This window comes from Nitrospira sp., assembly GCA_005116745.1.
Taxonomy (GTDB): Bacteria; Nitrospirota; Nitrospiria; order Nitrospirales; family Nitrospiraceae; genus Nitrospira_D.
On sequence record SWDS01000001.1, the window covers coordinates 1 to 56,584 of the forward strand.

Here is a 56,584-nt window from a genome sequence, read left to right on the forward strand (position 1 = left end):
AACGTGAGGGCGCGGCCGCCGGGCTCGATGATCTGCTGAATCTGCGCGCCGTTCCGAACGACCGTCACGGTATTACCGGTGCTGTCGGTGATCGCCGTGAGAAGGCCCTGGCTGTTGAAGGTCCGGACCGTCCCCTGTTTGTCCCGGAGCGTCCCGGTCCCGTCTTGGTTTCGCTGGCCGACCCAGCCGGCCAAGAGCGGCGTGCGCTCGCTGCGATAGGTGCCATCCGTCTGCAACGAGAAGCGTTCTCGGCTGAACCCGCTGATATAGGAAAACGCTTGCGCGCTGGCAGGCTCCACACGATCGTCATAATCGAGCAAGGCGGTGTTGAAGCCGATCTCGAAAATCGAACCCGATAGCGTGCGCACATTTTGCCGATGTTCGACAAGGGCTGAGTGGCTCATTGTCCGGATTCTACAACGTCCTGTGATAGAGGCAAGGGGAACGCTGTATTGCCGTTTGCAGTTCCCCGAACAACCAGCCCACGGAGTTAGCTTCACTCATGAGTTCTCGCTGGACGAATCCTGCGTGTGAAACCCTGATCTTTTCTTCATTGGAACATCTCTGATAGAATGCCCATCAAGACGATGACATCTTACAATTCAGCCTTTGAATAGTTAACCTGACGTGACATCAGAAAAAAGGAGCACTCGGATATGGCAGAGGTTTCTTGCGTGACATGCGGTCTGACCGGTGAGGCCATCACGACCCCCTTGTTTCTCGGCAAGCTTGAAGCAGAAATAAAAGCCAAGGTCTGCACAGGCTGCTGGAAGAAGTGGGAGGGCATGCGGGTGATGGTCATCAATGAATATCAAGTCAATCTCGGCGATGAGAGTGGCCGCGAACTGGTTCGCAAACAGATGAAAGCCTTCTTGAAGCTAGGAGAACAGGTCGATTCGTCAAAGGTTGCCGAGAACTTTCGCCCGCCGTCCAGCTGATCAGCAGTTCTTACGGAAGCGTTGTCGCGAGTCCGCATTTTCCCTGCATTGTCGCTGGGTTCGTTGACATTGAGAATTCGAAAATGCTAGGGTGTTATGTTTTTCTATTCATGCATAAATAATGCAAGCGAGAGGATATCGGTTCGTCGATGATCACGCAGATGCAGGTCAAGGGGCTCATGTTTGACCCCTACAACAATGCGTATATCGTCATCCTCCGAGACGAGGATCAATCGGAAATGCTCCCGATCTGGGTCGGAAAATCGGAAGCCAGTTCGATCAGTCTGGCAATTGAGAATGTCGCCCCTCCCCGTCCTATGACTCACGACTTGATGAAGACCTACTTGGATGCGTTCAACGCCAAGGTCATTAGTGTGGTGATTACCGATCTCACAGAACATACGTATTTTGCCAAGATCCATTTGACCTACGCAGACTCAGAGTATACCGTCGATTCGCGTCCTAGCGACGCCATCGCCCTCGCGCTCCGGACCCAAGCTCCAATTTTTGCGAGTGAGTCCGTGATTCGAAAGCAGAGTTCGGAAGAACTCGGTCAGTGGCTGGAGAATTTAAAGCCAGAGGACTTCGGAAAATTAGACTCCTGACACGTTCTCGTGATTATTGTATGGAAGAGCACGCGCCTCACACGACCGAAGCCTTGATACAGCTTGAGGTCAATCGAGTGGTCGAAGACTCGACGACGGACACCAGAATCGTCGTGCTGACCCGAGCCGATGGCACGTCAGACCTGTTCATGGTATGGGTAGGTGCATCAGAGGGTGAATCGATTCGACGTGCCCTGGATACATCGACGACACCACGACCGATGAGCCACGATCTGATCAAGAGTTTCGGGGAGCACCTCGGCGTGAGGATGGAACGAGCCGTCCTCACGGACGTCAAGAGCAGTACCTATTATGCGACCGTCTTCCTCGAACATAAGGGAGTCGTACGCACCATCGACTCCAGGCCGAGCGACGCATTTGCATTGGCGCTCCGCTGCCAGGCGCCCATTTATGTGACGCAGGACGTGTGGAAACGACGCACCGGTCAGAATCTTGATGCGTGGCTGTCCAAGCTAGAAACAAAGAATATCGGAGCCCAAGAAGTCTAACACCTCTCAAAGGACTGGCAAAATTGCAACGGTGGAGAACAACATCATGATGACGTATTTCGAAAATCCAATTCAAGTGAAAGAAACCTGGCATCTGGTCAACGCCGAGGGGAAAACCCTGGGCCGGTTGGCGGCGCGAGTCGCAAGCATCTTACGGGGGAAACATCGCCCGACATTCACGCCGAATGTCGATATGGGTGATCATGTGGTCATCGTGAATGCGGAAAAGATTCATTTGACCGGTGACAAGATGGACACCAAACTCTACCGGCGCCATTCGGGGTATCCGGGAGGGTTGAAAACCGCTTCAGCCGCGCACCTATTCCGGAAGGACCCGACGCAGCTCCTGACCAAAGCGATCAAGGGCATGCTTCCCAAGAACCCGCTTGGCAATGGCATGGCGCGGAAGCTCCGTGTCTATGTCGGGTCTGATCATCCACATCAGGCTCAATGTCCTGAACCTATTTCTCTCTAGAGACATGTGCTCAAACAGAAGGAGACGAGTCGTATGGCAGTGGTGACACAATACGCAACGGGGCGGAGAAAATGCGCAGTGGCCCGAGCCTGGGTCACTGGCACCGCAGGCGATATTACCGTGAACGAGAAACCATTGGAGAAGGCGTTTCCTCGTCTCACCCTCCGCCAAATTATCCAACTCCCGCTTGAAATGGCTGGCCTGATGGGCAAGTACTCCATCAGCGCGACCGTCTATGGCGGTGGACCAACCGGGCAAGCTGGCGCCCTCCGTCATGCCATCGCGCGAGCGCTCGTGGCGATGACTCCCGCAACTCGCAGCCCCCTGAAGAAGGAAGGGTTGCTCACGCGTGATTCACGCGTGAAGGAACGAAAGAAGTACGGACAGAAGGGCGCGCGCAAACGGTTCCAGTACTCCAAGCGCTAGACGCAGGAGCCGACGATTCGATAGTAAGGGGAAGGCTCTACGCCTTCCCCTTTTTTCTATCTTCCGTGTGGAAGGGAGCGTTGGTCCAGGACCGTGCAGGATAATCGATCGTGACCCATGAATAAAAAATTTCGAATCGCCATCGCAGGAGCCAGCGGATACGCCGGTGCGGAACTTGTTCGGCTTGCGGCAGCCCATCCCTATTTTACCATCGCCGCCGTGACATCTGAAAAGTCTGCGGGCCAGTTGGTTTCATCCGTGTTTCCAAGCTTCAAGGGAATCCTCGACCATCAATTTGAAGCCTTGGCACCGGAAGCCCTGACGGAGCGGGCGGATGCCATTTTTCTCGCCCTGCCGCATACAAAATCGCTGGACCCCGTTGCGGCCTGTATCAAGGCAGGCAAACCTGTCGTTGACCTCAGTGCCGATTATCGGCTGAAGGACGCCGGCACCTACGAGAAGTGGTATCACACGCCGCATAGCCATCCACATTTGCTCCAAGACGCCGTGTATGGGTTACCCGAACTCCATCGATCCGCGATTGCTCAGTCGAGACTGGTGGCTTCGCCTGGATGTTATCCTACTGCCGCAGTCCTCCAGTTGGCACCTCTCTTCGCAAACAAACTTGTGCAACCAGAGACGATTGTGATCGACGCAAAGTCTGGTGTTTCAGGAGCAGGACGGAGTCCGGCCCTGCCCTACCATTTTCCAGAAGCGCATGAATCCTTAGAGCCCTACAAAATCGGTCAACATCGCCATATTCCTGAAATCGAACAGGAACTGTCTGGACTCATGAAGGCAATCGGCTCCGTGACCGTAGCATTTACCCCGCATCTGGTCCCGATGAATCGAGGCATCCTAAGTACGGCCTACTGCAAACTGACGAAGAGCCTGAAACTGTCTGACCTTCAGGCCTTGTATCGAGAGCAGTACAAGGGAGAGCGGTTCATCCGACTCTTCGAAGACGTGACCCCTAATCCGCGTTACATTAAGGGCACAAACTATTGCGACATCGGCGTGTATGTGGATTCTCGGGCCGGATGGGTTGTCACCGTGGCAGCAGTGGACAATCTCGTCAAAGGGGCTGCCGGTCAGGCAATTCAAGCCATGAATCTCATGCTCGGTATTCCTGAGGAAACAGGGCTAACAGCTCCGGGCAGTTATCCATAATTGCAACCATTCGACCACTGACACAAGCCGGCATCCCACACCCCACACACCATACTTATGAAATCAAAGAATCTGGGTATCACGGCACCGCAGGGGTTTCAAGCTGCGGGAATCCATTGTGGGATCAAAAAGCCAGGCCTGCTCGATTTGGCTCTCTGCGTATCCGACGTCAGCGGGCCGATCGCCGGAGTATTCACAAAGAATCGCGTAGCGGCTGCACCAGTACTCCTGGATCGGCGCCATCTACGGTCTCATTGTGGGCGGGCGATCATCGTCAACAGCGGAAATGCCAATGCCTGCACGGGTGAACAAGGGCTCGTGGCGGCGAAGACGATGGCGACCGCCGTGGCCCAGCAGCTCTCCATTCCCGTGCATCAGGTATTCGTCGGTTCGACCGGTGTGATTGGTCGCGTGCTACCGATTGATCGCATCACCACATCCGTCCCAACCTTGATCGCACGTCTGAGTATTGCAGGAGGCGCTCAAGCCGCCCAGGCGATTTTAACCACGGACTTGAAGCCAAAAACCGTCACGGTAGAAGGGAGAATCGGCGGGCGCGTTGTCACCATCGGGGGCATGGCCAAAGGTTCGGGCATGATCCATCCTAATATGGCCACCATGCTGGCCTACTTAACAACCGATGCCGCGATTACTCCAGCTGCTCTCCAACAGGCGTTGAAATCGGCAACGAATCAATCCTTTAACTGCATTACGGTGGATGGTGATACCAGCACGAACGACACCGTTCTCTGTCTGGCAAATGGCCTGGCCAAAAACCGACTGATTGAACGAGATGCCAAGTCCCATCGTGACTTCGAGCGACTGCTCACTGATGCTGCACAGGAATTGGCTCTGATGATCTGTCGAGACGGCGAAGGGGTCACCAAGGTCGTCACGATTCGAGTACAGGAAGCCAGCACGACAGCAGCAGCAAAACGAGTTGCAGACACCATTGCGACATCAAATCTGGTCAAGACTGCGTTGTTTGGGGAGGATGCCAATTGGGGTAGGATCATCGCTGCGATCGGGCGATCGGGCGTTGCCATCGACCCACACAAAGTATCGGTTCGATTCAACGACATTGTCATGGTGCAACGCGGGGTAGGAACGGGGCTGGAGGCGGAGCACAAGATCGCACACGTCTTCAAACGGAAGGAGTTTACGATCACCGTCCAGCTTGGGCAGGGACAAGCTCATGCCCATATGTGGACAACAGACCTCTCGTATGACTATGTCCGGATTAACGCAAGCTATCGATCTTAGTGCACAGGTAGCTTGAAACCTCGGCAGGACTATGATAGCGTCCCCCATCTCAGTCTGACAGGGGGTTGGGACTCGGCACCAAGCGAGAACAGCCCCATTCATTCAAATAACTATCAGCGTCGATACGCTGCGCGGCTTGAGATTAAGGGAAGCGATTCCCTCGCCCCATCGGTGGGCGCTCTGCAAGCGTGAAAGGAGGTGAAGGCATGGGAGTAGTAGCGATCAAGGAATTGTTAGAAGCCGGCGTTCATTTCGGGCACCAGACTAACCGCTGGAATCCCAAGATGAAGAGGTTTTTATTCGGTGAACGCAGCGGCATCTATATCATCGATCTTCAACAAACCCTCGTCCGGATGGAGCAGACCTATGCCTTCGTCCGAGACCTTGTGGCAGCGGGAGAGTCCGTCTTGTTCGTGGGCACAAAGCGGCAAGCTGCGGAAATCCTCGAAGAAGAAGCCAAGCGAGCCAACATGTATTTCATTAACCAGCGTTGGCTGGGTGGGATGTTGACCAACTTCCAGACCATCAGAAAAAGCATCGATAAGATGAAGAAGATGGAGACGACGTTGCTCAACCCCAGCGAGCATGGCCTCAAAAAGAAAGAAATCCTTCTCATGCAGAAGGACATCGCAAAGCTCCAAAAATATTTGTCCGGCATTAAGAACATGCGCGGCCTTCCAGGAGCGGTCTTTATTCTGGACACGAGAATTGAGAAAATTGCCGTGCAGGAAGCCAAGCGGCTCGACATTCCGGTCATCGCTATTTTGGACAGCAACTGCGACCCAGACGACATCACGTATCCAATTCCTGGAAATGACGACGCGATTCGCTCGATCAAGCTGATTACATCAAAAATTGCTGATGCCTGTATCGAGGGTGCGCATGTGAAAGCCCAACGCGAAGAAGCAGAGTTTCAAGCCACTCCAGCCAGCGGCGACAGAAAGCCTGCCATGCGCGTTCAAAATGTTCCCGTGGCGTAACATCAACTGATTGATCCATCAACGGCTTATCCTCATCGACAGAACGAAGGAATAACGACATCATGGCAGGATCCAGTCAGCTCGTGAAAGAGCTTCGTGAGAAAACAGGCGCCGGCATTCTGGATTGTCAGAAAGCCCTCAATGAAAACGGGAATGACGTCGATAAATCCATTGACTATCTACGGCAAAAAGGACTTGCGGCGGCAGCCAAGAAAGCCGGGCGGGAAACCAACCAAGGGCTGGTTCATGCCTACATTCATATGGGTGGCAAGATCGGCGTCTTGATCGAGGTCAATTGCGAAACCGATTTCGTCGCACGGAATGAGGAATTCAAAGCATTCGTCAACGATCTTGCGCTTCAGGTGGCAGCCGGAAAGCCGTCATTCGTGAAGCGTGAAGATATTCCGGCTGATGTTGTTGAGAAAGAAAAAACGATCTACGAAGGGCAGGCCAGGGAAATGGGCAAGCCTCCCGCCGCATGGTCGAAGATCGTCGAAGGCAAACTTGAAAAGTTCTACCAGGAAAGTTGCCTCTTGGAACAATCCTTCATCAAAGACCCGGCCGTCACCATCAAGGACCTTCTCGCCCTGAAAATTTCTAAGATCGGCGAAAATATGAACGTCAGCCGGTTCACCCGTTATCAATTAGGCGAAGCATGAGCTCTGCCAAATACCAGCGTCTCCTTCTGAAAGTCAGTGGGGAGATGTTAGCTGGTGAGCAGGGTTACGGCATCCAACCGTCCATTCTGGAAAACCTTGCGGAAGAAATTGCCTCCGTTGTTGCCCTTGACATTCAGGTGGCAGTCGTCATCGGCGGAGGCAATATTTTCCGTGGCATCGCGGCAAGCGCGTCCGGTATGGAACGAGCCTCGGCCGATTACATGGGAATGTTGGCGACCGTGCTCAATGCGCTGGCGCTCCAGAATGCGCTGGAGCGGGTCGGCATCATCACCCGCGTTCAATCCGCCATCGAAATGCGCCAGCTTGCAGAGGGGTACATCCGTCGAAGGGCAATCCGCCACCTAGAAAAGAGCCGTGTGGTTATTTTTGCTGCTGGCACAGGCAATCCCTATTTTTCGACCGATACAGCCGCCGTCCTGCGTGCGATGGAGATCAGCGCACAAGTGATTATGAAGGGAACGAAAGTTGACGGCATCTATGATGCCGATCCGGTGACTACTCCGTCGGCCAAAAAGTATGAGAGGATTTCATTTCTGTCCATCCTCAATCAGAAGCTCAAGGTGATGGATTCCACGGCGATCAGCCTCTGTATGGACAATAAATTGCCTCTCATCGTATTCAACCTGAAAGTCAAAGGCAACTTTAAACGCGTGGCATTAGGCGAGCAGCTCGGAACCTTGGTTACGAGCTGCGATCACTAATCCCATCACGAGGTGTCTCCATGTCCAATGCAGCCCAAGTTCGGCAAGCATTCCTCTCACAGATGGATCAGGCTCTTGAACACTTGCGAAAAGACTTGTCCGGTCTCCGAACGGGGCGGGCTTCCGTCGCCTTGCTCGACGGCATTCGCGTTGACTACTACGGAACCATAACCCCGCTGAAACAGATCGCCAGCGTCTCGACCCCCGAAGCACGGCTCATCACCATTCAACCCTGGGAACCGAAACTGATCAAAGAGATTGAAAAATCCATATCCAATTCAGGGTTGGGTGTGACACCGTCCAACGACGGCAAGGTGATCCGAGTCCCGCTCCCTCCCCTAACGGAGGAACGCCGCAAGGATCTGACAAAGATCTGTAAAAAGCATGGTGAGGAGACGAAAGTCCAGATCAGAGGTTTTCGGCGAGATGCGAACGAAGAGCTCAAGAAACTCCAAAAAGGTGCCACACTCACCGAGGATGAACTGCGGAAGGCCGAGCAAGAAACCCAGAAACTGATTGAGCAATATGGTCAGAAAATCGATGACGTGATCAAGAAAAAGGAACAGGAAATCATGGAAGTCTGATTCTGACTTCCTAATTCTCCCTTCGTCGCGTGCGGATTACGCCACCCTTCCTCCCAACCGTCGCCACCGTCGACCTGACGGCACTCACACACAATCTCTCCCAATTTCGCCAGATTCTCTCCCCCGGATGCGACGTCATGGCAGTCGTTAAGGCCAACGCCTATGGTCATGGCGCAATCGAAACGTCACGGACATTGATACAGCATGGTGTCACCCGCCTGGCCGTCTTCTCGACGGAAGAAGGCATGGCGCTTCGGCAAGCCGGCATCACGGTGCCGATCGTTGTCTTAGGGCCGGTCTTTCAAGAACAATTCGGTGATATTTTCGCTTCCCATCTCACCCCTGTGATAAGCGATCCTTCCGTACTCATGGCACTGTCGCAGGCCGCGGCATCGCGTGAGGTTGTCTGCTCGATCCATCTCAAAATCGAGACAGGCATGGGTCGGCTGGGTCTGACGCAGGACGAGCTGGTGGCACTCATCCGCTCACACAAGTTTCCTCCCTCCCTCCACGTAGAAGGACTCATGACCCATCTGGCTGATGCTGACGGATCCACTGCTGACGCGACCGAAGAACAAATCCGTCGCTTCCAGGACGCGCTGAAAATCGTTCAGAACGGAGGGTTCCACGTTTCTCTCATTCATGTGTCCAATAGTTGTGGAGCGGTTCGTTTCCCATCGGCACACTTTTCCCTTGTACGACCCGGCATCATGTTATACGGATACCACACCCTTCCCAGCACGGTTGAGGATCCTGATCTCAGGCCAGTACTCTCACTGAAGACCCATATCGCCCAGCTCCGGACTATCCAACCAGAATCAACGGTCAGCTACAATGGGACCTTCACCGCAAGACGCCCCACACGCATTGCCGTGCTCCCGATCGGCTATGCCAATGGCTTGAGCCGACGGCTTTCAAATCGTGGCGCTGTGCTCATTCGAGGACGACGAGCCCCCATCGCGGGATTGGTCTGTATGGATATGGTGATGGTGGATGTCACTGAAATCCCTGGTACCGCCGTGGGTGATGAGACGATACTCATTGGGCGCCAGGGAAATGACGAAATTACGGCCTCCGAAATTGCCAAGTGGACGGATACGATTCCCTACGAAGTCCTGTGCGCAATCAGTCCCAAGATTCCTCGACTCTACCTCTCCTCCTGAATCCTTCCTCTGCATCTGTTCGTTATCTGAGTCAAAGACAGATAGAAGGCGAGATACAGTGCCTTTGGTTAGAAACCGATGCGGACAGAAAGCCCACCTGCGTGCGCAGTGTTTTGGTAAAACCCATTGACTCCTGCTGGAGACGGAGCATTCTCCGAAATGGTTCTTGGTTCGTAGAGCGACACCTGGTACGACAGGTCCACACCGACGACTTTTGCCTTTATCGAGCCGATTCCAAGGCTGCCGCAGGAGATCAATCCGAAAAGCGATCCATTTCCCCTACAGAGCAATCCGACGCCCGTCGAAATGATATGAAGATCGGCTGACGGGATCGCGGGATTGAACGTGGCGTCTGGGACCTGTGTTTGTAGATTCGAATAGCCGCCTCGTACGGCTACTTCCCACCCTGGCAATCGATCCATCTTTAGCCATCGATACTCAGTTCCCACTAAAATGGCATAGGTGCTTTTCCAGTTTTGAGGTTGTTCAAGAATGACCGTTCCATCACGTCGTCGAAGATCTAAGTTTCTGACCGATTTCCAGCCTATATAGTCGACATTCAGTTCAAGTTTCCACTCGTGTTCAGCATTCCGGACTGGCCACACTGCGATACCACCAGTGATGACTTGAGGCAGCACCAAGGTTGTCGTTGTGTCTTGAAACTTCACGCCGTTATTCAACCACACGCCATCCAAATGGAGCGTGGCCTGACTTCGGTAGACAACGGCAACGTTCACAATCGGTAATCCATCTGCGTTCCGCAATGCGGTATATAACGTGCCGATGTTAAAGCCAAGCGCGGTATCTTTTCCATTCACCTCAACCCTATTCCCAGGGGGGAGGATTCGTTGGAATTCGGCGTGGCCCTCTCCGAACAGACTGGAAAAGGTGTAGATGTCGATCCCTGCTCCAATCGAGAGATCCGGAAGAAGCTGATACGCGAACGTCGGCTTGATATCGAACAACGGCAATGCGCTGAATATCGTGGTGGCACTAAAAGGACTCGTACTTGGCCACCTCGTCGCTGAACCAAACGGGGTTGTGACCCCCACCCCTACCGTGAGCTTATCAAGCAGAGGGATACCAAGGCCTTGGAGATTTGCCGTCACATAGGTATGGGCGGGGGGAGGCCACGCAACGACGCCATCATGATCACCAGCCGTCGTGGTACCGTCCGGACTTCTATGGCTGAGCGGGCCACCGACAAGGAGTCCCCCTGCCATGATTTGCACACCACGGAGCTGAGTCATTCCAGCTGGGTTGTAATGCAACGCAGATGGATTGTCGGCCTGAGCCGCGAAGGCATTGCCCATCCCAGACGCAGCTGCTCCCTGTCCTTGGATGCGGGGAATCTGAGCAAACGCCGGTGAGGAGCACCAGGTGGCGCTGAAAAGAATCAGCAGCAGGGAGAATCCGCTTATGATGAACTGTCTCAATGGGAACAGACGTCGAGTCTTCTGGACGAGCCCACAGTGGCACTGACCTAGCATACCGCGAAGGTCATGCACGTCGGAACCACCGATCCATGGTTTGTTGAAGTTGGCCTGCGTCGAACGGTTTAAGCAGGTAGGCTTGAGCGCCCAACCCGATAGCCCGCACGGCAAGTTCCTGAGATCCCGACGCCGTAATCATGATAATCGGAAGGTGTTGATTCGTCAGACGCACCCGTCGTAGCACTTCCAGGCCGTCGATCTGACCGATTCCAATGTCGAGAATCATCCCATCGAACTCTCGTGACTCAAGCAGTGTCAGCGCGTGACAGCCATCGAATGCCGAAAACGTCTGATACCCTTCTGCTATGAGTCGGTCATGAAGCAGTTGCTGAATGTCGGTATCATCATCCACCACTAAGATGTGTTGGCTCAGGAGATGGGATTCAAGTAAAAGTGGGACCTTCACGGCATGGATCGGAATCGTGAAGGACAGTTCTGCGCCACCCTCGGGACGATTACGAGCTGCCACCTCCCCTCCTTGCAGCTCCACTAGTGTTTTCACGATGGACAGCCCAAGTCCCAACCCTTTGGGGGCAGTACGTTGGCCTTGCTGGATACGGAAGAAAGGGTCAAAAATCTTGTCCAGGTATTCCGGAGCAATACCGGGGCCCGTGTCCCGAATCAGAACCATTGCCGTGCGGTGAGTCGGCAACTCGCAGGCAACCGACACGGCTCCGCCCGGTGGGGTGAACTTGATGGCATTTTGCACCAGATTGACGACCGTCTGGATTAACCGATCACGATCTGCCCACACGACGACATCCGTGCCGGCACAATGAAATTCCAGTGACTGCTGCTTGGCCTGAGCCAACGGTTTTAGTTGCTCAATCACGTCGGCGAGACAGGGTTCGATTTCGACATCGGCCGCATGCACCTCTAAGCGCCCTGTCTCGATACGGGTGCGATCGAGGAGATCCTCGATCATCCGAACCAGCCGATCTGAATTGTCCGACATGCGCACGAGATAGCGCTGCTGCTTCTCATTCAGCGGTCCGGTCAGTCCGTCCAGCAGATTTTGGATGAATCCCTTGATGGACGTGAGCGGTGTTCTCAGTTCATGAGACACATGGGAGAGGAATTGCGCACGCAAGCGGTCGGCTCGCTCAAGAGCTTCAGTGCGCTCTTTGACTTTGACCTCCAACCCCTGATTCCACTCTTCGATCTGCTGGTAGGCCGAGGCGTTATCCAGCGCGATGGAGACTTGACTCGCGACCGTCATCATCAGTTCCAAATCGTCTTCCGTCACGCTTTGATTGTGTGAGCGATCAACCGTCAACATGCCCCAGATACGGTCTTGGGTCTTGATGGGAACCACAATCAGGGCTTTGGTCCCGCTCAATTCGGCTAACCGTTGATTGAGGGGATGGAGGCTGTGCCGTATCGACTCGATATCCTTGATCAACAGTGGGCGTCCTTGAAGAACCACCGTCCCCTCGGGACTCTCACAATCAGTAATTGGAATCCGACAGGACTGGGCGAACGTTTCAACCTCCGCAGGCGCGCCAATCAGACGGATATGTTGGACGCTCTGCTCACAAGGATCAAACATGGACACCATGGCACTGTTGTAGTTGAGCTCGTGCGTCAGGGCTTCCAACACCTGGTGCAAGAGCGCATCTCGTTCGAAGGTCGAGCCAAATGAGAGCCCCGCTCGGTGAAGCGCCGTGAGTTGTGCCACTTTCCGACGCAACTCCACCCGCATTTGCTCTTGTTCCAAATAGGCTTCGCGCAATTCTTCATGACGGGATTCGACGAATGTAATCTGTTCTTGGATCAAGGCCTCGCGTCGTTCGCTCTCACGAAGCAGCCGTCGATTGACCATGATGCCGACGGCGAGGATCGGGCACAGTCCGACTAACAACACCTCGCCGAGACTCACCGTCGGATTCAGAACACCGACTCCCGCCATGAGAGCAAGCCCCACCACCCCTCCCCCTACAAACCATGCAAAACTCTGTTGGGCCTGAGGCAAGGACTCAACGCGGGTCGCTACCGAAGCGTGTGCAGCCTGGGCATTCTCGACGCCGACGACAGACTCACTGCTCAGTCGAGTCGGACGTGTCTGTTCAAGAGGTGAGGTTGCTCGCCAGAATCGCTTCCGATACCGGCTCTTCTCCTGCCATCGAATTGTCCACTGACACCATTCATCATCATTGCCGATACAGGACGTCTCGATCGCTTCTGCCTGAGAGAGGCCGTGGATGCGATGGGCCATGGCGACCATGATGCCTTGTGCAGATTGACACACCAGGCAGGCACACCGCCTGCGGTACGATCCAAACTGCCGAAGCGTTCGGTCGGTAAACCGCATCCCCACCGCAGCCGTGCTGCTCGTGACTTCCACCACACGGAACTCCACGGACCCAGACGTAAACTTATTCCCAAAGTAGGGAAACATCGTGTAGATCTGTGACAGCGAAAATGGGCGAGTCAGGGCCAGCATGATGGGCGAGACTTTTTCCGCCCCTGCTTTAAACGCAAAGCGGGGATCGCCCGAGATCCGTTCACAAAACTCATAGAGATACGACGTAAATTCGTACGAGTAGCTGTTCCACGGATTCTTCAACAGCTCCGGAGTCACATGATAGATGGGATCCTTGATGCGATCATTTAAAAGGCCGCACAACTCCTCGACCGCTTCTTTTCCTGCCGACGCTCCTCCCGCAGACGTCACTAACTTCTCTAAAAAGACCGTCACCGCCCTGATGCTGACGCCGCCAAGATCTCGGATCGTCTGACCCTGTTCATCCAACCCGAACGGGCGAAACACCATGGCGCCCTGCTCAAGAATGGTTCGATCTTTTGGTAAGAGTTCGATGTTCGCGAAAGACTTGGCCTCGACAATGTCGAGCGTGCTGCTTGTCATGGCGTCATCCCCTCAGACAACAGGTCCATGGGACGGAACTGGGCGCGGTGTTGAGCGCTGTCAGCCGGTACGGCAGCCGATGGATTGCACAGAGCAGAGATGTTGATCTACCTGCTCAGTTCACCTACGGGAATAGCACGTATGGCTCGCGGAGTATATCGACGACCGCGTGAGCTTTGCAATACGAAGGTTGAGCCCCTTCCATCTGTGGGGAGAAGCCGGTCAAAAGGTGGGACTGGCTGCGAGGGAACTACCTGAGGGGCTGATCCTCTCGGTTCGCGGGACACGGGTATCGGCAGAGTGCCGAAGGATGCACGCTGCTAGTGTCTCACTGACCGCTTGAGCTTTTTTTCAACGCTGGCCACCTTGCTCTGGAGACGTCCGGCATGGCCCTTTCGGTAATCAACTTTGATTGTGCAGGAAATGCGGTTGCAGTCCTTTTTCATCCGCTCATAGCATCGCTGCACCACCGAAAAGACCTCCTCCCATTCGCCTTCTAAAACCGTGCCCATCGGATTTAATCGATACGCGACCCCACTCTTATCAATAATATCGAGAGAACGGGCCACATATTTCCCGACACTCTCGCCCTTTCCCAACGGCGACATGCTGAACTCCAGTAGGACCATTGTGTCTCCTATTGCTGTGTGGCATCAGGTTGTGCGTTTGCCACCGCCTGAGCCCGCCTTTCCAACCAGACGTTGGGGTATCGGACCTTGCCGAGGAAACGAAAACCGTCTAACGCCTCGCGCAGGAGTGCCCGCCGCGTCTCGAAATCCGGCTCACTTGCCTTGGCCTGTTCACGTAGTTGCCCAAGCCACTCGACGAAATCAATGAATTCTGCATCGAGGATCTGTTCCAAATCCTCTTTCATAAATCCGGAAAGAGCCGGTGCCACTCCGCTTGTACTAATCGCGACTCGCACATGACCCACTGCCACAACAGCGGGCATCGTGACGCTGCTTGCCTCTGGGTAATCTACTGACCAAAGCAGCACACGCTTTTCTCTGGCTTGAGCCACCAACATTTGAGCAAAGTCACGATCGCCCCGAAGGGTATTGAGAATGAGAATGACGTGTTCGAGATCCGTGTCGCGAAAATGTCGCCCACGATGGATAATCTTACCCGAAGCCGCCAGAAAGCGTAACGGTTCATTCAGCGTGGGACTGATCACCGTGACTCGCGCACCGGACTCGAGCAGGCGCTGAGATTTTTCCGATGCCTCCTCATCGCCACCGATCACCAGGACCGGCCAGCCTCTTACATCCAAGACCAAGGGAAAACCAGGATTGGCAACCATGACGTGACTCCCAATTTGACTGAATGGCTCAGTATCTGAGAATGAACCTCCATCATGCAAGTGGGATTTCGAAAATCCACAGCTCATTTCCCATTTTGGTCAGTCCGTCGCTATAATGCAGCACACTCGAATGAGTGGAATGATTTCGTGCGCAATATTGGAAGACTGTCCGGAGGGGGGCGGTTACGGACCGATTGGCTTCTGACGATGACGTCAACCCTGCGCGCTAGGTGTCAGCTGGATCTGCATCCAGCTCCATATTCCAATAGAGATAATCACGCCAGCTTTCCGGTGTGTTGCGAATGCCGATGGTAATGGTAATGACGGGGCTCCACCGAGGTTTCACCGGCCGCTTTTTCAACTTCATGCTGGCTTCTTCCGGCGTCCGCCCGCTCTTCCGATTGTTACAGCGCCAGCAGGCAGTAACGATGTTTTCCCACGTCTTTTTCCCACCTTTGGCGATGGGCACGACATGATCAAATGTCAGTTCTTCAGTCCGAAATTTGTGATTACAGTATTGGCAACAGTACCCATCTCGCGTAAAAATGTTGATACGGGAAAACTTGACGGCGCGGTGACTGTCCTTCAACTTCACCAGTCTCAACAGGCGCATCACCGAGGGAAGCTTGATCGACAGAGAAATCCCGTGGATTTCCCTATCGTAGACCTCCAAGACTTCGACTTTTCCTTGCCAGAGGAGCGCGATCGCTTTTTGCCAATGCACAACCCGGAGGGGTTCATAGGTCGCGTTGAGCAGGAGAGTCATTTCCATAGAGGAACCTCATCCCCAATCGGACCTCCAGGCCAGTCACGGAGTGTATCCGATGGGCATAGCTACCCGCTGCTATTTCTATGCCATATGGTGGCGTTGAAATCAAGCAAGCGCCCTTCTGATGCCACATACGGCAGGCCAAGCGAGAGATGACGATCATGAACGATTTCGTGAGAGTGGCCTTTACGCACGAGATTCCACCCGGCACAGGGCGAACAGTTGAAGTCGATGGGATCTGGATTGCGGTCTTCAACGTGGACGGAACTTTTCACGCGATCGATAATTCCTGCCCCCACGCGGGCGGCCCGCTCGGAGAAGGGAAACTGTGCGACGCGGTTGTCGAATGTCCCTGGCATGGCTGGAAATTCAGCGTGATCTCAGGAGAACGCGTCGGCAATCCGAATTTTCAGGTGGTGCGCTGCGAAGTTCGAATCCAAGAGAATGACGTTCAGATCGCCATCCCACCGACACTCAGAGAACCGGTCTAACTTTTTGACGGACCAGGCGGTGACGGTACTGTTCCGTCCTCAACATCAGGCGCTTTGGGCGTCACTCCGTCCGCCGGTAGCGAGGCCGCATTGACCTTCTTGAGTTTCAGATGGGCATGCCAAATGAATTCTCGCTCGAACCATTGGCCACGCACCCCCTGATCGCGAAGCTGTACACGGATCTCGTAGATATCTCCCTCGACATGCTTCACTCGCCATTCACCGAGTCGAACCCCTTGCCCACGATCCTTCATCATACGAACATGCTCGTTCATAGCCTGTAGGACTGTCGGGTGACCGATCGCCTGAGAGCTCTGCACCAACGCCAACGCCTCAACTTCTCGCTGGTCTCTCGACGGGGTTGTCGATGGCAGCGTAGTCCATGCATAGTAGAGTCCACCCAGCAGTAGGATTGCGACGACTGCATAGCGGATCAGCTGGGTGGCGAGCGATCGCGAAAAGATACGGCTGTTAGTCATGCAGATGTTGTCTCAAACCAACTCGTGAAACCTTGTGACCTGCACGGCATCTTAGGAAGGCCGGAACGCCATGTCAATGCAGCGTCGAGACCTGGCCGTGACGAGTGCCGCTTGTTTGGTGAAAAGCCGGTGTGTTACAAGTACGGGAAGGTTCTAAGATGGTCGGGCATAGAATGAGTACGGTGCATGAAGTTCTTTTTATACGGTGATCTCCTCAATCCTTCGCAACTCAAGCGGCGAGCCCCGGAACATAGATTTCTCTACCTCGCCACCTTGTCGGACCATACGGTGAAATTTTGCCGATGGTCGTCGCAATGGCGGTGTGGGCTTGCCAGTATCGTACCTTCACAAGGTGAAAAGACTTGGGGCGGGGTGTTTGAACTCACGGACGAAGATATACAAAGCATGGACCAGTTTGAGCAGGATGTGCCGCAGGGCACGTACCGCCACCTGCAAGTCACCATCTCGACCGATCGCGGAGAGAAGGAACTGGTCACCACCTACGCAGCGAACCCGATCGGGAAGTTTAAACCCAAAGACCACTACCTGGATTGGGTGCTGAAGGGACTCAAAGAGTGGAAGATTCCGGAGGACGTGATCCAGCAATGGGCGTCGTATAGGCCGAGGTAATGCAGGCACTCACAGCTTTCAGCTATCAACCATCAAATAGATTTTACGTTTGAGCCGACGGCTGATTGCTGACAGCTGGTAGCTCGACTTAGATTGAGGAGATTATGCCAAAACCAAAATATCATATTCTTGTCTGTACCAATTCCCGCCCTCCTGGTCACCCCAAACCATCGTGTGGGTCAGCCGGTGCGGCACAGCTGCTGATGGCGTTCAACATGGGGCTGATGCAACGTTCTGTCCCACCAGGGGAAGTGTTGGTAAGCGCGACAGGCTGCCTTGGTCCTTGCGAGCAGGGTCCGACGGTTGTCGTCTATCCCGACAATACCTGGTATTCCAAGGTCACTGAGGGGGACGTCGCCACCATCCTTGATGAACATGTCGCGAAAGGGACACCGGCTGCGAAGCTGAATCCAGACTCTGTGTGGGAATAAGCTGAGCCACTGACGGGTGGCTTCGAGCGGTCAGCTGAGACTGACGCTTGATTGCTTCAGCTGATGGCTGATAGGGTTTCCTTTGACACATGAGTACACCCACTCATCACGAACACAAAGACCATGCACCCACCTCAATCGGGTGCATGGTCATTACCTGTAGCGATACCCGCACACAAGAATCCGACACCAGTGGTCAGCTGATTCGTACGCTCCTTGAAGCGCGAGGCCATACCGTAGTCGGATATCATCTCGTGAAGGACGATCCGGCCCAGATCCAGTTGTGGATCGCGCGCGGCGTGATCAACGACGCGGTGCAGGCTATCATCATCAACGGCGGCACCGGCATTTCCAGGCGGGATTCCACGTTCGAAGCGGTAGACGAGATGTTGGAAAAACGCCTCGACGGATTCGGCGAAATCTTTCGGTTACTCACCTATCAAGACATCGGCTCACCGGCGATTATGAGCCGGGCGACTGCCGGTGTCATCAAAGGCCGTGTTCTCTTTTCTACTCCTGGCTCAGAAAACGCCGTCCGCCTCGCGATGGAAAAGCTCATTCTTCCCGAACTCGGACATCTCGTGAAAGAACTCAGCAAGTAACGGTCATGGGTACGTGGTGAGGGACGAGATGTCTCCGAAGCTTCTCGAGGTATTCCATACTTGACGTGGTACACGCGTCGTGTTCGACTTGTATTTTCCCCTATTACAGACTCCTCGTACGCCATGAAGGAATTCGCCATGCGTAAAGGTCTTCTACTGTGCTTCGTAGTCCTCGCAAGTCTTGAGACATTCTTGATTGGGCCACATTCGGTCCTGGCTGCGGAGCAATCGCCGAAGAAAGGAAACCAGCCTACGCCAGTGGCAAGGAAGACCAACCAGAAGCCATCAGCGAGCGAGGATGTACAGAAGAACGTTGAGAAAGCACAGAAGGATGAGACGGATAAGACTGATACGCCCGACAACAAACCTGAATGTGTGACAGGGATGAAGGCCCTTTCGAGACCTTTTTCGGAACCCTGCCGGGCCTACACTGAGTGAGTGCACGCGAGGTCGCTTCGACCGACGAAAAGAGGGTTCGCTTCACGAACCGCAAACACGCGTGGAAGGAGAAACAGGGCAGCTGGTTCCACCTTGACGGATAGTCTGGGGCGGTGGTCCCGCATTCCCCTTACGCCTTACCCTTTACCTCTCACCGTTCTTAGTCTTGTGTGATCTTCGGCTCGTCGTACGTCATCTCCGTCGAAATCTTCGACTGCGCATAACGCTTATAGTGTAACAGGAGGTCACGCACGGAGACGACGCCTGAAATCTCCCCGTTCTTGGTGACGCCGAGATGGCGCACGCCCAGGTCGGCCATCATATCCTGTGCATCATCGACCGACTGACTCCCCTCGATCGTACAAATCGGCGTCGTCATGATCTTCTCGACGGTCAACTTGCCCAATGGCTTTCCGCTCGCAACGGCGAGTCGAACGATGTCCGTGTCCGTCACCACCCCAACCAATCGTTTGCCCTTTTTCACAAAGAGCGATCCCACCCGCGCCGCACGCATCGCCTTGGCGGCACTGGCAATCGACATTTTTGGTCCAACGCTCTTGGGATTCTTCTTCATGATCTTCGCGACTGTGGACATGCTTCCTCCTTTACGTTCGAATGGACTGACACGAAAGAACACCGGCCACGCTCACTATTGATTGGACTCAGGGTAGCACAGAATGGCAGAGAGGCTCAAAACAGGAAACGACACAACCCAGGACTCAGCAAGTCTCTTAGAAGTTTAGCGTTCCTTCGACGACCATCACACAATGCCCACCGACCTTCACACCTTGAATCACATCGTCGTCCGATTCTACTTTGACGAGAATCCGTGAGGGCCGATCGATTTCATAGCCCTGTTCGATGAGAATGTCCGTCGTCGGTCCAACTTCAACAACACCGTTCTGAACCAGGTACGCGCCAAGTGCGCCGCCGGCGCTTCCCGTGGCAGGATCTTCCAAGATTCCAATTTTCGGAGCGAACATCCTCGCGTGAACGGACGCGAACGATTCGACCGTCACCGTCGTGAAGACCATAATCCCATTGGCCCCGAACCGTTCACAGACATTGATAATGGCCGACGCATCAGGGTTGATCGACCGGACAGCCGTCAATGTTCGCACCGGCACGATCAAGACCGGCAAGCCGGTGGACACGACTTGGAGGGGCCATTTCGTATCGGCGATCACGTGCTTCGGCAAACCGAGCGCTCCGCCGATCAGATACACATCGTCGATGGCGTCGATGGGATCAAGAAATTCAGGTTTAGGTTGAGACATCACGACCCGCACCACGCGGCTCTGTTCTGCATGCAATTCGACGGAAAACAAACCGATATTACATTCTTGCACGACCGACGTCACAGGTTCCTGAGTCGAGATCCTCCCGATCTGGGCCAATACGTAAAACGTACCCAGTACCGGATGGCCGGCAAAGGGAATTTCTTGTGTCGGGGTAAAGATCCGCAACCGGGCCACTGCGGCAGGGTCGGTTGGTGGAAAGACGAACACCGTCTCTGAGAGATTCATCTCCCGAGCGATCTGTTGCAGCTCGGCATCGGTCAGACCATCCGCGTCGGGAAACACAGCAACGGGATTGCCGCCGAACGGCTGACTGGTGAACACATCCGCCTGGTAGAATTTCAGCGATCGAGTTTCAGACATAATGATTCATTCGTGTAGTAGAAATAGTCCCGCGCGTTGAGTCGCGTATCAGACCTCGCCTGCACGCGGAAGGCCGGATCATTGGCTCAGCTACAATACTCTTTTTTTTAGAAAATGAGAACTGGCTAAGACCAGCGTTCAATGGTTGGAATAAATTGACAGACCGTGCGTGCCTTTGCGACACTCGCCTCGTGAACGATGTGAATGCACAGGACGTAGCCCACGCGCTAGAGATTTTGGAGCTGACCCTCCCGGTCACGTCCGACACCCTTGATCGCGCCAAGCGTGTGCAGTTGTACAATTGGAATCCGACACGCTACTCCAACCTGACGAATAATCCCACTCAATACATGCAGGCTTACAAGAAGGCCGAAGAAATGACCAAACTGGTCGAGGCCTCTCACGCCCTGCTCTCGGCCTTGCTCGTCCCTGACGAGACTGAACCGTAATCGTCAACCACAGAGCTCGCACCCCTCGCCAACCGTCTCTCGTCATGCCTCAATCGTGGAGAAGGATGTACCTCCGTCAGATTGACCGCTGACGGTTTTCACCTCAGCCGGCATCATGACTCGTCACACGCGACATCCCTTCATCGCCCTGCGAAAGCGCCACTGGCCACGTGATCAAACCCGATACACCCTCTGGCGATCCGACCGGCTGCGCTTGCTGCGCGTAGATTTGGGGCAACTGGTTCGTCCCGAACTTCGAGATATAGAGGAAGACATGCTCGCGCGAGTTCACGCGCACAGCCCAAGGATGGAAATCATGCTTGTAGAATTCTTCGCAGAGCTGCATCGCATCAAGACATGACAGCGTGCTGGGATCATTCAAGGTGTAGTAATAATCCAGCGGGAGATCGTACTCCTCCTGCTTATGAATCGTCATGCCAAATTGTTCCGGCTTCCGCACCATCGGCGTATGGCGATAGGCCACGAAGTAGAACAGTTCCAGCGAGTGAATCACCGGCTGGTTGTTGAGGACAAACTGGCGGGTTTCCATCGCCTCGTCGAATGTTTCGCTTGGGAACCCATAGAACGCCATCACATGGTTCCAGATTCCCGCCTTCGCTGCCATCTGGAGATTACGCTGGATCACGTCCTTCTTGGCATGTTTATCCATGAGAGTTAAGACCCGCTCGTTCGCCGATTCCATCCCATAATAGAGCGTACAACAGCCAGCCTTGGCCGCCAGATCCCAGGTGGCCTGATCTTGCAGGGTCTCCTCAAATCGAATGAGCGTCGTCCATTTAATCCCGACATCTTGATCGACCAGCAACTGTGAAACCTTCTTGAATAATGCCGGCGGATAGGACTCATCGCTGAACAAGAAGTGCCGACAGTGGTACTTGTCCCGCAGCGCCTTGATCTGATCGATCACGAATTGAGCCGGCATCCCTCGATATTGGTCGAAGTAGCCTTGACCATGGTCGCAGAAGGTACAACGTCCCCAATAACAGCCGCGCGTGGCCAGATAGGGAATAATCAGTTCCGGAACGAAGTAGCGATCCAGCGGCATCCCGTCAAAATCCGGCAAGGGCAGCGTGGTCGTCTTCTCGGTATAAACCTCCGAGTTCCGGTGAAGGCCTGACTCATCTCGGTAGATTAAGTTGGGTACAGCGGCAATCGGTCGCTGGCCATTCAGCGCTTCAATAAGCCATAGCAGAGCATGTTCACCTTCATAGAGAATGGCCGAATCGAATACCTCCGTGAAGAATCTCTCGTGATGCACGAGGTCTTCGTGCAGTCGAGTGATAACATTGCCGCCCACCACGAGATGGATCTGCGGGAACGTTTCCTTGATCATCTTGGCAAAGGTCAAGCCGGCCAGCAACTGCATCTGTGTCCCAATGGAAATGCCGACCACGTCAGGTTGTTCCTTCGCGACCTGCGGCAGAACCAACTGATTGGACAGATCTCGATAGACGTTCACCTGCTCATCCTCCAAACAGGCGAACACTTCGTTCGAGACGCCGGGGCGATAGCCGAGATTGCTTTCCATCGGATAGAAGACGAGCGAGGCAGGATAGTAGGCAGCAGAGAGATAGGCCATCGTCTCACGGAACGTGTTCAGCGCCCCTTCCAACAGCTCCGCATCGTAGAACCGCTCACCACGGACGATCCGCTTCGCATCCTCCGCTCGTTCCGCCAGATCGAACACATCACGTGCATAGGCCTGCTCGACCACCGCAAGTTGATTCACCTCTCGTTCAGTCAGTGCGTTGGCCTTCTCTTTCGCTTGCAATGACTTGAGTTGCATCCCAAGCCTAGCCTTCACCCAAATCAGAAAATCCATACTGAAAAAGTGATCCCACATCCCGATATTGATATCGCGCTGGATCACCGTATGACCCGCTTCTCGTAGGACCGCAGTCAGCGAAGGCAGGGCAAGATAAGGCGCCGTCGGTACCCACTCAGGAGGGAAGAGCAACATGACCTTGGATCTCTTCCGATCTTCCTTCTTGATCGGAACCAAACCGTCGATTTGAACAAGTCCGGTGGCACTCATAAATGTCTGCCAATCCTGCATCTCAGGATGTTCAAAAAGGTCTTCCGGCAAGACCGCAGCAAGTGAGAAGGCGAGGCGTACTCCCCACCGTACGTTGAGCCCTTGAACGATGCGAGAACGAAGCTGGAAGCCTTTTTCAACATCCTGATCACATCTTCCCAGCTAGCGTCGGTGTCACTCCGGTCGCTTTAGCCTTTTGATATTGCAGATCCTGGAGCTTTCCTAAACCAAATTTTGAAATGTAGAGAAAGATGTATTCCCGGATGTACAGGCGTAGATCCCAGCCGGGATTATGGTTTCGCTCGAACTGCTCGAATACACGCTCCGCCTCCTCAATACTCATCCCATGTTTCACCGTGTAGTAGTAATCGAGGGCCAGATCCCATTCGGGATTCTTATAGGCGGTCACCCCCCATTTCTCCGGATGCTTGGCGACCGGGTTGTGCCGACCCAGGTCAAAGGTGCCGAAGCCCAGGGAATGCACATGGTCCTTGTTTGCCTCAAGAAATTGCACCGATTGCCAGGCCTCTTCCTTCGTCTCGCCTGGAAAACCGAAGAAGCCCATACAGTGGTTCCAAATGCCCGCATCGGCCGTGAGCTGCAGATGCTTCGTCATGATCTCAGTCGTAGTCGCCTTATCCATCAGCTGCAGCACTCGCTCGACGCCAGACTCATAACCGAAGTGGAGATACTTGCACCCCGACTCCTTCGCACCCTGCCATACCGTCTGATCCAGCAAACTCTTTTCAAACCGCATGTGAGTGGTCCAGGTGATGTTCATCTGGCTCTCGATCAACCCGCGCGTGAGCTTACGAAATAACGCCGGCGGGTAAGATTCGTCGGTAAAGTGGAAGTGCTTGGTGCCATATTTATCGCGCAGAAACTGAATATCCGCGAGCGCATCCTGTATCTTCTTCGACCGGTAACCGGCCGTATAGCCCTCGCCATGGTCACAGAATTCGCACCGGCCCCAATAGCAGCCGCGCGTGGCGAGATAGGGCAGAATCCTCGTCGGCACGAAATACTTCTCCAGCGGCAAGCCATCAAAGTCCGGCGGCGGCAGCGCTGCGAGATCCTCCGCATAACTGGTCGATGACGTATGGACCCCGGTCTCGTCTTTGTAGATGGCGTTCGGCACCTCAGCCAGACTCCGCTTCGCTCCCACCGCCGAGACCAGTTGCACAAACGCCGTCTCCCCTTCATAGACCACCGCACTGTCGAAGTACTGGAACAGCGGCGACTGGGGCAACACATCTCGCAAGCGCGTCACCGTATTGCCGCCGATGGTGATGTGGATGTGGGGGAAGTGCTGCTTGATAAGGGCACAGAAAGTCATCGTCGAGAACATCTGTTGCTGCAGGACAATCGAGATACCGATGACATCTGGTTTCTCTGCCTCGATCGCCGGCTTCACCAGATGGTCGAACACATCACGGTAGATATTCACCTGTGTATCGTTCACCGCATCGATCACTTCAGAGGAGACATAGACCTTGTACGAGAGATCCGTCTCCATAGGCGGCATGCAGATTCTCGCCGGGGAATAGACCATCGAGATCACCGACATCACTTCACGAAAGACTTGAAGTGACCATTCTAACTTATCGATATCATAGAACTGTTCACTTCGTATAATCCGCTTCGCCTCTTCAGCATTCTGGATCAACTTCGCCATCCGCTGATGGGTCACGTCGCAGAGCGCCAGCTGCAGATCCATCTCGTTGACATCGAGATCCCGCTTCTTCGAGAGCTTCCGCAGCCGATCAAGTTGCTGTGGCACCCGGCGAAGAACCTTCTTCAAAAAGTCCTCGCTGAAATACCAGTCCCACATCTCACAGTTGATGTCTTTTTGAATCACCGTATGGCCGGCCTGACGGAGGACGGCAGTGAGAGAAGGAAGGCTTAGGTAGGGTTCCGAGGGAAACCAATCGGGCGGGAAGATCAGCATGACCTTCATCTTCCGGCCACTGGTGGCTTCGAACTGTTGGCGATTCAATAGGATGAGTTCTTTAGAGGCCCGCTCACCTTTAGAATACTCGATCTTCATCCCGGCCTGATCTTTCCCTCACACTGGCAAAAAGTGACTGCAAAGCCAATGGGTTAGGCTTGAAGGAAGATATTGTACGGGGGCTGAAGAAGCAGATGCAAGAGAGAGGGGGATAACGGGGCGCTCAGGTACTTTCCTGTGCTCGCTGAGTGCGTACGCAAGAATCCACTGGATTGAAAGACAATGGGCGGTGTTCCCTCAATGCGCGCAGTCTGGAAACCACCTGGCCGCCCCTATACATTGAGGGAATAGAAACGAACTCGGTCAACGCGTTTGGCTTATGGCCGCCAGAGTGAGACGGTCCGGTGAAACCGACGCTTCGGACTCACGCTCGACAGCTCGCTCATATATCTGATATATAGAACATATATATTACTTGAGAGGTCCCATATGCCTCAGGCCAATGTGCAAGTCCCTGTGTTGATGAGCCCGGCTCAGAAACGCCGCCTGGCCCGCAAGGCCAAAGCCGCGAACCTCACCATGGGGGAATTGCTTCGTCAGGGGGGAGAACGATTTTCTCCGGCAGAAGATAACGCTGCCCTGGATCAATTCGCCAAACAGGTCACGCGGGCTACTCAACGAGCCATCCAGTCGATCGATCGAACCTTGGCATTGGTTGCACAATCGGAAACTCGCATCCAAGCCCTGACGAACTCACACCGAAAGCATGGATGATGGGCCTCACTGAACGAGTCTGGGACGCATTTGCCAGAACGATTCGATTAGTCGACAAAGTCGAACAACTCACCGCCACTGTCGCCAAACAACAACACCACATCGAAGACCTGACCGGCCGTGTCATACGGCTTGAAACTGCGCTTGAGCTTGCTCTTGGAGCGAAACGTCCCAAGAAATTGTCCAGGCCATCCTCTTAGCCGGCGCGATTGATTCAGAATCGCTCGAACACCAGATTTCAGGGTGGACAGATCGGCTAGAAGAACTGACTCGTGCTTGCGAACTGCTCTGAGATGCCATGTTCAGCGGGAAGAATTATGGCAGCGATCTGGCCTCTCCCTCGACCGCTATTTTTCCACTTCGCCATGGCGGCTAGAGCCGATCGGTGAGAACAGCTGATAGGAATACAAGAAACAAGATCTGACCCCGATTCCTGCATGCCTAAGGTGCTCTTGATGTTGCGCAGATCGAGCTCGACATGCCATCGGCTTTGAAACAGAGTCTTCAAGGCAGACTTGTGCGTGGTCTTGGGGCACAGCAGCGTCGTCACCAGGATTTTGCCGCCGGTGCGCAGCTCCCGTACCATCAGCGTACTGGGTGCCTGATCATAGTCCGCTTGACACATCCAGTCCGGTTTGTGAATTGGTTTCTGGAGCACAATCAGATGATCGCGTGAGCCTAACCGCTGTCCGCACCGAAAGTCGGTCCGGCGCGCCCCGTATTGCTCAAAGACCCCATCAATGCCCAATTCACGCAAGGTGCACAGCAGAAAATACGTGGCGTAAAAGGCATCGCCCACGAGCAGATCTCCATACTCCAATGTATGGAGTATCGACCGGAGGAGGGTCTGCTCATCGCCTCCTTTCCCCTGATAGCGACCGATGGCGGCATTGAGCACTGCCCCACTCTCGAGACACACCAAGCCGACGATCCGGCACAAGGGAAACCCCAGCCCGGGCTTCTGACTCCGTGGTTGAGGATAGGCCGCCTGATTAGCTGGTGTGTCCGGCATGACCACGGTCGTGCCATCCACCAGCCGGACCGGACGCCCTCGCCACCGCCAGGGCGCCGGAGCCTGTGCCGTGAGCCGTCGCCCGGTCTGTCGCACCAGAGTGGTGAGCATCTCCGTCGGTACGCGTTGTCGTGCTCGACAATAGGCCCCCGTATGCGTACTGCACCGCGGCAGGCCTCGGGTCATGCGTTTAACGGCGGTGTCGTTGACGACGTTCTGACAGGACCGATCTGCACTGAGCGTTTGCGCAAGAAACATCGACAGGGTCTCGGTTGGGGAGAAGACCCGTTTCCGATGGGGCGGCACGAGTGACTCGACCTCACCCAACAACTCAGGGCGAGTCAACAGGGTGAAGAATGTCTCCGCATGACTGCGGTGAATACGCTGGCGAAGGCGTCGTTGTTGCTGCGCACGTGGGTGATGCTTCGGATACATTCAGACTCGCTCCTCCGGTGAAAAATCGATAGGTGTTTAGCCCCCTACCGTATCACTGGAATCGGCCTTTTGCGCGTCACCTCACCGCTGGAGCTGTTAAGTAAGTGCCATTCCACTCTGACCCCTATTGCGCACTCAGTTGCTGCGGACAGCGCTGCACGCCAACGCAGAACCGGAGCGTTCGGCACACTAGAGGAAAAGAACTATGAGCATCATTCATGTCAACCAGATAAAGAACCATGTCGTGCGCCTCTTCGACGGCAAGATTGATATGACTGACGCCGGACGGCCAGGCGCAGACTACGACAATCAGTTTTTGACGAGATCTCTTGCCGCCTATACCATTCACTACCTTTCTGGCGCAGAGCCGACTAGCTGTGCGCAGGCTATAACTGATGGCGGCGATGACAATGGGATTGATGCCATCTTCTATCACGAGCCAGAAAAGCGTCTCTATATTGTTCAGTCGAAGTGGATACACGATGGTAGCGGAGAGCCATCAAATGGGGACATGAAGAAGTTCATCGCTGGTGTTACCGATCTTTTTAATATGCGCTTTGAACGCTTCAATAAGAAGGTGAACGCGGTCAAAGCAACATTGCTTCAGGTTCTCAATGATCCGCAGTCTACCTACAGTGTTGTTGTTGCATACACCGGACTCAATACGCTTGCAGAACCCTCACGGCGCGATCTTGATGACCTCATAAAAGAGATGAACGATGCTAGTGAGATGCTAACAGTCACTACGCTCAATCAATCCGGATTGCATGCATCACTGACCGCTCGTCTTGCGGGTGAGCCAATCAACGTTGACTTCGGACTCAAGTCTTGGGGAAAGATCGATACACCGCATATCGCCTTCTACGGCCAGGTGGCTGCCTCGATTATCGCAGAGTGGTGGAGCAAATTCGGGGATCGTCTCTTTGCGCGGAATCTTCGAAGCCTTCTGGGCGACACCGACGTTAACAACGAGATGCGACAAACGCTTGAGGAGTCGCCGGAACGCTTTTGGTACTTCAATAACGGCATCACAATCATCGCAGGAAAGATCACGAAAACAATGGCTGGTGGAGGCGGGACGGACTTCGGAATGTTTCACTGTGAGGACATCAGTGTCGTCAATGGCGCCCAGACAGTCAGCACGATAGGTCGCCATGCGGTAAAAGCGTCCGAGAAGGTTGCACGCGCATTTATTCCTTTGCGGGTAATATCTCTTGAAAAAGCAAATGCCGCTCTTGGCACTGCGATCACGAAAACAAATAATAGACAAAACCGCATAGATAATCGAGATTTCGTAACGCTTGACCCAGCGCAGTCGCGTTTGCGCGCAGAGCTGGGTGTTGAGGGAATTATGTACAACGTGACTCGCTCAGATTCCGTTGTGCGAAATGACAAGTCGTGTGACCTTGTCGAAGCAACCACAGCACTAGCCTGTGCATCCGGCAAACCTGGGCTGTTTGTACAGCTGAAACGCGAAGTGGGTAAACTGTGGGAGGATATTACTCGCGCTCCGTACAAGGAGTTGTTCAATGCATCAACTAACAGTCTGTTTCTCTGGCGAGTAGTGCAGACTCAACGTTTGATTGATAGCAGCATATACAAAATGTCCACGCTCGACACTCTTGCAGGGCGAGATCTTGGATTGGCAACCCATGGCAACAGAATGATAGCCGCGATGGTATTCCGCGCGCTTCCCCTGGCACGATTTGGAGATCCTGCATTTGACCTCGCAGCCTCTATCACAGATGAGCAGTTTCTCGCATCTGTCCGCAGTGCATATGGGAAACTGAAAACCGAGCTGGACAGCAGTTACCCCAACGCAATCGTCCCGACATTGTTTAAGAACTTGACCAAGTGCAGCGATCTGTTCGCGAAAACCATAATAAGCTTGCCGACATCGTAGTTTCTGGGGATCACCTTCATGAAGTACGTGGATGAATTTCGTGATCGTGCCGTGGCAGAGGCTTTGGCGGAGAGGATCAAGAAGACGATATGCCAGCCTTGGACGATCATGGAGGTGTGCGGGGGGCAGACCCATGCGATCGTGCGGTTCGGTCTCGATAGCCTGTTGCCGAAAGATCTGACGTTGGTCCACGGACCAGGCTGTCCGGTCTGTGTGACGTCGGTGTCGTTGATCGACCAGGCGGTCTGTCTCGCATCCTTGCCTCGGGTGATCTTCTGCTCGTTCGGCGACATGTTGCGCGTTCCCGGCTCCCAGGGTGACTTGTTCGGCGTGAAGGCGGCAGGCGGGGATGTGCGGATCATCTATTCGCCGTTGGATGCGCTCGAACTGGCTCGCAAGAATCCTGATCGAGAAGTCATTTGTTTCGCGGTGGGATTTGAAACCACTGCCCCAGCCTGGGCCATGGCAGCCTCGCAGGCGAAGCAGTCAGGGGTCACCAACTTCAGCCTGCTGATCGCCCATGTGCTGGTGCCTCCGGCAATGGAAGCGATCCTGTCGTCGCCGAAAAATCGCATCCAGGGTTTTCTTGCTGCTGGCCATGTCTGTACCGTGATGGGCTATGAGGAGTACGAGGCCATTGCCCAGCGATATCGAGTACCGATCGTCGTGACCGGGTTTGAGCCGCTCGATGTGCTCGAAGGCGTGGCGATGCTGGTGAGTCAGTTAGAGGAAGGGCGAGTTGAAGTCGAAAATCAGTACGTGCGATCCGTCAGCCGGGAGGGGAACCTACCAGCGAGGACCATCGTCGACGAAGTCTTTGAACCGGTGTCGCGCTCCTGGCGTGGCATTGGCGAAATTCAAGCAAGCGGCTTGCGCCTCAAGCCGGTCTACGGTGCCTACGACGCCGAAGTAAAGTTTCAACGTGAACTGGCGCAGCTTTCAGTAGGCATTGAAGATCCGGAATGCCAGAGCGGGCTGGTTCTCCAGGGATTGCTCAAGCCGATGGACTGTCCGGCCTTCGGGGTTCGTTGCACGCCGGAACAGCCGTTAGGTGCGCCGATGGTGTCGAGTGAGGGAGCCTGTGCCGCCTATTATCGGTATCGCTCCCATGCCACTAGTAAGGTCTAGACGGAAAGAGCGAGCAAATGACTCTGCATGACAACAAACCATTTGAACCGGCTTGCCCACTGCCGATCTCGGCAAAGAACACCGTGCAGCTTGCACATGGTGGCGGCGGTCGCCTCATGCAGGAGTTGATTCAAGACGTCTTCGTGCGGGCCTTTCATAATCCTATGCTGGCGCCACTCCACGACGGCGCAACGTGGCCCGTCGAGAAAGGCACGCTTGCCTTCACCACGGATTCCTATGTGGTGCGTCCGCTGTTTTTCCCTGGGGGTGACATCGGGAGTTTGGCGGTCAATGGCACGATCAATGATCTGGCCATGTGTGGCGCCAAGCCGCTGTATCTGAGCGCGGGATTCATCCTTGAAGAGGGCCTCAGTATGGACGTGCTCCAGCGAGTCGTGAACTCCATGGCCGAGGCGGCGCGAGCGGCAGGTGTGCCGATCGTGACAGGCGACACGAAGGTGGTGGATCGCGGCAAGGGCGACGAGATCTTCATTAATACAGCGGGGGTTGGTTTTGTCCCAGCCGGCGTCCGCGTGTTGCCGACGTTGATCCAACCGGGCGATGCCATTCTCGTGAGCGGTGACCTCGGTTCTCACGGTGTGGCGGTGCTCAGTGTGCGGGAAGGACTCACGTTCGAGGGCGACATCAAAAGCGATTCAGCACCGTTGCATCACATCGTGGCGGACTTACTCGAGAGCGGCATCGATATCCATTGTCTGCGCGATCTCACTCGTGGTGGGCTGGCTAGCGTGTTGAACGAACTGGCCGTTGCAGCAAAGGTCGGGATGACGGTGGAAGAACCTGTCATTCCGGTGAGCGAACCGGTGCGTGGAGCCTGCGAGCTGTTGGGGCTCGATCCACTCTATGTGGCGAACGAGGGACGCTTCGTCGCGATCGTACCGGCTCTACAAGCCGAAGCCGCGCTCGCTGTGATGCGCCGGCACAAGGCAGCCAGCTTGGCGGCTCACATCGGGACGGTGACAGATCGCAATCCTCCGATGGTTATCTTACAGACTGTTATTGGCACGCATCGTGTTCTGGATCTATTGTCGGGCGAGCAACTGCCTCGCATCTGTTAGCACCGTCCGAAGTCTCCCACCTTCACTGAAAAGTGCTTAGCGAAATGTAGCATTCTGCGACAGTGATCGGTTGACCTTCCGCAGAGTTTTTCCCGACACTAAATGAGGGGCCGCACTGGAGACGGTGCGACGTCCTGTCCTTTCAACACCTTCAGCTTTGGCAGAGAGGGCTGTACGGTTAGCTCTGATGGCACAATGATTGCGCGGTGGGAATGTTAGAGGTGATCAGCTTGAGGTGGAGGAATATGTCACTGATATCCAGGGTGTTGTTGCTCTTGATGACTTTGTCGTGTGTGAACTCGGCCTATGCTGCTTCGGAGCAGATGAAAGGAAGTCCGCAGACGCTGCGTGAACACTACGATCTCCAAGAAGGCAAACGCCTCTACGAGCAGTATTGCCGGTTCTGCCATGGTGAACAGGGGAAAGGGAAAGCCTTTGATGTGACTCCGCCACCGGCCGATCTCACCAGTCCCGCCGTTCAGCAGAAGTCAGATTTCGAGCTCACACAGATTATTCACGGGGGTGAGCAGGGCACCGCGATGGGGGCCTGGAAATGGGCGTTGTCTGACAAAGATAAGCAGAATGTCCTGCAGTACATCCGATCGTTGGCTCGCTGATGACCAGCTGAGATGTGATTGCCATTACCCATTACAATGTGAATGTCGTCGCTCATGGGATGGAGAGGCGGGGCTGACAAGATTCGTGTTCCGACATATGAGCCTCGCATGCCCACTTGTTGAGAGGATTCCGTGTAGTACAATCATCCCAGGCCCTCAGCTCACAGTTTCAGTATGGAAACGTCTAACACTGATGATCGACACGTCCAGCCGTAGATGTGAAGTGAGAAAGAGTCATGGCAATCAGGCGATTGCTTTGAGCTGCAGAGGTCTGCTGCTGTGCTGCATCGTCGTATTGGTATGTTCCGGCTGCGCCTCACCTGTATTGATCGAGATGGATTCCTATGACCCGTCACACAATCAGATGGAGATCGCCAACTACTATCGCAATCAAGCTGTTGCGATGCGCGAGAAGGCCGACGCGCAAGCGACGGCTGCTGTACGGTATGAAGCCCTTTTTGGACCAGAGGCTGACTTAGTCTCCGGTGCCAAGTCATTGGCGCACTATTATGAGCAGACGGCACAAGAATTAGAACGAGTGGCTCAAGCCCATGAGGCTCTTGCTCGGAACAAGCAAACGCCTGCGGCTGTTCGGTAAGTGATGAGATTGGCTGAAACGTACACGATAAGAAAGAGGAGGGGGCTATGAAACAGTCTTCGATCATTCGTCTGCTTCTTGTTCTGATCCCGCTACTAATGACCCTTCAGAGTTGCAGTAGTACGGTGTATCCAGGAAGTCGCGGGCTACGGTGGTCTCCCCTTAGCAGTGGATTAGCGAAAGAACCGCTCAAGGAAGGAATCTACTGGCGGGCGCCGTGGAATGACGTTTTGGTCTACGACACGCGATGGAAAAGCTTCCGGGAAAAAGTCGATGCCTTGACTGCAGATGATCTGCCAGTCACGGTCTACGCGACCATCACGATGCGCCCAGCACCCGATGAAATCTACTTTCTGGCGCAGGAAGTCGGGCCTGAGTGGTACAAGCAACTCGTGCACCCCCAACTCTTGTCGGCTGTCCGTGGGGTCGTCGCCAACTATTCGATGGTGACACTTCCGGAGCGCAGCAGCGAAATCGGCAATAAGATCGAAGCCGTCGTCGTCGAAACACTGAAAGGTCGCCATTTGGATGTCTACAACGTGGCGCTTTCCGAAATGGAATTCTCCCAGATGGTCTTGCGGGCCATCGAACAAAAGCAGGCCAAGGAGCAGGAGAAGGAGCAGAAGGACTTCGAGGTGGTCATTGCCCAGCGCAATGCGGAGATTGCCAGGATTCAGGCCAAGGGCGAGGGTGATTCCTTGAAGATTCGGGCGGAAGGCGAATCCGACAGCATGAAGATCCGCGCCGTGGGGCAGGCGCAGGCGCAGGAAGTCATCACCAAAACGCTGACGCCGGATTATTTGAAGTTCAAGCTCTATGAAAACCCTAATTCCAAGACCATCATCGTACCCGAAAAGCTCAATGTTCCACTGATTCTGAGTCCTGGCGCCGATCACCCGCGATAGGAGTCGTCATGAGACTGGCGCAGTATTTCGAGCATGCCTATGACTCGAAAACGCTCACGGTGCGACACATCATGGAGGGGGCGGTCTGTACGGTGAGTCCTGAAACCAGGGGGATCGTGATTGCCGAGATCATGGCCGAGCGGAATTTTGGGGCGGTGCCCGTCGTGGAACGCGATTCAACCCTCGTCGGTCTGGTGTCTGAATTCGACCTGCTACGAGCCATTGACGAGGGAAAAGATCTTCGCCATATCATGGCCGAAGACATGATGACGAGACATGTCGTGACGGTGACCGAAGACATGCTGGTGCAGGATTTTATCAAGCTCCTTCAACAGCAACACCTTATCCGAACTCCGGTTGTGAAGGGGAACATGTTGGTCGGGATCGCCACGAGACGGGATGCGGTGTTCGCCTATGTGAAGGCGATGGCCCCATACTGGAGCCCGAGGAAGGGTGGAGATATGTAATGCTGAAGTGTGCTACGCACACGCTCGGCTGTGGTAGGACTCTCCGAGCGTTGTGGTACTATCGCAAACGTAAGAGAGTCGGTTAAGACGACCGCAACGCAAGGTATAGGACCCGCTCACTATCTCCGCAGCCTGTAACCCTCCCTGCCATCTTCGCCGATCGAGCACAAACGTCACGTTCAGGTTCACATAATACAAGGTGACCTTGATCTTCCCGATTGTGACATGACCCAAGCGGACTTGATGTCGTGCACCATCTTGGATGCGTTGGCTATTGTTTCCCTTCCGAGTTTGAGCCACCCGTTGTGTACGTAAAAATAACTGTGTGCCGAATTTGACCTTGCGGGGTCTCTCTAGGTGGACTAGAATCAACTTCTCTCACCATGACACCCAAAGTCGCCAAAAAAGAGCGTTGGGTGAGGGCACGACTGCTTTCACAGGCACCTCACGCCGAAGATCGGCAAGGGAAGGCGGTCGAATCGGCACAAGACAATTTCTTCGCCGAAGCCTTCCGCCTCAGCCCTCACCTGATCGGTATTACAGATCTCGAGACAGGGCTCTGTCTCGAGATCAATGACGCCTGCCTAGCCACATTCGGCTTTCGCCGGGATGAAGTTATCGGAAAGACGACATTGATTTTGGGCATTTGGCCTGATCCTCATGATCGGGCCAGGCTCATCGATCGATTGAAATCTGAAGGGTCGGTCCGAAACCTTGAAGTGTCGACGCGGATGAAAGATGGGGAGCTGCGACAATTTCTCATCTCGACGGACGTGATTACTCTCAGAGAGAAGCCCTGCCTCCTGACGATCGGCAATGACATTACCGATCGCAAGCGGGTTGAGGAGGTGCTGCGTCGGACCCATGAAGAGTTGGAACAACGCGTCCAGGAAAGAACGGTCGACCTCGAGCGAACCCATGCAGCGATGCGGGATAGTGAGGCGCGCTTCCGTTTGTTCATCGAACATGTGCCGGCTGCTATTGCGATGTTTGACCGCAACATGCGTTATTTGGTGGCCAGTCGCCGGTGGATGGAAGACTATCAGCTTGCAGGGGGGATCCTCGGCCGATCGCACTACGACGAGCTTCCAGAGATTTCATTACGATGGAAAGAGATCCATCGTCGCGGACTGGCCGGAGAAATTCTGAGCGCAGATGAAGACCAGTTCGTTCGAGATGATGGCTCGATGCAGTGGATGACGTGGGATGTTCGCCCTTGGTATAGCGGCGATGAAGTAGGCGGAATTGTGATTGCCACGGAGGATGTGACGGCTCGTGTGGAGGCACAGAACGCCTTGCATGAAAGGGAGGGACGGTCCGACCAGGTCATTCAGTTGGCCAACTTCGGAATTTTTGATCATGACCATCGCACGGGGCAAATGTACTGGTCCCCTGCGATGAGAGAAATCTACGGAGTGAGACCCGATGATCCCGCGTCTTTCGAGGGGTATGTTCAGTTACTCCATCCGGAAGACCGTGAAACAGTTGTCCTGGCTATCAAGCAGGCCCAAGATCCTGCCGGTGATGATCTCTTCTCGGTGGAACACCGTGTGTTGCACCGCGATGGGAGTGTCAGGTGGGTGAGTTTTCGATCATGGACGCTATTCGACAACGAGGGGTCTGAGCGCCGCCCTGCTCAAACCTTGGGGGCGATGATCGATATTACCAAGCGCAAACAGGCCGAGGAAGCGCTGAAAATAAGCGAGCGCCGATTCGCATCCTTTATGGATAATTTGCACGACTTTGCCTGGATCAAAGATGCTCAGGGGCGGTATCTCTACGTCAATCGACTCTTTGAAGAATCTCTCCTCAAAAGATTAGATTGGAAAGAAAAGACTGCGCGTGAGTTGTGGCCTGAGGAGATCGCCGTACAATATGAGTTGAACGATCGGAAAGTGTGGGAGACCAGGGTCCCTCTGCACACAGTCGAGCCGTTCGTTCAGGATGGGGAGTTCCGGCACGCGCTTGTGAGCAAGTTTCCCATCGTCGATCATAAAGGAGCGCCGGTGTTGCTGGGAGGTGTCGCCGTCGATATCACCGAACGCAAACAGGCGGAAGAGGCGCTTCATCGCAACCAGCTGGAATTGCATCAGCAGCAAGTGCAATTGGAAGAACTGACGTCCAAGCTGCTGGCTGCGCAGGAGCATGAGCGAAAGCGAATCGCCCGTGATCTGCATGACGATGTCAGCCAGCGATTGGCCGCCTTGGTCTTGGAAGTCGCATCCTTGGAACACCACCCGTCTACGGTACCCGGTGAACTGACTCGAGCGCTAGCTCCACTTCGTGAACAGTTGGAGCAGCTTTCTGACGATGTGCACACACTCGCGTATCGGCTTCACCCTTCGCTCCTGGAGCATGCCGGATTGCGCCCGGCGGTTGAAGAGCATGTTCATCAGGTTTCTCGGCGCACGGGCTTGCCCATTCATCTGAAGATGCTTGATGTTCCGGATGCGGTGCCGCTTGATCAGGCGACCTGTCTTTTCCGTGTTATGCAGGAAAGCGTTCAAAATGTGGTGAAACATGCGCAGGCAACGACCGTGACGGTCCAGCTCCGAGGGTCATCAAAGGGGGTCGGTCTGTCCGTCATTGATAATGGGAAGGGATTTGATTCACAGGACCTGCGTATTCATCAACAAGGGCTGGGATTGAGCAGTATGGAGGAACGGCTGCGACAACTGCACGGGTTCTTCCGACTCCAATCTCGCTCATCTCACGGCACAAAGGTCTGTGCGTGGGTACCGTGCAAGGTGGAGGTCTCATGAATCGGCCCCGCATTCTGATGGCTGATGATCACGCCATTGTCCTGGCTGGACTTCGGAAACTGGTGGAAGCCGAGGGCGAGGTGGTTGGTATGGTGGAGGACGGACGAGCCTTAGTGGAAGCGGCGCAGCAGCTTCGTCCCGACATCGTGTTGCTAGACATCTCAATGCCGTTGCTCAACGGACTCGATGCAGCGCGCCAAATAAGTAAGCTCGTGCCGGAGAGCAAGCTCATCTTCCTGACCATGCACGCCACCCCTACCTATGCGACCGAAGCCTTTAAGGCCGGAGCCTCCGGCTATCTGATAAAGCGGTCCGCCGCCGTGGAGCTCAAGCAAGCTATCCAGGCGGTGATGCGAGGACAACACTACATGACTCCGCTCATCACGAAAGATGTCTTGGCAGCGACACTCCAATCTCCGGATGGTCAGTTCAATAAGCCGTTGGTGACCTCCCTTACACAACGGCAACGGGAGGTGTTACAGCTTGTGGCCGAGGGAAAAGGTACCAAGGCCATCGCCTCGATTCTGAACATTTCCGTAAAAACCGTGGAGTTTCACAAGTTCCGCATTATGAGTGAGCTCGATCTGCACTCGACGGCCGAGCTCGTCAAATACGCAATTGCCGAAGGCCTTGTGAGTGTGGTGTCGTAGTCGCATCCACTGGGCACGCCTACTACCCGAGGTATCATCGTGTTCTACTGCTACAACATCATGAACTCATGTACTAGTGTTACCATTCAGTACTAGTAATCTCCCTGCATCTTTCTAGTGGGCTTCCTAGTTCACAAAGTCCGTCATACATCCTTACTATTAGCTAACAAAATAATTTTTCCGTTTTTGTACGTTGGTGCATGCAATACCGATTCATTTGAGCCTGTAGGATTCTTCGCTAACAGTTGAGAAGTCGTTGTAATTTTTGATCTTTGTGTAGGAAGGTGTATGCAAGTTTCAGCGATCATCGACCGTGTTTATGGTGCCCTAGAGCAGTTTGGTACTACTTGCTCAATGGAAGAGGTGGTTGGGCTTTGTCCAGACCTGACCTGGAACCAAGTGTATCTAGCCATTGACTATTTGAGCAAAACTGGAAAGGTCTCCGTGACCTTAGACCCAGACAGGACGTACACAGTCCGGGTCTATCCATCAGTCACTGAGACATCTCAATTCTCACCCAAGCAAGATCACGTCCACAGTGCTGCCTAGAACCTTGGCGTAGCGTACTCTTGCTGCTGGTCGCCCGAGCTTACCGTAATAATCTCCCGTGGAGTATGGGTTCCTGATGAGCTCTGCCTAACGTACTGCCAGCTTACAGCAGTCTAAACTTTCTAAGGGCTCCCTGCCTCATCAAGTGGATGATAGGGAGATGTCAGCTATTCTCGGATGGCCTTGGCTCGTTTTTGGAGATAGGCGTTTCGGACCGCAGCATAGAGGTCGAGCGTCGATTCTTCCACCCCCTGAAACTTTTCCAGATTCAAGGAGCGTTCGTTGACGACTTCAGTCGCGCGTGCGCCAATCGATATGGCATACGTGGCCGCCCGCTCATCGATGGAGACCACTGTCGGAATCGAATCGATGTTATGCATGGTCGGCAGGATGAGCCAGTAAATCGGATTGAGGGCGATGTCTCCGGCATAGCCGGCAAGATCTCGAACCGTATATGGTCCCAGAATCGGTATCATGAGATAGGGACCTGGTGGAACGCCATAAAATCCGAGCGTTTGTCCAGTATCTTCCTCCGGTGTCGTCAGCTTGAAGTAATGTTGGGCCACATCGAAAAATCCGCCGATCCCGACCGTCGTATTAATGAGAAATCGCCCGACTTCAATTCCAGCTCCTGTGAATTTTCCCTGAAACATATTATTCAGGAATCGTGGGGTCGCACGGCTATTGTAGAAAATATTGCTGACGCCCACCTGGACAACATTCGGCACGATGAAGTTGTACCCCTTCGCGACTGGCTTCAACACCCAGCGATCAAGCTGCCGGTTGAATTCAAATACCTTACTGTTCAGCGGTTCCCACGGATCGTACTCGTCGCCCGCCTCATCGCCTGGTTTAGAAAACGGATCGAGTGGCTCTTCAGAAGACGCGTCGTGGATCGGTGCTTCTGACGGGAGATCTTTGGGATTGGCATCAGCCAGAAGAACTGGCCGAGCGCTCTGCTCGATGGTGGAGGGGAGTAAGTTGGTCGAGCCCTTGTGTGCGGCGCAACCGGAGAGCACGATCAACAAGACGACAAGAAAAATTCCATATTCACATCGTCTGAAACAGGTCGGCCCATACGCAGCTGTTGTATTCATTCTTCAGATCACCTTCGTGAGATCAATAAGACGAGTATCGAGTATACGGTGCCGCACTCTACCAAAGAAGTTGAGTCACCCGCCAATCAATTATTTTGGAATTGCTCTGGTGAAACGAGGACTTGCGTACGGCCGTCGCTCCTCCGCCATCGTGGCAACAACGTTGCTCCCCTCGTACTCATCGAGAGGTCAACATAGCCAGATGGGCCTGTATCCACTGCGGTTCAGGATTCTGCTGAGGGTGTTTTTGAAGGGTAGCTTGCGGCATGCGGGGGGTCTGGTGAGCTCAGGCTTCGAATACGGAGGATGCCGATGAAAGCCGTCGTAGGAGTGGATGGATCGAAGTATTCAGAGTGGGTGTTGGGTTGGCTGGGTAAGATGTCGCTTCGCGTGGCACCACGAGTCACAGTAATTCATGTGATGGATCTTCAATCTGTACGAGCGTCGTTCATCGTCCAACCGTCCGTCAGCGGATATGAACCGGACGATGGGGAAGCCATTCATCTCTTGGAGTCTCGAGCCAAGTAGGTCGAAGCAGAGACGAAGCAGCGTTTTGTGAAGCTTGGGCTTAAGGGCTTGGTGTACGTCGTGCAGGACCAGATTGCACAAGCCCTCATCGAACAGGCGGGCCATAAGGGATTGATCGTGGTTGGGAGCCGTGGGTTAGATGCCATCGATCGTTTGGTGCTGAGGAGTGTCTCGATAACAGTCACGCTCCATGCGTCCCGTCCGGTCTTGATTGTGAAAGAGCCTCCCCAAACCATTCGGCGGATGCTCGTTGCGACAGACGGCTCTCCGTCATCCAAGAAAGCGCTCCAGTTCATGACCAAACAGTTCACGGCCATGCCTGATGCCAAGCCGCTCGTGATTTTGCTGGTCCATGTTATGCCGTTTCTGCGCTACACGATGGTGAAGGAGGCGGGGAGCAATTGCTCGCGCAGGAGGCAGTCAAACTTGAAAAAGTCGGGTACCGCATCAGGCAGTTTCCCTGTGTGGGGCCAGCTGCTGAGGAGATCATGAAAGTGGTGAATCGCGAACAGCCGGATCTGATCGTGACAGGGGCCAAAGGGCGAAGTGCAGTGATGCGCTTTCTCCAGGGCAGCGTCTCGATGCAACTCGCCTAACAGAGTGCCTGTTCCGTTCTCGTTGTCAGATAAGTCGCGAACCCATCAACCTACCGCACGCACAGAACCAGAACCATCGCTCGCCTCTGAGAGAGGCAAGCGATGGCATGAATAGGAAGAGGCTTGACGAAACGAAAGAGTCCTTGCCCTGAGAAATGTCTCTCTCCGCCAGACCGGATCATCTACCGCGCAAGAGTACTTCTCAACAAGATGAGGCCTTCCCCAGGAGGATGCCCAATTCTGGGCCGGTGCCCTACGCACTCTTTTTGTACACGACCCACGCACCGATGAGGAGTCCACCCATCACCAATCCGAACAGCGTCATCGTATCCATACGGCTCCTTTCAATTAAGAAGACTACAAACTCTTGTCTTTGTAAGAGAGCAACTCTTGTGCTTGGATTCATCGAAGGCGGCGGTCTCTAACCTCATGAAAAAGAAGTGTCTACAACACCTTGTATGCTAAACGTATTCAGGGAGCTGGGGAGAATGTCATCAAGGCTGTCTATTCCATTGGACAACGAAAAGTGGGGGGAAGATTCAGCGCCTCAAGTGTGGTGGCTGAAGCGGCTAAAACGAGATCAGACGGTCACGTCCATGGGGTATCGACAAGTCTTGGTCGGGGCCGATCGGGACGATACGGGTCGGGTTGATGTCGTCGTGCGTGACGTAGTAGTGGCGTTTGATGTGGTCGACATTCACGGTTTCGGCAATGCCGTCGGTTTGGTAGAGATCTTTCAGATACCCGAACAGGTTCGGGTAGTCGACGATTCGTCGGAGATTGCATTTGAAATGTCCGTGGTACACGGCGTCGAACCGAACCAATGTGACAAAAAGCCGCCAGTCGGTTTCCACAAACTCCGGTCCGAATAAGTACCGGTGAGTTGCCAGGCGCGCATCGAGTTGATCCAGCGCGGTAAATAATCGCCGTGCCGCTCGTTCATAGCCCTGTTGGGATGTGGCGAACCCTGCTCGATAGACGCCGTCGTTCACATTCTCGTAGATGAACGTGTTGAGCTCATCGATCTCTTGCCGCAGGCCATCCGGGTACAAATCAATCGGGCTTTCAGTAAATCGATTGAACTCACCGTTGAAGATTCTCATCAGATCGTCATCGGAGTTGGTGACGATCCGTTTGGTGACGGAGTCCCACAGCACGGGCACTGTGATACGTCCGATATAGTTCGAATCCGTGGCTTTATAGGCTTCTCGAAGAAACTGGAATCCATTGATGGGGTCGGGGGAATGTCCTGCGCCTTCGCGAAATGCCCATCCTCGCTCGTCACGAATAGGATCCACGACGGTCATCCCGATCACACTCTCAAGCTTCTTGAGCTTACGCACAATGATTGTGCGGTGGGCCCAGGGGCAGGCCCACGAGACGTAGAGGTGGTAGCGTCCGGCAGCGGCGGGATAGCCCGAACTACCGTCGGCGGTCACCCACCTCCGGAACACATCCGGCTGGCGCGTAAACTCACCGGCTGGCGATTGCTCATCTGGAAATTGGGCTCGAACTTCCATACGGCGGCACTCTCCCTTGAAATCAGTATCTCATATCCACAACCTCTGTTGCAGAGGAGTCTCTTTGCACGGCTGTCGCATTTCGCTACAGCATCAAGCATTCACAGTGGCAAAAGGCGTCGAATGTACGGCATTGCATGAGAAATATCACGTATTCGGGAGGCATGCCCCGTGCGAGAAGCTCACAGTCGGAGGACGAGTGAATCTGAGATCAAAGAGTGGACCAAGGGGATGGGATTTGTGGCTCATACCTGCCTGAATCAGCACACAACCGGATTGCGCGCACAGGTCATACGTGGTTTGGCAGCTTGCATAATCATGGCGCTGGGTGTTGCCTGCGAAAACAAACCGGGAGAGACCTCCGCGGTCAAACCGGACCTGCCTTCCGCGCGAACGGGCTTGTTGCGTCTGACGCCCGAAGAGTTATCCCGAACGCAGCTGGAACTTGTGCCGGTGGCGCAGGGGCAGCTTCTTTCACATCGTGAATTTTCCGCAACGGTCCAGGCCAACCAAAACGAATTGGCCGAGGTCACGACCCTAATTCGAGGCCGGGTCGTGAAGGTTCATGTCGATGTCGGGCAGGACGTGAAAAAGGGCGCTCTTTTGGCGATGCTCCATAGCGTTGACCTTGGCGTGGCGGAGGGAGACTACCTCAAGGCCGGGGCCAGGTTGCATGAAGCGGAGCTGGCACACCTTCGCGCCAAGGAACTGTACGAAAACAAAGCCATCAGTCTCGCTGAACTGCAACGACGCGAAGCTGCCATGAAGACGGCACGAGCTGAACTGCGGGAGGCCAAAAACCGTCTCGAACTGCTTGGTGTGCCACTAGAGGAAATCGGCAGGCTGGAGCGGGAATTGACGATTAAGGCCGACATGCCCCTACGCGCGCCGTTCGATGGGCGAGTGATCACACGCAATATCACACGGGGAGAAGTGGTCGAGACGGAACAAAAGCTGTTCACCGTGGCCAATCTTACGGATGTGTGGGTGATCGGCAACGTGCCGGAGAAGGACGTGCGATTCATCCGCAAGGACCAGAAAGTCACCGTGGTCGTGGCGGCCTATCCCCATGCGATCTTCAGCGGGACCATCACCTATGTCGGAGACGTGCTTGATCCCGCAACCCGAACCATGAGCCTCCGGGTCACCGTGCCGAACCCCGATCGACTGTTGAAGCCGGAAATGTTCGCCATCATCAGCGTGTTGGCAACTCCAAGTCCGGACGTGCTGAGCGTTCCGCTAGCGGCTGTCCAGGATGGGCCTGGCGGTACGATGGTATTCGTTCAACGGGAGCCAGGCGTTTTCGAGCCACGGCCAATCAAGTTGGGGAATGAAGAGGGAGACGTGATCAGGGTGCTGGAGGGGGTGAAGGCCGGCGAGCAGGTCGTGACGAAGGGCTCCTTCGCCCTTAAATCTGAAATGGAACGACACAAGATCGAGCCCACGCCATGATCGCCTCTCTGCTGGAATTTTCCTTGCGGCAACGGATTCTAGTCATCGGCCTGGCCTGTCTGCTGTCGGTTGTCGGTGTGATTGCCTTTCAGTCGATCCCGATCGATGCCTACCCCGATGTGACCAACATCCAAGTACAGATACTGACCGAGGCTGCGGGGCTCTCGCCAGTCGAAGTTGAACGGTTCATCACCTATCCGCTCGAACTTCAGATGACCGGGTTACCTGGATTAGCGGAGATCCGGTCACTTTCCAAATTTGCGCTATCCCAAATCACGGTCGTGTTCAACGACGACGTGGATATGTACTTTGCCCGCCAGTTGGTCCTCGAGCGAATCATGGCGGCGAAGGATCGGTTACCAGAGGGGCTCGAACCAGTCATGGCTCCTGTCACAACGGGGCTGGGCGAGGTCTATCACTACTATGTCGAAGGGCCCCATGCGACAGCGACCGATCCACAGGTCGTCGAGAGGGAGTTGACGGATCAGCGCACCATGCAGGAGTGGGTCCTGCGGCCCCAGCTCAAGAGTGTGCCGGGAGTGATCGATGTGAACAGTATGGGTGGGTTTGTGAAGCAGTATCAGGTCCTTGTCGATCCGGCCAAACTGCGCAAGTTCGACTTGACGCTCCAGCAGATCTACGAGGCGGTGGTGAAGAACAACGCCAATGTCGGGGGCAACGTGCTGGAGCGTCATGCCGAACGCTCGATCGTTCGAGGGCTTGGATTGATCAGGACCGTGGGTGATATCGAATCCATCATTGTGAAAGCGGTTGGTGGCACGCCGGTGTTCGTCCGGGACGTCGCTGAAGTCGGCATTGGCCATGCCGTTCGCCATGGCGCGGTGGTTCTCAATGGGGAGCGGGAAGTCGTGATCGGAACAGTGCTTATGCTTCGGGGAGGTAATGCTCGTCAGGTGGTTGAGGCGGTCAAGACGAAGCTGGAGGATCTGCAGCAGAGCAATATTCTTCCGACAAACACAACGCTGATCCCTTTCTATGATCGCATCGAACTCGTCACTGCGGCCATTCATACAGTGCGGGACGCGCTGATCGAAGGGGTCGTGCTGGTGGTCTTTGTCTTCTTTTTCTTCCTGGGCCATGTCCGCAGCGCCATCATTGTCACGGTGACGTTGATTGTCACTCCGCTCGTGACCTTTATCGTGATGGAGCGGTTCGGGCTCTCGGCCAACTTGATGACGCTTGGTGGGCTGGCGATCGCCATCGGTGAGATTGCCGATGGGTCCCTGGTCGTCGTGGAAAACGCCTATCGGCATCTCGCTCAACACAGCAGCGCGTCGCAGGAAAGCAGGCTCAGCATCATTCTCCATGCGACGAAGGAAGTCGGTCGACCGATCCTGTTCGGCATTCTGATCATCAGTGTTGTCTTCTTGCCGCTCATGACGTTGCAAGGAATGGAAGGCAAGATGTTCGCGCCGCTGGCCTACACGCTGGTGATTGCACTCTTGGCCTCAGTTGTGGTGACGCTGACCCTGTCACCAGTCCTTGTGTCGCTACTCTTGCGCAGAGACCGTCTTGAAGAGACGCGCGTGACGGTCTGGATGAAACAGGCCTATCTGCCGGTGTTGCAATGGACGATCCGGCACCGCGGCCTCATCCTGACGAGTTCAACAGCGATCGTGCTGTGCAGCCTTTCCCTCGTTCCATTCGTGGGGCGGGAATTTATTCCACTCCTTGAGGAAGGGGCCCTGACACCTCAAGTGGTGAAGTTGCCGAGCGTGTCGCTTCCTGAGTCTATCGAGCTAGAGAAGCAGACTCAGAAGGCCATGTTGGAGTTTCCCGAAGTGAAGATGGCGGTGAGCAGGATCGGCCGAGCGGAGATTCCCTACCACCCAGAAGATCTCTACGAGAGCGATCCGATTGTCTCCCTCCACGACCGAAGTACCTGGAAGACGGCGAAGACTCAATCAGAATTGACCGATGCGATCCGCCGGAAGTTAGCTGAAATTCCCGGTATCTCTATTCTCATGAGTCAGCCAATCCAAGAACGAGTGGATGAGTTGATCTCCGGCATCAGGACCGAATGCGCCATCAAGCTGTTCGGAGACGATCTCGACCTGCTCCGCGACAAAGCGCAGGAGATTGCGGCCCTGATACAACACATCAACGGCGTCAAAGATATCAAGGTCGAACAGGTCGCTGGACAGCCCTACCTCATTATCGACATTGATCGGCAAAAGATTGCCCGCTTCGGCATCAACGTGTCGGACGTTCAAGAGATCATCGCCACCGCGATCGGTGGGAAGGCGGCGACGCAGGTCTATGAAGGCGAGCGCCGGTTTCAGCTCACCCTGAGATTTCCAGAACCATACCGGAACAGCGTTGCCGCCATCGGAGAAATCCGCGTGAAGTCTTCTTCCGGAGCGCTCATTCCCATGAGTGACCTGGCCAAGATCGAAATGCGTGAAGGCCCGGCTCGTATCAGTCGAGAGCATGTGAAGCGCCGCATCTACATCGGCTTCAATGTCGTAGGCCGGGATATCGGCGGTGTGGTGGATGAAGGGCGCGCGAAGCTGGCGGCGCAACTCCACTTACCGGAAGGCTATACCGTCGTATGGGGCGGGGCGTTCGAAAATATGGAACGGGCCAACGCGCGATTGATGATTGTCGTGCCGATCACACTGGGCCTCGTGTTCTTTCTTTTGTTCTGGGCCTTCCATTCGATGCGATACGCAACCTTGATCATGATCAACCTGCCGTTCGCGTTGATCGGAGGCGTCGTGTCGCTCTGGCTGAGCGGACAGTATCTGAGCGTACCGGCCTCTATCGGTTTTATCGAGCTGTTTGGGCTGGCCGTGGGAAACGGGATCGTGCTGGTCTCCTATATCAACCAACTGCGCCACGAGGGGCAGCAGATCGATGAAGCGATTCTGGCCGGCTGCAGTCTCCGTCTTCGCCCCGTCGTGATGACCATGATGACCACGCTGCTTGGACTTCTGCCGCTGGCGCTGGCGCAAGGAATTGGGGCGGAGGTCCAGCGGCCGCTGGCAACCGTCGTGATCGGCGGACTCTTCACGTCGACGGCGCTGACGCTGGTTGTACTGCCCGCGCTCTATAGTCTGTTCGCTCGGCAGGAGGTGAGGAAAGAGGAGGCGCCGGAATGGGTGTGAAGGAGGGGTGGATGGCAGGGGGCAATCCCTGCGCTCGCTGAGGCCCCACATCGGAATGTGCTCCCTCAATGCGCGCGATGAGGGATTGCTCCCTGCCGTCCACAGTAGGATGGTTGAAGATCAGAGCTCGTTCCGTGTGCGTAGCTGAGGACCAACGAGCTGGCCTCTTGGAGGAGAAACAACGGTGCAGCCACGAGTAGGCATCAATCTTGTAAGTGTTCTCGTTAAGTTTGCCAGGTTTGTGACCTTTGTGGGCAGGCGAGGCCGAATCCACAGGGCGATCAGTCAGAATGGGGAGAGGGGGGCTTCTTATGGGATATGTGTTGGTGAGGATGACCTTGTTGTGCCTCTTCATCGCTCCTGGGGCTGTTGCGTATGCAGCCGGCGGAGAGCAGGAATTTTCCAAAGGGGAAAACCTGTTGAAGAGCAAACAGTATGCGGAAGCGAGGGCAGCGCTGGAGGCCAGCATCCTGAAGAATCCGTCCAATATCCAGGCCCATTTCAATCTGGCCGAGGCTTGCCGAGCCCTAGAATCCTGGGCCTGTGCGGAGCAACATTACGAGAGCGCATTGGATCTGGATGCCAAATCAGGGACAAAATCCTATTTGCCCAAGACTAAAGCGAAGGTGTGGCGCTTACGGGAGGAAACGACGGCATGGCGGCTTCTGAACGAGGGGAAGGGCCTGATGGCCAGTGGAAAAACGAAGCAGGCGGAGGAGGCTCTGCACAGCGCCGAGGAGCTTGGTCTCAACAATGAGCAACAGACACTCTATCAGCAACTACAGGCGAAGCTACCACGATCACGATCTGCCCCCTCGAAATATCTGGCCTCTGCCGGATCGGTAGGAGGTGCGGGGGAGACGGAGACGCTCGATACGCAGATGGTTCTAGTGCCGGCGGGGAAGTTTATGCGGGGAAGTAATCTCGGAGACGATGAGAAACCCGTTCGGCAGATCTATCTCAATGCCTTCTATATGGACAAATTTGAAGTGACGGTCGGCCAGTACGCCAGGTATCTGCAGGCGACGGAAATGGATGAACCTCCGGACTGGAGCACTATGAATCAAGCACAACATCAGAGACGCCCGGTCGTCAACGTGAGTTGGGAGGATGCGGTCAATTACTGTAAATGGGCCGGCAAGCGCCTGCCGACCGAGGCGGAGTGGGAGAAAGCGGCGCGGGGAACAGATGGACGGATCTATCCCTGGGGTAATGAAGCTCCAAGTCGGCTCCATGCCAATTACGGGAGAAAGGAGTGGGACGACCACCTCGCCTTAGCCCCGGTCGGCTCGTATGAAGCGGGGAAGAGCCCCTACGGGATCTATGATATGGCCGGGAATGCTTGGGAATGGGTGTTCGATTGGTATGAACTGGATTACTACAAGAAAAGTCCTGAAAAGAACCCCATCGGGCCGGCAAAAGGCGATGGAAAAGTGTTGCGGGGCGGATCCTGGCTGTACGTGTCTGAGTTTCTGCGGTCCGCGCACCGGTTCGATGCGCAGCCGACGAATCGGCTCTTTGGATACGGGTTCCGTTGTGCGAAGACGCCATAGCTCTTTTGCCAGCGGCACCGATTGATGAGGGGGCTTTGGGTATGTCCGGGATGTCGGAGTGCTTCCTTGGTTCAAAAGACAGGGCTCAAGGATATTTGGCGAAGCAGATCAAGTCGAGATGGTCATAATGATTGGGAAGAATCGTTTCAGCTTTGTAACCAAGGTCCATGAAGAACTGAATGTTTCTGGCTGTGCGCAGCATGGTGCAGGCATAGAACTTGTGGGCATCGGTCGTGGCTCGTTCAATTTCGTGGATGAGGGCCTTTCCTACTCCTTGACGCTGATGAGTGGGACTCACGGAAAGCAACCGGATCACGCATACGCCGGCTACTGTCCAGAAGCGCACGGAACCGGCGATCGCTCCCCCCACTTCTGCCATGAAAATATGTTTCTCTCTGGCATCCTCTTGAAGGCTCTCGAGGGTTTCTGTCGTCCAGCCGCTGATTTTGTAGAGTCCGGCATACTCACCGAACGCGGCTTGTTGCACCTGGAGGAGAGCAGGAAAATCCGCTTCGGTGGCTGGTCGAATGTGAACCATCACGCAGATCCTGGCTAGAGAAGGACGCCCGCACTTCATAGCGGAAGGAGAGAAGATTCGCAAGAGCGATTGAATTCAGGTTGGAAGAGGACAGCGAGAGGGGGCATGTCATTGCAACTCAACAATTCAAGGGAGCATTTATGCTGAAAGAAGTAACAGGAGATATCTTACGGACAAAGGCAGAAATGGTGGCACACGGTGTGGCTCCGAACGACAGCTATGCGAATGGCTTGGCACTGAGTCTTCGAGGCCAATGGCCCGCCATGTACAAAGATTTCAGACATTATTGCCAAACGTTTACGCCGAAGACCGGTGAACTATGGGCCTGGGCGGGTGCCGGGGGAGTGCGCATCGTCAGCCTGTTTACTCAAGAATCAGCTCCCAGCCATGGAGCCAAGCCTGGGAAGGCCACGATCGAGAACGTCAATCACTGTCTCAAAGCCTTTGCGAAGTTGATCGAGAGCGAGAAAATCCGGAGCGTTGCGCTTCCCCGCTTGGCAACAGGTGTCGGAGGGCTCGACTGGAAAGAGGTGAAGCCGTTGATTGAAAAACATCTCGGCCACTTGTCCATTCCGGTCTACGTGTACGCAACATATCAGCCAGGCGTTCAGGCCACGGAGGGATGATGGCTTGCCGCGCGATCAATATGCTGCTGGTTTCTCAAGGTCTATTAAGGTCACCTGTTGACGTTGTGAACAATGCCGCATCGGAGTCGGCTGGCGACGTGATGCCCGTCACGCAGCTTGGCCACCGTACCGGCGGCGCTCGGGATGTGCGGCTCTCCTCGGCTGTGACGTGACGCGCCGATTATCGCGGATCACATCGTCGACGATCATTCCGCAATTGACGCAGCGCCAACCGTGAAAATCCGCTGGCGAGCCAGTCTGCACCGCGAAGCTATCGTCACTGACGGCGAGGCCGTTGCATCGTAAGCAATTCATTGATCATCTCCCAGTAGAATGTCCTTTCCTATCCGAGGACCCTGTTGCGGAGTCTCGGTGGTGGCAGCTTGAATCATGCGCTGCATTCGTGCGGCTTGCAGCAAGGCTGTCCCATCTTGGAAGCCCAGCACGTACCGCCTGAGAATCTCGGGAGGGCACTGTCGATAGTTGTCGGTATGGTCACTATTCATCAGGGCATCCCGCAGTCCATCTGCTTCCGCGCTCCACTCGTCCACTTCCGTTTCTGTGCGAGCCTGTGCAGATTGCCGTCGACACCACTCGATACGAACAGTGATGGGGTGTGTTGCGTGTTTCATGATTTACTCATTAGATATCCAATCTCACGTCTTATTTCTCTTGGCAGCAAGTTGAATGCCACGGTAAAGAGTGGCAAAGAACCCTGTCCTGATGGTTCTGCTTACTCAGCAGTTTGGTACGTAATTATAATGAGTTACACGATGGGATGAGGTCGGCGATGACAAGGCCTATGGATACCAGAGTAGTCGAGGTCAGTGGAGGAGGTGTAGGATGGGGACTCTACTGTTTCCTAATGAGACTAGGTAAAGCTCTAGAATAAATATCTGGTGCTGAAGAGAGTAGGTTAAGCGTATGGCATCGCAACTCCTGCTTCTCCCTCGTTGAAGATTCCACGATCACTCTAGCCTTTACCTCCTTTGAACTTCAAAAGGACACAAGAATATGACAACGTGAGCTTAAGGGTGGTCTTCGCAAGCAACATTGTTGCCTGCGCTTCGCGTAACGGTTATAAACAGTCCAGAGGATCTTCTGCTCAGGCATTTTCCTAGCATGGCAAACAAACTACGGCGTTCAACTAATTTTCCCAAAGCAGCGATTGAGGCGCTGTGGCAGGGCAATGTGATCGAAGCAATCAAGGTGGTTCGCCAGGAACGGAATATCGGCCTGAAAGAGGCGAAGGAAGTGGTCGAGACCTACATCGTGTCCGAGCCGGCCCTCAAGAAAAAGATGGACCAAGTCCTTGCCACGGCGAAACAGAGATTTATCCGGTGGCTTATCGGATTTCTGGTGCTTGCCGCAGGAATTACATATTTCGTGATGGGCTGATTTGAGGCCATGAATGAGCTACTCGCTACCGGTCCTTGCAACCATTCTTCCATTCGTTCTGCCGATCCCTTGATTTCCGTCGGTTTGCCCCAGCCATGGGCAGTGTGGCGATTTTCACCTGCGGTGTAGATCTCCACGGCATCGTGACGCGTCTGGCGGCGCCAATTGTCTTGATCAAGGCATGGACGCACTCGATATATAGGCACAAGTAATGCATCATCAAGTATGTCCATTGCGCTCGCATCCTTTCAGCGGAGCTGGGCGTATGGAGCAATCGAATCGCGAAAGACGTTCGTTTATTCTGCGTAGTCGTTGACAGCTGCTCAGTCACAGGCAATGTCTTCCAGGTCGCGAGGGATAGGATGAGATAAATCCGCAGGGGGGATTGCAGTACACGTACTGACTTACAATGGCTGAGAGGGAATGGCCGTGGTATGAAGCCTGGCTTCGGTTAACATCACAAGCGGAGTACACTTCTCGCTTCCTCAGGCGAGACGGTGCTGCGTAATTGGAGGCATCTGATGAATGATCAAGACACACAACGAGCGGTCGAAATTCTCAACCGGATTATGGAGCATGAACTAGCGGGAGTCGTACGCTATACGCATTACTCACTCATGATCTACGGCTATAATCGCATTCCTATTGTGTCGTGGCTGAAGAGTAATGCTGACGAGAGCCTTGCCCATGCGCATAAAGCCGGGGAACTGGTTACCTTGCTTGGTGGTCACCCATCGCTGAAGATTGGAACGCTCTTGGAAACCGAGAAGCACGACGTGGGGGATATTCTGCGGGAGAGCTTGGAGCACGAAAGGGGTGCTATCGCAGCCTATTACGATTTGCTAAAGATCTCCGAAGGAAAGTCCGTCCTGTTGGAAGAATTTGCACGAGAAATGATCGTGGGTGAAGAACTGCACCTTGATGAGGTGAACAAGATGCTGCGTAAGTCAGGTGATGTTCAGCCATTTCGCCCCTAACCCGTCCATGCAATCGGGCACGATACTCGTGCCGAGACATGGTTTGCCTCATCATATGACGGGTGAGGCGTTGTGCTGATGGGGGTGATGATGCCGCGATATGGTAAGACGAATGTTCGGATTGGTCTTGGTCTGATGTTGAGCGTGGTGCTGGGGGCGGGGGTGGTGTCGGCCAAGGTGCAAGTCTTGCCAGAGACGGTGTTACTGGTGGGGGGAAAGAAGGTTACCGAACACAAGGGCATGCTTGACCATCCTGTCGTGAAAGGGCTGCTTGCGGCGTTCGAGCGGGCTGAAGCGGCGTTACAAAAAGAAGATATCGATGCTCTCATGCGGTTTTATGCGCCCGCCTATGACTATCATGGATTGAAAGATAACGACGTGCGACGGGTGTGGGGCGAGGTATTTGAGCATTACAAGGCCGTAGAATCACTCCATCTGTTCTCCGATATCAAAGTCCTGCGGGTGAATGACGAACTCCGTGTAGAGGTCACCTGCACGGGTGGCTTGTATGGCACTGACGAACACACAGGAAAGCGGCTCACACTCGACAGTTGGTTTCGTGAAGTCCACTATCTGGTGAAAGAGGGTGATGCCTGGCGGTTTCTTGGCAATGCCGGCGAGGTGCCAGCTGCCGCCCCTTTCTCGTCGGCCCCGCACCATCCGCTATTTTGATTATCCGTGAGACTTAGGTTTGTCGACGGCGAGCCATGATCGCCGGTCTGGCGGCAAAGAGCAGGAGAGCCGCGTAGTAGGCAGCGCCTGACACAGGATCCCGGTTCAGAAACACCTCGGCTGGCGACATTCTTCTGAGCCATATCCCCACTACCAGGTCGGCGAGCCAGACGAAACCCATGGCAATGAAGCCAACAGGCAGTGCCGAAGACTGCTGAGCATCGAGCTTGTGACGGACGACCCATCTCGCTGCGGCGACCATAACGGCGAACATCAGCGGCATCTCCAACAATTCAGCCGCTCTTTCCCCCAGCAGCGGAACGAGGAAGAGGACCCGCCCGGTTCCCAGCACGAACCCCGCGCCGAACACGAGGAGAAAATAAAGGACTGCTGCTTGCAGGATCCGCATGGACCCTTGAGGTGTTGGGGTGAACAATCATTGAGCACATCAATGTGTCACGCTACTAACTGTGTTGAGCTCGTCAACGATGAAACGGGCCATGAGAGTCCAAATTGTTTCACTTCGCTACACAGCAGACGCTCGGCGTGGGTGTCATGCCCATTTTCTTGTGTGCGCTACCAGGCGACTAGATTTTTGCCTGCACATCGAAGATAGTGGCTCTGTGTGGGTGACCAATAGCCTTGTCTGAGAAACGGCTATGTCACGATTGATCGCGGTGCTCGGCGAGTACACGCCCTCATCGGAGTGAACTCTGACGATATTACCCTCTTGAAGCAGGAGCGGCTCAGAATATCATGAACTAGCATTGAGGGACGAAACAGATGATCGATGCGGCACGGTTCTATGAAACGCATGCACTGACCTATCTTGAGGATCGAGATCGGTCCCGTGTAGGGGCTGAGGTTGTTCAGAGTTGGGTGAGATCTCTCCCGTTTGGTGCTTCCGTCGTCGAAATCGCCTGCGGCGGAGGGTATCCCATTACACAGGTTCTTGTGGACTCCGGGCTTGCAGTATGGGCGATCGATACATCTCCCACTTTGCTGAGACAATTTCGATTGCGTTTCCCCACGATTCCAACGCAATGCGCGTCGGCCCTTGACAGTGACTACTTCGGGCGGACATTCGAGGCAGTCATCTCGATCGGCCTCGTGTCTTTTCTACGCGAGGACGAGCAGCTGGCCTTTCTGCATCGGGTAGCGGAGATCCTCATACCACGAGGTCGTTTTCTCTTCACGGCGCCTGTCGAAACAGGGATCTGGCAGGATGTCACCACCGGTCTCGACTGTTGGTCGCTCGGTCGAACCGCGTACACTCGTGCTCTCGAACGCAATGGACTTCGCGTGATCCGCACGCATGTCGATGAAGGGGAAAATAATTACTACGAAGCCGAAAAGATCGGTGAAGCTGCGTGGTGGTGAGACAAGGCCCATTATGCCTGTGTGAGCCGGTTCGCCAAACAGCGGGTTGCTGCTGAACCAGAGTGTTGGCCTGTCAGGGAGGCGGTATAAATTGTGAGGATCTGTCGGACACAGACATTCTCGAGATCACAACACCGATCATAGACAATCTGATGGAGGCTTCTACCCGGATCGATTACGAGGCGCATGTCAGGGATTTCAGTGATCGGATGAAAGCAATCGTGACCAAAGAGCATCTTCAGAAGGTGTGTCAGCAATACCAGGCAGAGAAGGGATTCTTCGCTGAACGTCAGCCGGTTGCTGTGTTCAAGCGGCCTGAGTCGGCAGCCATCATCTGGAAACAGCGCTTTACCAAAGCCAAGGGCGAGTTTGTGGCGGAAATGGTTTTGGTTCATCACAATGGTCGGTATCTTTGCGATCATGCCATGGTGTTCTAAGCCATGCCGCGTGTGCCAGCGTGAGTATGTGGTTGTGGCGATGAATCCAAGCTATGATGGAGCCGCTGATTAGGTCGTTAGCCATCCACTATGCCCCTCCTCCTTCAGCCTCCTTTCGTGGCCATGCTCATTGCCATGGCAGCAGGGCTCATCCATTCCCGCCTCGGTCCTTGGCCTGAGGTTCTCTGCATGCCGCTCATCGGAGGCATACTCGTGGTAGCCGGTTTTACATTCATGATATGGGCCCGCATGCTCTTCACGTTTCGTGGGACCACTCTCTTTGTTGGTCAAGAAGCCTCTCAACTGGTGTGCGACGGCCCCTTTCGATTCTCGCGCAACCCCATGTATGTTGGAGTGCTCGTGTCGTTACTCGGCCTCGCCCTGTGGGTCGGTACAGCGTCCATGTACGTGGCCGTACCGTTCACATTCATGACCTTCAACTTCTTTCACATCCCACGCGAGGAGCAGAGATTGCGTGAATCATTTGGCGAGCGGTATCTCACCTATTCGAAGGAAGTTCGCCGGTGGCTGTGACGACCATTCTTGCGTTCCCACTGATTGCCGTAATTCTTACGCTCTCACTCTGGCATGTCTATTGGCTGTTGGGAGGCCGTATAGGATGTGAGGCTGCCATTCCGGAAGTGGATGGCAAACCGATGTTTCAGCCGTCGGCCGTCGCCACATTCATCGTGGCGGTTGCGTTGGCGCTGTGTGCCGTATTGCTCGGCGCGACCGCTGATCTCATTCACCTCCCGGTGTCACATACGTGGCTGGTATGGCTGACCCAGGCATTGGCTGCAGTGCTGCTCCTGCGTGCGATTGGAGATTTCTGACTGGTGGGATTCTTCAAACGGATCCGAGGGACTCGGTTTGCTCGTTTGGATACGGCGGTGTACTCCCCGCTCTGTCTTCTGTTAGCCATTGGTTCGTCCATCGTTGGGTTCACGTCATAATCGCACAGTCAGGGAGGTTCTGAGATGGTCGAAGCTACAAGCGAATCGGTTTGGTGTCAGACGCAGCTCACGAGCGGAGCGCACTCCTCTCTCTTGGATACCACGCGAGAGAAGGGAGGCAGCGAGTCGGGCTTTCATCCTCATGGCCTGCTTGAGGCGGTGCAGACTGGCATGACGACGAGAGTAATGCAGGACTGTAGCCGTCGAGGGGCGGTCGCCTTTGAGTACGAGGTCGAACTCCAGGGGGAGCGGTCTGAACAAAATCGAGATCGCCTGCTCGATGTGGCAGGGAAGTGTCCGGTTCGCCGCACCCTTTTCATCACACCTGACATTCCGCCTCCTCTTCGAGGCCTCATTGAGTGTGAGGTGTGTGGGATTTGGGCTGCACACACGTATTAGAGAGGAACTGGACAGGGGAGAATCTAGGCCTCGGCACCCATACGTCTCACTCAGGTCACTGCGGAAATCAGGAAGACGTGAGCCGATAGATTCTGCTAGACTCTCCCCCACGACGACGAAGGAGGAAAAAGTGGCATACGATCTTCCCCAGAAGGCATTGGAGGCGCTGTTGCAAGGCGAGCGCAATAAAGCGGTCGATCTGGTTCAGCTTGAGGGAAACATGAGTCGGGAGGACGCCAGGGAAGTAGTCGCGACCTATATCTTCGCAGACCCCTCTATACAAGCGATGATGAGAATGAAGGAAGCCACAGCGGGAACCAAATGGGGCCTCATGCGTTGGTTAATCCTGTTGCAAGCCATTGTCGTCGCGATCGGATACTTCCTCTTTTTCCACAATCAATGGTGAGCGGGCCTCAGGCAGGAAGGTGACCTGACTGTCGCTGTCCCGCTGGTTTGGCGTATCCCCCGCTTGCGGTCTGCTTTCTTTTGCTCTGGCCCCACCCGGAGACACGAGCATGTTCCTTCCGTGGCTTTTCTTCGTCGTCTCCGCCGGCGCGATTGTCTTCGCAGGGACGAAACTCTCACGCTATGGTGATCAGATTGCCGAACTGACCGGCTTGGGGCGGCTGTGGATTGGCGTCGTGTTGATGGCCGCCGCCACGTCCCTGCCGGAAGTCTTTACCACGATGAGCGCTGGCTGGATCGATGCTCCGGACCTGGCGGCCGGCAACCTCTTTGGGGCCGGGATGAGTAATATGCTGACGCTTGGGCTTATCGACCTTCTGTACCGTCAGAAGCGGGTATGGCAGCAGGCGGCCTTGGGGCATACGTTGGCGGCGACCCTTGCCATGGTGTTGACGGCCCTCGCGGCGTTTTTCGTGCTGTTACGGGTCGAGGTTGTCCATTTCGGCGTAGGCTTTGAGAGTGTGATACTCCTGATCCTCTATGTGTTAGGGATGAGGCTGGTGTTTCGGCAAGAGGACATGGCGCGCCGTCAACTCGAACACAAAGCCGTCGTGGAGGGTCTGGCTGAGGAGCCAGGCTCCGCGGGAGTCGACGTGATGCCCTCCGTTATGCCGTCAGAGGGTTCTCCATAGGCGCCCTCGTCTTGCTGGTCGCGGCGCCGGTGTTGGCCTGGTCGGCTGAGCGGATCGCAGAAGAAAGCGGCATGACCGCCACTTTTATCGGAACGTCACTGGTTGCCATCACCACTTCGTTGCCTGAGCTGGTCGTCTCGATTTCCGCCGTTCGATTGGGCGCGTTCGATCTGGCGGTCGGCAATCTGTTCGGCAGTAATGCCTTCAACATGGCGGCGTTCTTCTTTGCGGATCTCGCCTATCGCGG

The 56,584-nt window shown here is 54.7% G+C and carries 62 protein-coding genes and 2 pseudogenes (1 of these 64 cut by a window edge); 46 read left to right on the forward strand and 18 right to left on the reverse strand.

The genetic code is table 11. The features are described from left to right. The coding region (locus tag E8D52_00005) for a hypothetical protein (protein ID TKB70522.1) at positions 1-404 on the reverse strand (404 nt) is incomplete at its 3' end. Between the two features lie 252 nt (positions 405-656). On the opposite strand from E8D52_00005, the gene E8D52_00010 reads away from it, so the two are divergent. The 12 genes from E8D52_00010 (at position 657) to alr (ending at position 9,494) form a co-directional block, all read left to right on the forward strand. Further along, a complete protein-coding gene (locus E8D52_00010) occupies positions 657-938 on the forward strand; it encodes a Fe-S cluster protector protein (protein TKB70523.1) in 282 nt (93 codons plus the stop codon). 149 nt (positions 939-1,087) lie between these two features. Next, entirely contained in the window at positions 1,088-1,543 is a 456-nt protein-coding gene (locus E8D52_00015; GenBank protein ID TKB70524.1) for a bifunctional nuclease family protein, read from the forward strand. A gap of 20 nt (positions 1,544-1,563) precedes the next feature. After that, complete coding sequence (locus E8D52_00020) at positions 1,564-2,052, forward strand: bifunctional nuclease family protein (GenBank protein ID TKB70525.1); 489 nt, start codon at positions 1,564-1,566, stop codon at positions 2,050-2,052. Between the two features lie 46 nt (positions 2,053-2,098). Beyond that, positions 2,099-2,527 (forward strand): 50S ribosomal protein L13, encoded by a 429-nt coding sequence (rplM, locus tag E8D52_00025; protein ID TKB70526.1) that lies wholly within the window; start codon positions 2,099-2,101, stop codon positions 2,525-2,527. A gap of 33 nt (positions 2,528-2,560) precedes the next feature. Further along, positions 2,561-2,953, forward strand: a complete 393-nt coding sequence (rpsI, locus tag E8D52_00030) for a 30S ribosomal protein S9 (protein TKB70527.1) — start codon at positions 2,561-2,563, stop codon at positions 2,951-2,953. Between the two features lie 117 nt (positions 2,954-3,070). Next, positions 3,071-4,123 carry an N-acetyl-gamma-glutamyl-phosphate reductase gene (locus tag E8D52_00035; protein TKB70528.1) on the forward strand — a complete coding sequence of 351 codons (1,053 nt, stop codon included), beginning with the start codon at positions 3,071-3,073 and terminating at the stop codon, positions 4,121-4,123. Between the two features lie 57 nt (positions 4,124-4,180). Next, the gene (gene argJ, locus E8D52_00040; protein ID TKB70529.1) at positions 4,181-5,386 is read left to right on the forward strand and encodes a bifunctional glutamate N-acetyltransferase/amino-acid acetyltransferase ArgJ; all 1,206 of its coding nucleotides are present in this window, start codon (positions 4,181-4,183) and stop codon (positions 5,384-5,386) included. Positions 5,387-5,592: 206 nt separating this feature from the next. Next, positions 5,593-6,366, forward strand: a complete 774-nt coding sequence (rpsB, locus tag E8D52_00045) for a 30S ribosomal protein S2 (protein TKB70530.1) — start codon at positions 5,593-5,595, stop codon at positions 6,364-6,366. A 62-nt stretch (positions 6,367-6,428) separates the two neighbouring features. Then, complete coding sequence (gene tsf, locus E8D52_00050; protein ID TKB70531.1) at positions 6,429-7,025, forward strand: translation elongation factor Ts; 597 nt, start codon at positions 6,429-6,431, stop codon at positions 7,023-7,025. Beyond that, positions 7,022-7,747 carry a UMP kinase gene (locus E8D52_00055; protein ID TKB70532.1) on the forward strand — a complete coding sequence of 242 codons (726 nt, stop codon included), beginning with the start codon at positions 7,022-7,024 and terminating at the stop codon, positions 7,745-7,747. Before tsf ends, E8D52_00055 begins: the two co-directional genes overlap by 4 nt. Before the next feature lie 20 nt (positions 7,748-7,767). Further along, positions 7,768-8,331 carry a ribosome recycling factor gene (locus E8D52_00060; GenBank protein TKB70533.1) on the forward strand — a complete coding sequence of 188 codons (564 nt, stop codon included), beginning with the start codon at positions 7,768-7,770 and terminating at the stop codon, positions 8,329-8,331. A 29-nt stretch (positions 8,332-8,360) separates the two neighbouring features. Continuing rightward, positions 8,361-9,494, forward strand: a complete 1,134-nt coding sequence (alr, locus tag E8D52_00065) for an alanine racemase (GenBank protein TKB70534.1) — start codon at positions 8,361-8,363, stop codon at positions 9,492-9,494. 68 nt (positions 9,495-9,562) lie between these two features. On the opposite strand, the gene E8D52_00070 is transcribed toward alr, so the two are convergent. The 5 genes from E8D52_00070 to E8D52_00090 all read right to left on the reverse strand — a co-directional run bounded on the left by E8D52_00070 (position 9,563) and on the right by E8D52_00090 (position 15,925). Beyond that, on the reverse strand, positions 9,563-10,984 hold the full coding sequence (locus E8D52_00070) for a long-chain fatty acid transporter (protein TKB70912.1): 1,422 nt from the start codon (positions 10,982-10,984) through the stop codon (positions 9,563-9,565). A 10-nt stretch (positions 10,985-10,994) separates the two neighbouring features. Further along, on the reverse strand, positions 10,995-13,853 hold the full coding sequence (locus E8D52_00075) for a response regulator (protein TKB70535.1): 2,859 nt from the start codon (positions 13,851-13,853) through the stop codon (positions 10,995-10,997). Positions 13,854-14,173: 320 nt separating this feature from the next. After that, positions 14,174-14,482 (reverse strand): MTH1187 family thiamine-binding protein, encoded by a 309-nt coding sequence (locus E8D52_00080; GenBank protein TKB70536.1) that lies wholly within the window; start codon positions 14,480-14,482, stop codon positions 14,174-14,176. An 8-nt stretch (positions 14,483-14,490) separates the two neighbouring features. Next, positions 14,491-15,153, reverse strand: a complete 663-nt coding sequence (locus tag E8D52_00085) for a bifunctional precorrin-2 dehydrogenase/sirohydrochlorin ferrochelatase (protein ID TKB70537.1) — start codon at positions 15,151-15,153, stop codon at positions 14,491-14,493. Positions 15,154-15,379: 226 nt separating this feature from the next. Then, positions 15,380-15,925, reverse strand: a complete 546-nt coding sequence (locus tag E8D52_00090) for an HNH endonuclease (GenBank protein ID TKB70538.1) — start codon at positions 15,923-15,925, stop codon at positions 15,380-15,382. 158 nt (positions 15,926-16,083) lie between these two features. Between E8D52_00090 and E8D52_00095 the strand changes: the two genes are divergently transcribed. Beyond that, positions 16,084-16,413: a Rieske (2Fe-2S) protein gene (locus tag E8D52_00095; GenBank protein TKB70539.1), complete on the forward strand. Its 330-nt coding sequence runs from the start codon at positions 16,084-16,086 to the stop codon at positions 16,411-16,413. On the opposite strand, the gene E8D52_00100 is transcribed toward E8D52_00095, so the two are convergent. Continuing rightward, complete coding sequence (locus tag E8D52_00100) at positions 16,410-16,892, reverse strand: hypothetical protein (protein TKB70540.1); 483 nt, start codon at positions 16,890-16,892, stop codon at positions 16,410-16,412. The two genes, E8D52_00095 and E8D52_00100, sit on opposite strands and share 4 nt — an antisense overlap. A 186-nt stretch (positions 16,893-17,078) precedes the next feature. Here E8D52_00100 and E8D52_00105 point away from each other — a divergent pair, with 186 nt between their 5' ends. The 3 genes from E8D52_00105 to E8D52_00115 all read left to right on the forward strand — a co-directional run bounded on the left by E8D52_00105 (position 17,079) and on the right by E8D52_00115 (position 18,555). After that, on the forward strand, positions 17,079-17,522 hold the full coding sequence (locus tag E8D52_00105; GenBank protein TKB70541.1) for a gamma-glutamylcyclotransferase: 444 nt from the start codon (positions 17,079-17,081) through the stop codon (positions 17,520-17,522). A 104-nt stretch (positions 17,523-17,626) separates the two neighbouring features. Continuing rightward, entirely contained in the window at positions 17,627-17,953 is a 327-nt protein-coding gene (locus E8D52_00110; protein TKB70542.1) for a (2Fe-2S) ferredoxin domain-containing protein, read from the forward strand. 89 nt (positions 17,954-18,042) lie between these two features. Further along, positions 18,043-18,555, forward strand: a complete 513-nt coding sequence (locus E8D52_00115) for a MogA/MoaB family molybdenum cofactor biosynthesis protein (GenBank protein ID TKB70543.1) — start codon at positions 18,043-18,045, stop codon at positions 18,553-18,555. Positions 18,556-19,153: 598 nt separating this feature from the next. On the opposite strand, the gene E8D52_00120 is transcribed toward E8D52_00115, so the two are convergent. Further along, positions 19,154-19,588 (reverse strand): CBS domain-containing protein, encoded by a 435-nt coding sequence (locus tag E8D52_00120; protein ID TKB70544.1) that lies wholly within the window; start codon positions 19,586-19,588, stop codon positions 19,154-19,156. A 136-nt stretch (positions 19,589-19,724) separates the two neighbouring features. Beyond that, on the reverse strand, positions 19,725-20,654 hold the full coding sequence (locus E8D52_00125; protein ID TKB70545.1) for a PhzF family phenazine biosynthesis protein: 930 nt from the start codon (positions 20,652-20,654) through the stop codon (positions 19,725-19,727). A gap of 200 nt (positions 20,655-20,854) precedes the next feature. On the opposite strand from E8D52_00125, the gene E8D52_00130 reads away from it, so the two are divergent. After that, on the forward strand, positions 20,855-21,103 hold the full coding sequence (locus E8D52_00130) for a hypothetical protein (GenBank protein ID TKB70913.1): 249 nt from the start codon (positions 20,855-20,857) through the stop codon (positions 21,101-21,103). A 103-nt stretch (positions 21,104-21,206) separates the two neighbouring features. Here E8D52_00130 and E8D52_00135 read toward each other — a convergent pair whose 3' ends face one another. After that, positions 21,207-23,159 carry a radical SAM protein gene (locus E8D52_00135; GenBank protein TKB70546.1) on the reverse strand — a complete coding sequence of 651 codons (1,953 nt, stop codon included), beginning with the start codon at positions 23,157-23,159 and terminating at the stop codon, positions 21,207-21,209. Between the two features lie 148 nt (positions 23,160-23,307). Continuing rightward, positions 23,308-25,206, reverse strand: a complete 1,899-nt coding sequence (locus tag E8D52_00140; protein TKB70547.1) for a radical SAM protein — start codon at positions 25,204-25,206, stop codon at positions 23,308-23,310. A gap of 390 nt (positions 25,207-25,596) precedes the next feature. Here E8D52_00140 and E8D52_00145 point away from each other — a divergent pair, with 390 nt between their 5' ends. Further along, positions 25,597-25,881 (forward strand): hypothetical protein, encoded by a 285-nt coding sequence (locus E8D52_00145; GenBank protein ID TKB70548.1) that lies wholly within the window; start codon positions 25,597-25,599, stop codon positions 25,879-25,881. Beyond that, positions 25,881-26,081 carry a hypothetical protein gene (locus tag E8D52_00150; protein ID TKB70914.1) on the forward strand — a complete coding sequence of 67 codons (201 nt, stop codon included), beginning with the start codon at positions 25,881-25,883 and terminating at the stop codon, positions 26,079-26,081. Before E8D52_00145 ends, E8D52_00150 begins: the two co-directional genes overlap by 1 nt. A 239-nt stretch (positions 26,082-26,320) precedes the next feature. Here the strand turns inward: E8D52_00150 and E8D52_00155 are convergent. Then, positions 26,321-27,250: pseudogene (locus tag E8D52_00155) on the reverse strand (IS4 family transposase). A gap of 283 nt (positions 27,251-27,533) precedes the next feature. Between E8D52_00155 and E8D52_00160 the strand changes: the two are divergent. The 9 genes from E8D52_00160 to E8D52_00200 all read left to right on the forward strand — a co-directional run bounded on the left by E8D52_00160 (position 27,534) and on the right by E8D52_00200 (position 37,437). Further along, positions 27,534-29,231: a hypothetical protein gene (locus E8D52_00160; protein TKB70549.1), complete on the forward strand. Its 1,698-nt coding sequence runs from the start codon at positions 27,534-27,536 to the stop codon at positions 29,229-29,231. Positions 29,232-29,249: 18 nt separating this feature from the next. Beyond that, positions 29,250-30,359, forward strand: a complete 1,110-nt coding sequence (gene hypD / locus E8D52_00165) for a hydrogenase formation protein HypD (protein ID TKB70550.1) — start codon at positions 29,250-29,252, stop codon at positions 30,357-30,359. Between the two features lie 17 nt (positions 30,360-30,376). Continuing rightward, positions 30,377-31,438, forward strand: a complete 1,062-nt coding sequence (gene hypE, locus E8D52_00170; protein ID TKB70551.1) for a hydrogenase expression/formation protein HypE — start codon at positions 30,377-30,379, stop codon at positions 31,436-31,438. Positions 31,439-31,644: 206 nt separating this feature from the next. Continuing rightward, the gene (locus E8D52_00175) at positions 31,645-32,055 is read left to right on the forward strand and encodes a cytochrome c (protein ID TKB70552.1); all 411 of its coding nucleotides are present in this window, start codon (positions 31,645-31,647) and stop codon (positions 32,053-32,055) included. Between the two features lie 334 nt (positions 32,056-32,389). Then, on the forward strand, positions 32,390-32,653 hold the full coding sequence (locus E8D52_00180) for a hypothetical protein (GenBank protein TKB70553.1): 264 nt from the start codon (positions 32,390-32,392) through the stop codon (positions 32,651-32,653). Between the two features lie 47 nt (positions 32,654-32,700). Further along, the gene (locus E8D52_00185; protein ID TKB70554.1) at positions 32,701-33,558 is read left to right on the forward strand and encodes a prohibitin family protein; all 858 of its coding nucleotides are present in this window, start codon (positions 32,701-32,703) and stop codon (positions 33,556-33,558) included. An 8-nt stretch (positions 33,559-33,566) separates the two neighbouring features. Then, complete coding sequence (locus E8D52_00190) at positions 33,567-34,025, forward strand: CBS domain-containing protein (protein ID TKB70555.1); 459 nt, start codon at positions 33,567-33,569, stop codon at positions 34,023-34,025. A 383-nt stretch (positions 34,026-34,408) separates the two neighbouring features. Beyond that, positions 34,409-36,787: a PAS domain S-box protein gene (locus E8D52_00195; protein ID TKB70556.1), complete on the forward strand. Its 2,379-nt coding sequence runs from the start codon at positions 34,409-34,411 to the stop codon at positions 36,785-36,787. Continuing rightward, a complete protein-coding gene (locus E8D52_00200) occupies positions 36,784-37,437 on the forward strand; it encodes a response regulator transcription factor (GenBank protein ID TKB70557.1) in 654 nt (217 codons plus the stop codon). The genes E8D52_00195 and E8D52_00200 overlap by 4 nt, the downstream gene beginning before the upstream one ends. Positions 37,438-38,153: 716 nt before the next feature. On the opposite strand, the gene E8D52_00205 is transcribed toward E8D52_00200, so the two are convergent. After that, positions 38,154-39,083: a VacJ family lipoprotein gene (locus E8D52_00205; GenBank protein TKB70558.1), complete on the reverse strand. Its 930-nt coding sequence runs from the start codon at positions 39,081-39,083 to the stop codon at positions 38,154-38,156. Between the two features lie 312 nt (positions 39,084-39,395). Between E8D52_00205 and E8D52_00210 the strand changes: the two genes are divergently transcribed. The 3 genes from E8D52_00210 to E8D52_00220 are packed head-to-tail and all read left to right on the forward strand — an operon-like array spanning position 39,396 to position 40,207. Further along, on the forward strand, positions 39,396-39,611 hold the full coding sequence (locus E8D52_00210) for a hypothetical protein (protein ID TKB70559.1): 216 nt from the start codon (positions 39,396-39,398) through the stop codon (positions 39,609-39,611). 27 nt (positions 39,612-39,638) lie between these two features. Then, positions 39,639-40,103: a hypothetical protein gene (locus E8D52_00215; protein TKB70560.1), complete on the forward strand. Its 465-nt coding sequence runs from the start codon at positions 39,639-39,641 to the stop codon at positions 40,101-40,103. Then, a complete protein-coding gene (locus tag E8D52_00220) occupies positions 40,013-40,207 on the forward strand; it encodes a universal stress protein (GenBank protein TKB70561.1) in 195 nt (64 codons plus the stop codon). Before E8D52_00215 ends, E8D52_00220 begins: the two co-directional genes overlap by 91 nt. 569 nt (positions 40,208-40,776) lie before the next feature. Here E8D52_00220 and E8D52_00225 read toward each other — a convergent pair. Continuing rightward, a complete protein-coding gene (locus E8D52_00225) occupies positions 40,777-41,727 on the reverse strand; it encodes a glutathione S-transferase family protein (protein TKB70562.1) in 951 nt (316 codons plus the stop codon). Positions 41,728-41,898: 171 nt separating this feature from the next. On the opposite strand from E8D52_00225, the gene E8D52_00230 reads away from it, so the two are divergent. From E8D52_00230 to E8D52_00240, 3 genes are all read left to right on the forward strand, one after another. Continuing rightward, entirely contained in the window at positions 41,899-43,179 is a 1,281-nt protein-coding gene (locus tag E8D52_00230; protein TKB70563.1) for an efflux RND transporter periplasmic adaptor subunit, read from the forward strand. Continuing rightward, positions 43,176-46,307, forward strand: a complete 3,132-nt coding sequence (locus E8D52_00235) for an efflux RND transporter permease subunit (GenBank protein ID TKB70564.1) — start codon at positions 43,176-43,178, stop codon at positions 46,305-46,307. Before E8D52_00230 ends, E8D52_00235 begins: the two co-directional genes overlap by 4 nt. 290 nt (positions 46,308-46,597) lie before the next feature. Continuing rightward, positions 46,598-47,860 (forward strand): tetratricopeptide repeat protein, encoded by a 1,263-nt coding sequence (locus E8D52_00240; protein TKB70565.1) that lies wholly within the window; start codon positions 46,598-46,600, stop codon positions 47,858-47,860. An 85-nt stretch (positions 47,861-47,945) separates the two neighbouring features. Here E8D52_00240 and E8D52_00245 read toward each other — a convergent pair whose 3' ends face one another. Further along, positions 47,946-48,437 (reverse strand): GNAT family N-acetyltransferase, encoded by a 492-nt coding sequence (locus E8D52_00245; GenBank protein TKB70566.1) that lies wholly within the window; start codon positions 48,435-48,437, stop codon positions 47,946-47,948. Positions 48,438-48,538: 101 nt separating this feature from the next. Between E8D52_00245 and E8D52_00250 the strand changes: the two genes are divergently transcribed. Then, complete coding sequence (locus E8D52_00250) at positions 48,539-49,024, forward strand: Appr-1-p processing protein (GenBank protein TKB70567.1); 486 nt, start codon at positions 48,539-48,541, stop codon at positions 49,022-49,024. 108 nt (positions 49,025-49,132) lie between these two features. Here the strand turns inward: E8D52_00250 and E8D52_00255 are convergent, their stop codons facing one another. Then, complete coding sequence (locus E8D52_00255) at positions 49,133-49,339, reverse strand: hypothetical protein (protein ID TKB70568.1); 207 nt, start codon at positions 49,337-49,339, stop codon at positions 49,133-49,135. Beyond that, a complete protein-coding gene (locus E8D52_00260; GenBank protein TKB70569.1) occupies positions 49,336-49,656 on the reverse strand; it encodes a hypothetical protein in 321 nt (106 codons plus the stop codon). Before E8D52_00260 ends, E8D52_00255 begins: the two co-directional genes overlap by 4 nt. A 490-nt stretch (positions 49,657-50,146) precedes the next feature. Here E8D52_00260 and E8D52_00265 point away from each other — a divergent pair, with 490 nt between their 5' ends. The 3 genes from E8D52_00265 (at position 50,147) to E8D52_00275 (ending at position 52,071) form a co-directional block, all read left to right on the forward strand. Next, on the forward strand, positions 50,147-50,422 hold the full coding sequence (locus E8D52_00265; GenBank protein ID TKB70570.1) for a hypothetical protein: 276 nt from the start codon (positions 50,147-50,149) through the stop codon (positions 50,420-50,422). Between the two features lie 521 nt (positions 50,423-50,943). After that, positions 50,944-51,399, forward strand: coding sequence for a bacterioferritin (locus E8D52_00270; GenBank protein TKB70571.1), 456 nt, complete (start codon positions 50,944-50,946; stop codon positions 51,397-51,399). Positions 51,400-51,486: 87 nt separating this feature from the next. Continuing rightward, positions 51,487-52,071: a hypothetical protein gene (locus E8D52_00275; protein ID TKB70572.1), complete on the forward strand. Its 585-nt coding sequence runs from the start codon at positions 51,487-51,489 to the stop codon at positions 52,069-52,071. 13 nt (positions 52,072-52,084) lie between these two features. Here the strand turns inward: E8D52_00275 and E8D52_00280 are convergent, their stop codons facing one another. Then, complete coding sequence (locus E8D52_00280) at positions 52,085-52,480, reverse strand: hypothetical protein (GenBank protein TKB70573.1); 396 nt, start codon at positions 52,478-52,480, stop codon at positions 52,085-52,087. Positions 52,481-52,854: 374 nt separating this feature from the next. On the opposite strand from E8D52_00280, the gene E8D52_00285 reads away from it, so the two are divergent. From E8D52_00285 to E8D52_00320, 8 genes and pseudogenes are all read left to right on the forward strand, one after another. Beyond that, positions 52,855-53,451, forward strand: a complete 597-nt coding sequence (locus E8D52_00285) for a class I SAM-dependent methyltransferase (protein TKB70574.1) — start codon at positions 52,855-52,857, stop codon at positions 53,449-53,451. Between the two features lie 86 nt (positions 53,452-53,537). Then, positions 53,538-53,888: a hypothetical protein gene (locus E8D52_00290; protein ID TKB70915.1), complete on the forward strand. Its 351-nt coding sequence runs from the start codon at positions 53,538-53,540 to the stop codon at positions 53,886-53,888. Positions 53,889-53,978: 90 nt separating this feature from the next. Next, complete coding sequence (locus E8D52_00295; protein ID TKB70575.1) at positions 53,979-54,422, forward strand: isoprenylcysteine carboxylmethyltransferase family protein; 444 nt, start codon at positions 53,979-53,981, stop codon at positions 54,420-54,422. Beyond that, a pseudogene (locus E8D52_00300) lies at positions 54,419-54,841 on the forward strand (DUF3995 domain-containing protein). Before E8D52_00295 ends, E8D52_00300 begins: the two are co-directional and overlap by 4 nt. A 24-nt stretch (positions 54,842-54,865) precedes the next feature. Continuing rightward, entirely contained in the window at positions 54,866-55,240 is a 375-nt protein-coding gene (locus tag E8D52_00305) for a hypothetical protein (GenBank protein ID TKB70576.1), read from the forward strand. A 130-nt stretch (positions 55,241-55,370) separates the two neighbouring features. Then, a complete protein-coding gene (locus E8D52_00310) occupies positions 55,371-55,646 on the forward strand; it encodes a hypothetical protein (GenBank protein ID TKB70577.1) in 276 nt (91 codons plus the stop codon). 109 nt (positions 55,647-55,755) lie between these two features. Next, complete coding sequence (locus E8D52_00315; GenBank protein ID TKB70578.1) at positions 55,756-56,337, forward strand: hypothetical protein; 582 nt, start codon at positions 55,756-55,758, stop codon at positions 56,335-56,337. After that, positions 56,334-56,584: the 5' portion of a hypothetical protein gene (locus tag E8D52_00320; protein ID TKB70579.1), read on the forward strand. It continues 187 nt past the right edge of the window; 251 of the gene's 438 nt are visible here — the first part of the coding sequence; it begins with the start codon at positions 56,334-56,336; the stop codon falls past the right edge of the window. The genes E8D52_00315 and E8D52_00320 overlap by 4 nt, the downstream gene beginning before the upstream one ends.

Coding starts and splice junctions, on each gene's coding strand:
- E8D52_00010 (TKB70523.1), top strand. CDS start 657: ATGGCAGAGGTTTCTTGCGTGACATGCGGTCTGACCGGTGAGGCCATC.
- E8D52_00015 (TKB70524.1), top strand. CDS start 1,088: ATGATCACGCAGATGCAGGTCAAGGGGCTCATGTTTGACCCCTACAAC.
- E8D52_00020 (TKB70525.1), top strand. CDS start 1,564: ATGGAAGAGCACGCGCCTCACACGACCGAAGCCTTGATACAGCTTGAG.
- rplM (TKB70526.1), top strand. CDS start 2,099: ATGATGACGTATTTCGAAAATCCAATTCAAGTGAAAGAAACCTGGCAT.
- rpsI (TKB70527.1), top strand. CDS start 2,561: ATGGCAGTGGTGACACAATACGCAACGGGGCGGAGAAAATGCGCAGTG.
- E8D52_00035 (TKB70528.1), top strand. CDS start 3,071: ATGAATAAAAAATTTCGAATCGCCATCGCAGGAGCCAGCGGATACGCC.
- argJ (TKB70529.1), top strand. CDS start 4,181: ATGAAATCAAAGAATCTGGGTATCACGGCACCGCAGGGGTTTCAAGCT.
- rpsB (TKB70530.1), top strand. CDS start 5,593: ATGGGAGTAGTAGCGATCAAGGAATTGTTAGAAGCCGGCGTTCATTTC.
- tsf (TKB70531.1), top strand. CDS start 6,429: ATGGCAGGATCCAGTCAGCTCGTGAAAGAGCTTCGTGAGAAAACAGGC.
- E8D52_00055 (TKB70532.1), top strand. CDS start 7,022: ATGAGCTCTGCCAAATACCAGCGTCTCCTTCTGAAAGTCAGTGGGGAG.
- E8D52_00060 (TKB70533.1), top strand. CDS start 7,768: ATGTCCAATGCAGCCCAAGTTCGGCAAGCATTCCTCTCACAGATGGAT.
- E8D52_00070 (TKB70912.1), bottom strand. CDS start 10,984: ATGCTAGGTCAGTGCCACTGTGGGCTCGTCCAGAAGACTCGACGTCTG.
- E8D52_00075 (TKB70535.1), bottom strand. CDS start 13,853: ATGACAAGCAGCACGCTCGACATTGTCGAGGCCAAGTCTTTCGCGAAC.
- E8D52_00080 (TKB70536.1), bottom strand. CDS start 14,482: ATGGTCCTACTGGAGTTCAGCATGTCGCCGTTGGGAAAGGGCGAGAGT.
- E8D52_00085 (TKB70537.1), bottom strand. CDS start 15,153: ATGGTTGCCAATCCTGGTTTTCCCTTGGTCTTGGATGTAAGAGGCTGG.
- E8D52_00090 (TKB70538.1), bottom strand. CDS start 15,925: ATGGAAATGACTCTCCTGCTCAACGCGACCTATGAACCCCTCCGGGTT.
- E8D52_00095 (TKB70539.1), top strand. CDS start 16,084: ATGAACGATTTCGTGAGAGTGGCCTTTACGCACGAGATTCCACCCGGC.
- E8D52_00100 (TKB70540.1), bottom strand. CDS start 16,892: ATGACTAACAGCCGTATCTTTTCGCGATCGCTCGCCACCCAGCTGATC.
- E8D52_00105 (TKB70541.1), top strand. CDS start 17,079: ATGAAGTTCTTTTTATACGGTGATCTCCTCAATCCTTCGCAACTCAAG.
- E8D52_00110 (TKB70542.1), top strand. CDS start 17,627: ATGCCAAAACCAAAATATCATATTCTTGTCTGTACCAATTCCCGCCCT.
- E8D52_00115 (TKB70543.1), top strand. CDS start 18,043: ATGAGTACACCCACTCATCACGAACACAAAGACCATGCACCCACCTCA.
- E8D52_00120 (TKB70544.1), bottom strand. CDS start 19,588: ATGTCCACAGTCGCGAAGATCATGAAGAAGAATCCCAAGAGCGTTGGA.
- E8D52_00125 (TKB70545.1), bottom strand. CDS start 20,654: ATGTCTGAAACTCGATCGCTGAAATTCTACCAGGCGGATGTGTTCACC.
- E8D52_00135 (TKB70546.1), bottom strand. CDS start 23,159: ATGAGTGCCACCGGACTTGTTCAAATCGACGGTTTGGTTCCGATCAAG.
- E8D52_00140 (TKB70547.1), bottom strand. CDS start 25,206: ATGAAGATCGAGTATTCTAAAGGTGAGCGGGCCTCTAAAGAACTCATC.
- E8D52_00145 (TKB70548.1), top strand. CDS start 25,597: ATGCCTCAGGCCAATGTGCAAGTCCCTGTGTTGATGAGCCCGGCTCAG.
- E8D52_00150 (TKB70914.1), top strand. CDS start 25,881: ATGGGCCTCACTGAACGAGTCTGGGACGCATTTGCCAGAACGATTCGA.
- E8D52_00160 (TKB70549.1), top strand. CDS start 27,534: ATGAGCATCATTCATGTCAACCAGATAAAGAACCATGTCGTGCGCCTC.
- hypD (TKB70550.1), top strand. CDS start 29,250: ATGAAGTACGTGGATGAATTTCGTGATCGTGCCGTGGCAGAGGCTTTG.
- hypE (TKB70551.1), top strand. CDS start 30,377: ATGACTCTGCATGACAACAAACCATTTGAACCGGCTTGCCCACTGCCG.
- E8D52_00180 (TKB70553.1), top strand. CDS start 32,390: ATGGATTCCTATGACCCGTCACACAATCAGATGGAGATCGCCAACTAC.
- E8D52_00185 (TKB70554.1), top strand. CDS start 32,701: ATGAAACAGTCTTCGATCATTCGTCTGCTTCTTGTTCTGATCCCGCTA.
- E8D52_00190 (TKB70555.1), top strand. CDS start 33,567: ATGAGACTGGCGCAGTATTTCGAGCATGCCTATGACTCGAAAACGCTC.
- E8D52_00195 (TKB70556.1), top strand. CDS start 34,409: ATGACACCCAAAGTCGCCAAAAAAGAGCGTTGGGTGAGGGCACGACTG.
- E8D52_00200 (TKB70557.1), top strand. CDS start 36,784: ATGAATCGGCCCCGCATTCTGATGGCTGATGATCACGCCATTGTCCTG.
- E8D52_00205 (TKB70558.1), bottom strand. CDS start 39,083: ATGAATACAACAGCTGCGTATGGGCCGACCTGTTTCAGACGATGTGAA.
- E8D52_00210 (TKB70559.1), top strand. CDS start 39,396: ATGAAAGCCGTCGTAGGAGTGGATGGATCGAAGTATTCAGAGTGGGTG.
- E8D52_00225 (TKB70562.1), bottom strand. CDS start 41,727: ATGGAAGTTCGAGCCCAATTTCCAGATGAGCAATCGCCAGCCGGTGAG.
- E8D52_00235 (TKB70564.1), top strand. CDS start 43,176: ATGATCGCCTCTCTGCTGGAATTTTCCTTGCGGCAACGGATTCTAGTC.
- E8D52_00240 (TKB70565.1), top strand. CDS start 46,598: ATGGGGAGAGGGGGGCTTCTTATGGGATATGTGTTGGTGAGGATGACC.
- E8D52_00245 (TKB70566.1), bottom strand. CDS start 48,437: ATGAAGTGCGGGCGTCCTTCTCTAGCCAGGATCTGCGTGATGGTTCAC.
- E8D52_00250 (TKB70567.1), top strand. CDS start 48,539: ATGCTGAAAGAAGTAACAGGAGATATCTTACGGACAAAGGCAGAAATG.
- E8D52_00255 (TKB70568.1), bottom strand. CDS start 49,339: ATGAATTGCTTACGATGCAACGGCCTCGCCGTCAGTGACGATAGCTTC.
- E8D52_00260 (TKB70569.1), bottom strand. CDS start 49,656: ATGAAACACGCAACACACCCCATCACTGTTCGTATCGAGTGGTGTCGA.
- E8D52_00265 (TKB70570.1), top strand. CDS start 50,147: ATGGCAAACAAACTACGGCGTTCAACTAATTTTCCCAAAGCAGCGATT.
- E8D52_00270 (TKB70571.1), top strand. CDS start 50,944: ATGAATGATCAAGACACACAACGAGCGGTCGAAATTCTCAACCGGATT.
- E8D52_00275 (TKB70572.1), top strand. CDS start 51,487: ATGATGCCGCGATATGGTAAGACGAATGTTCGGATTGGTCTTGGTCTG.
- E8D52_00280 (TKB70573.1), bottom strand. CDS start 52,480: ATGCGGATCCTGCAAGCAGCAGTCCTTTATTTTCTCCTCGTGTTCGGC.
- E8D52_00285 (TKB70574.1), top strand. CDS start 52,855: ATGATCGATGCGGCACGGTTCTATGAAACGCATGCACTGACCTATCTT.
- E8D52_00295 (TKB70575.1), top strand. CDS start 53,979: ATGCCCCTCCTCCTTCAGCCTCCTTTCGTGGCCATGCTCATTGCCATG.
- E8D52_00305 (TKB70576.1), top strand. CDS start 54,866: ATGGTCGAAGCTACAAGCGAATCGGTTTGGTGTCAGACGCAGCTCACG.
- E8D52_00315 (TKB70578.1), top strand. CDS start 55,756: ATGTTCCTTCCGTGGCTTTTCTTCGTCGTCTCCGCCGGCGCGATTGTC.